Annotated in this window: 51 protein-coding genes (1 of these 51 running past the window's edge); 17 read left to right on the top strand and 34 right to left on the bottom strand. The window is 66.3% G+C overall.

All coding sequences use genetic code 11. From position 1 onward, the window contains the following. On the top strand, positions 1-143 hold a 143-nt coding region (locus CR919_RS14685), incomplete at its 5' end, for an IS3 family transposase (RefSeq protein ID WP_157804809.1). Between the two features lie 132 nt (positions 144-275). Here CR919_RS14685 and rodA read toward each other — a convergent pair. From rodA to CR919_RS14660, 5 genes are all read right to left on the bottom strand, one after another. Beyond that, entirely contained in the window at positions 276-1,388 is a 1,113-nt protein-coding gene (rodA, locus tag CR919_RS14680; RefSeq protein ID WP_099820624.1) for a rod shape-determining protein RodA, read from the bottom strand. Beyond that, positions 1,385-3,463 (bottom strand): penicillin-binding protein 2, encoded by a 2,079-nt coding sequence (mrdA, locus tag CR919_RS14675; protein WP_099820623.1) that lies wholly within the window; start codon positions 3,461-3,463, stop codon positions 1,385-1,387. The genes rodA and mrdA overlap by 4 nt, the downstream gene beginning before the upstream one ends. 3 nt (positions 3,464-3,466) lie before the next feature. Further along, entirely contained in the window at positions 3,467-3,952 is a 486-nt protein-coding gene (gene mreD / locus CR919_RS14670; RefSeq protein WP_099820622.1) for a rod shape-determining protein MreD, read from the bottom strand. Beyond that, positions 3,949-5,094 (bottom strand): rod shape-determining protein MreC, encoded by a 1,146-nt coding sequence (mreC, locus tag CR919_RS14665; protein ID WP_099820621.1) that lies wholly within the window; start codon positions 5,092-5,094, stop codon positions 3,949-3,951. The genes mreD and mreC overlap by 4 nt, the downstream gene beginning before the upstream one ends. 121 nt (positions 5,095-5,215) lie before the next feature. Then, complete coding sequence (locus CR919_RS14660; protein WP_025877255.1) at positions 5,216-6,262, bottom strand: rod shape-determining protein; 1,047 nt, start codon at positions 6,260-6,262, stop codon at positions 5,216-5,218. 282 nt (positions 6,263-6,544) lie between these two features. Here CR919_RS14660 and CR919_RS14655 point away from each other — a divergent pair, with 282 nt between their 5' ends. Further along, positions 6,545-7,483 (top strand): carbohydrate kinase family protein, encoded by a 939-nt coding sequence (locus CR919_RS14655; protein WP_059065157.1) that lies wholly within the window; start codon positions 6,545-6,547, stop codon positions 7,481-7,483. Between the two features lie 177 nt (positions 7,484-7,660). Here the strand turns inward: CR919_RS14655 and CR919_RS14650 are convergent, their stop codons facing one another. From CR919_RS14650 to ubiE, 5 genes are all read right to left on the bottom strand, one after another. Then, on the bottom strand, positions 7,661-9,634 hold the full coding sequence (locus CR919_RS14650; RefSeq protein WP_099820620.1) for an LTA synthase family protein: 1,974 nt from the start codon (positions 9,632-9,634) through the stop codon (positions 7,661-7,663). 310 nt (positions 9,635-9,944) lie between these two features. Beyond that, positions 9,945-10,559, bottom strand: coding sequence for an HAD family hydrolase (locus CR919_RS14645; RefSeq protein WP_099820619.1), 615 nt, complete (start codon positions 10,557-10,559; stop codon positions 9,945-9,947). Positions 10,560-10,561: 2 nt separating this feature from the next. Continuing rightward, the gene (locus CR919_RS14640; RefSeq protein ID WP_099820618.1) at positions 10,562-11,293 is read right to left on the bottom strand and encodes a hypothetical protein; all 732 of its coding nucleotides are present in this window, start codon (positions 11,291-11,293) and stop codon (positions 10,562-10,564) included. Positions 11,294-11,417: 124 nt separating this feature from the next. Further along, a complete protein-coding gene (locus CR919_RS14635; RefSeq protein WP_099820617.1) occupies positions 11,418-13,346 on the bottom strand; it encodes a M1 family metallopeptidase in 1,929 nt (642 codons plus the stop codon). 529 nt (positions 13,347-13,875) lie between these two features. Beyond that, positions 13,876-14,637 carry a bifunctional demethylmenaquinone methyltransferase/2-methoxy-6-polyprenyl-1,4-benzoquinol methylase UbiE gene (ubiE, locus tag CR919_RS14630; RefSeq protein WP_032976541.1) on the bottom strand — a complete coding sequence of 254 codons (762 nt, stop codon included), beginning with the start codon at positions 14,635-14,637 and terminating at the stop codon, positions 13,876-13,878. Between the two features lie 79 nt (positions 14,638-14,716). On the opposite strand from ubiE, the gene CR919_RS14625 reads away from it, so the two are divergent. From CR919_RS14625 to CR919_RS14610, 4 genes are all read left to right on the top strand, one after another. Continuing rightward, positions 14,717-15,169, top strand: a complete 453-nt coding sequence (locus tag CR919_RS14625; protein ID WP_005411083.1) for a nucleoside deaminase — start codon at positions 14,717-14,719, stop codon at positions 15,167-15,169. Positions 15,170-15,369: 200 nt separating this feature from the next. After that, positions 15,370-15,630, top strand: a complete 261-nt coding sequence (locus tag CR919_RS14620) for a hypothetical protein (protein ID WP_099820616.1) — start codon at positions 15,370-15,372, stop codon at positions 15,628-15,630. A 73-nt stretch (positions 15,631-15,703) separates the two neighbouring features. Beyond that, on the top strand, positions 15,704-16,030 hold the full coding sequence (locus CR919_RS14615; protein ID WP_099820615.1) for a hypothetical protein: 327 nt from the start codon (positions 15,704-15,706) through the stop codon (positions 16,028-16,030). 73 nt (positions 16,031-16,103) lie between these two features. Further along, positions 16,104-16,526 (top strand): low affinity iron permease family protein, encoded by a 423-nt coding sequence (locus tag CR919_RS14610; RefSeq protein WP_099820614.1) that lies wholly within the window; start codon positions 16,104-16,106, stop codon positions 16,524-16,526. Positions 16,527-16,694: 168 nt separating this feature from the next. Here CR919_RS14610 and smeF read toward each other — a convergent pair whose 3' ends face one another. From smeF to smeD, 3 genes are all read right to left on the bottom strand, one after another. Further along, a complete protein-coding gene (smeF, locus tag CR919_RS14605; RefSeq protein WP_099820613.1) occupies positions 16,695-18,080 on the bottom strand; it encodes a multidrug efflux RND transporter outer membrane subunit SmeF in 1,386 nt (461 codons plus the stop codon). Positions 18,081-18,177: 97 nt separating this feature from the next. Next, complete coding sequence (smeE, locus tag CR919_RS14600) at positions 18,178-21,303, bottom strand: multidrug efflux RND transporter permease subunit SmeE (RefSeq protein ID WP_032976546.1); 3,126 nt, start codon at positions 21,301-21,303, stop codon at positions 18,178-18,180. Between the two features lie 12 nt (positions 21,304-21,315). Beyond that, positions 21,316-22,497, bottom strand: a complete 1,182-nt coding sequence (gene smeD / locus CR919_RS14595) for a multidrug efflux RND transporter periplasmic adaptor subunit SmeD (protein WP_099820612.1) — start codon at positions 22,495-22,497, stop codon at positions 21,316-21,318. Between the two features lie 227 nt (positions 22,498-22,724). On the opposite strand from smeD, the gene smeT reads away from it, so the two are divergent. Beyond that, entirely contained in the window at positions 22,725-23,384 is a 660-nt protein-coding gene (gene smeT, locus CR919_RS14590) for an efflux transporter SmeDEF transcriptional repressor SmeT (protein WP_099820611.1), read from the top strand. Positions 23,385-23,522: 138 nt separating this feature from the next. Here smeT and hslU read toward each other — a convergent pair whose 3' ends face one another. The 9 genes from hslU to CR919_RS14545 form a co-directional block, all read right to left on the bottom strand. Further along, a complete protein-coding gene (gene hslU / locus CR919_RS14585) occupies positions 23,523-24,902 on the bottom strand; it encodes an ATP-dependent protease ATPase subunit HslU (RefSeq protein WP_089236974.1) in 1,380 nt (459 codons plus the stop codon). A gap of 76 nt (positions 24,903-24,978) precedes the next feature. After that, positions 24,979-25,530 carry an ATP-dependent protease subunit HslV gene (gene hslV / locus CR919_RS14580; protein ID WP_025877284.1) on the bottom strand — a complete coding sequence of 184 codons (552 nt, stop codon included), beginning with the start codon at positions 25,528-25,530 and terminating at the stop codon, positions 24,979-24,981. A 74-nt stretch (positions 25,531-25,604) separates the two neighbouring features. After that, positions 25,605-25,805, bottom strand: a complete 201-nt coding sequence (locus CR919_RS14575; protein ID WP_099820638.1) for a DUF3079 domain-containing protein — start codon at positions 25,803-25,805, stop codon at positions 25,605-25,607. A 176-nt stretch (positions 25,806-25,981) separates the two neighbouring features. Then, positions 25,982-26,875, bottom strand: coding sequence for a tyrosine recombinase XerC (gene xerC / locus CR919_RS14570; protein WP_099820610.1), 894 nt, complete (start codon positions 26,873-26,875; stop codon positions 25,982-25,984). Positions 26,876-26,891: 16 nt separating this feature from the next. Then, entirely contained in the window at positions 26,892-27,566 is a 675-nt protein-coding gene (locus CR919_RS14565) for a DUF484 family protein (RefSeq protein WP_025877290.1), read from the bottom strand. Continuing rightward, positions 27,563-28,414 carry a diaminopimelate epimerase gene (gene dapF, locus CR919_RS14560; RefSeq protein ID WP_099820609.1) on the bottom strand — a complete coding sequence of 284 codons (852 nt, stop codon included), beginning with the start codon at positions 28,412-28,414 and terminating at the stop codon, positions 27,563-27,565. Before dapF ends, CR919_RS14565 begins: the two co-directional genes overlap by 4 nt. Continuing rightward, positions 28,407-28,646, bottom strand: a complete 240-nt coding sequence (locus tag CR919_RS14555) for a lipoprotein (protein WP_089238116.1) — start codon at positions 28,644-28,646, stop codon at positions 28,407-28,409. The genes dapF and CR919_RS14555 overlap by 8 nt, the downstream gene beginning before the upstream one ends. A 58-nt stretch (positions 28,647-28,704) precedes the next feature. Next, the gene (locus CR919_RS14550) at positions 28,705-29,127 is read right to left on the bottom strand and encodes a YbaN family protein (protein WP_099820608.1); all 423 of its coding nucleotides are present in this window, start codon (positions 29,125-29,127) and stop codon (positions 28,705-28,707) included. A gap of 56 nt (positions 29,128-29,183) precedes the next feature. Next, a complete protein-coding gene (locus CR919_RS14545) occupies positions 29,184-31,316 on the bottom strand; it encodes a S9 family peptidase (RefSeq protein ID WP_099820607.1) in 2,133 nt (710 codons plus the stop codon). Positions 31,317-31,509: 193 nt separating this feature from the next. On the opposite strand from CR919_RS14545, the gene CR919_RS14540 reads away from it, so the two are divergent. Beyond that, positions 31,510-32,694, top strand: coding sequence for a pyridoxal phosphate-dependent aminotransferase (locus CR919_RS14540; protein WP_207761043.1), 1,185 nt, complete (start codon positions 31,510-31,512; stop codon positions 32,692-32,694). Positions 32,695-32,814: 120 nt separating this feature from the next. Here the strand turns inward: CR919_RS14540 and CR919_RS14535 are convergent, their stop codons facing one another. Both CR919_RS14535 and CR919_RS14530 read right to left on the bottom strand, forming a co-directional pair. Continuing rightward, positions 32,815-34,911, bottom strand: coding sequence for a prolyl oligopeptidase family serine peptidase (locus tag CR919_RS14535; RefSeq protein ID WP_099820605.1), 2,097 nt, complete (start codon positions 34,909-34,911; stop codon positions 32,815-32,817). 69 nt (positions 34,912-34,980) lie between these two features. Further along, complete coding sequence (locus CR919_RS14530; protein WP_099820604.1) at positions 34,981-35,298, bottom strand: hypothetical protein; 318 nt, start codon at positions 35,296-35,298, stop codon at positions 34,981-34,983. A 126-nt stretch (positions 35,299-35,424) separates the two neighbouring features. Here CR919_RS14530 and CR919_RS14525 point away from each other — a divergent pair, with 126 nt between their 5' ends. Continuing rightward, positions 35,425-36,024 (top strand): lipocalin family protein, encoded by a 600-nt coding sequence (locus CR919_RS14525; RefSeq protein ID WP_099820603.1) that lies wholly within the window; start codon positions 35,425-35,427, stop codon positions 36,022-36,024. Between the two features lie 79 nt (positions 36,025-36,103). On the opposite strand, the gene CR919_RS14520 is transcribed toward CR919_RS14525, so the two are convergent. From CR919_RS14520 to CR919_RS14510, 3 genes are all read right to left on the bottom strand, one after another. After that, positions 36,104-36,793 carry a methionine ABC transporter permease gene (locus CR919_RS14520; protein WP_099820602.1) on the bottom strand — a complete coding sequence of 230 codons (690 nt, stop codon included), beginning with the start codon at positions 36,791-36,793 and terminating at the stop codon, positions 36,104-36,106. Beyond that, the gene (locus tag CR919_RS14515) at positions 36,790-37,797 is read right to left on the bottom strand and encodes a methionine ABC transporter ATP-binding protein (protein ID WP_099820601.1); all 1,008 of its coding nucleotides are present in this window, start codon (positions 37,795-37,797) and stop codon (positions 36,790-36,792) included. Before CR919_RS14515 ends, CR919_RS14520 begins: the two co-directional genes overlap by 4 nt. Before the next feature lie 207 nt (positions 37,798-38,004). After that, complete coding sequence (locus CR919_RS14510) at positions 38,005-38,901, bottom strand: DMT family transporter (RefSeq protein WP_099820600.1); 897 nt, start codon at positions 38,899-38,901, stop codon at positions 38,005-38,007. Positions 38,902-39,122: 221 nt separating this feature from the next. Here CR919_RS14510 and CR919_RS14505 point away from each other — a divergent pair, with 221 nt between their 5' ends. Next, the gene (locus CR919_RS14505) at positions 39,123-39,605 is read left to right on the top strand and encodes a YajQ family cyclic di-GMP-binding protein (RefSeq protein ID WP_099820599.1); all 483 of its coding nucleotides are present in this window, start codon (positions 39,123-39,125) and stop codon (positions 39,603-39,605) included. A gap of 38 nt (positions 39,606-39,643) precedes the next feature. Here CR919_RS14505 and CR919_RS14500 read toward each other — a convergent pair whose 3' ends face one another. From CR919_RS14500 to CR919_RS14485, 3 genes are all read right to left on the bottom strand, one after another. Next, on the bottom strand, positions 39,644-40,735 hold the full coding sequence (locus tag CR919_RS14500) for a helix-turn-helix domain-containing protein (RefSeq protein ID WP_243380192.1): 1,092 nt from the start codon (positions 40,733-40,735) through the stop codon (positions 39,644-39,646). 503 nt (positions 40,736-41,238) lie between these two features. Beyond that, a complete protein-coding gene (locus CR919_RS14490) occupies positions 41,239-42,366 on the bottom strand; it encodes an NAD(P)-dependent alcohol dehydrogenase (RefSeq protein WP_099820596.1) in 1,128 nt (375 codons plus the stop codon). A gap of 17 nt (positions 42,367-42,383) precedes the next feature. Beyond that, the gene (locus CR919_RS14485) at positions 42,384-43,850 is read right to left on the bottom strand and encodes a benzaldehyde dehydrogenase (protein WP_099820595.1); all 1,467 of its coding nucleotides are present in this window, start codon (positions 43,848-43,850) and stop codon (positions 42,384-42,386) included. 193 nt (positions 43,851-44,043) lie between these two features. On the opposite strand from CR919_RS14485, the gene CR919_RS14480 reads away from it, so the two are divergent. Together CR919_RS14480 and CR919_RS14475 are read left to right on the top strand one after the other, a co-directional pair. After that, positions 44,044-44,610 carry a DUF1415 domain-containing protein gene (locus tag CR919_RS14480; RefSeq protein ID WP_099820594.1) on the top strand — a complete coding sequence of 189 codons (567 nt, stop codon included), beginning with the start codon at positions 44,044-44,046 and terminating at the stop codon, positions 44,608-44,610. After that, positions 44,607-45,410 (top strand): SDR family oxidoreductase, encoded by an 804-nt coding sequence (locus CR919_RS14475; RefSeq protein ID WP_099820593.1) that lies wholly within the window; start codon positions 44,607-44,609, stop codon positions 45,408-45,410. The genes CR919_RS14480 and CR919_RS14475 overlap by 4 nt, the downstream gene beginning before the upstream one ends. A 168-nt stretch (positions 45,411-45,578) precedes the next feature. Here the strand turns inward: CR919_RS14475 and CR919_RS14470 are convergent, their stop codons facing one another. Next, positions 45,579-47,609: a M3 family metallopeptidase gene (locus CR919_RS14470; RefSeq protein ID WP_099820592.1), complete on the bottom strand. Its 2,031-nt coding sequence runs from the start codon at positions 47,607-47,609 to the stop codon at positions 45,579-45,581. Positions 47,610-47,779: 170 nt separating this feature from the next. Between CR919_RS14470 and CR919_RS14465 the strand changes: the two genes are divergently transcribed. Further along, a complete protein-coding gene (locus CR919_RS14465; protein WP_099820591.1) occupies positions 47,780-48,184 on the top strand; it encodes a hypothetical protein in 405 nt (134 codons plus the stop codon). Positions 48,185-48,281: 97 nt separating this feature from the next. Here the strand turns inward: CR919_RS14465 and CR919_RS14460 are convergent, their stop codons facing one another. Continuing rightward, positions 48,282-49,394 carry a PLP-dependent cysteine synthase family protein gene (locus tag CR919_RS14460; RefSeq protein ID WP_099820590.1) on the bottom strand — a complete coding sequence of 371 codons (1,113 nt, stop codon included), beginning with the start codon at positions 49,392-49,394 and terminating at the stop codon, positions 48,282-48,284. A gap of 126 nt (positions 49,395-49,520) precedes the next feature. Here CR919_RS14460 and gloA point away from each other — a divergent pair, with 126 nt between their 5' ends. Both gloA and CR919_RS14450 read left to right on the top strand, forming a co-directional pair. Continuing rightward, positions 49,521-50,039 (top strand): lactoylglutathione lyase, encoded by a 519-nt coding sequence (gene gloA, locus CR919_RS14455; protein WP_099820589.1) that lies wholly within the window; start codon positions 49,521-49,523, stop codon positions 50,037-50,039. Between the two features lie 125 nt (positions 50,040-50,164). Further along, positions 50,165-50,593, top strand: coding sequence for a VOC family protein (locus CR919_RS14450; RefSeq protein ID WP_099820588.1), 429 nt, complete (start codon positions 50,165-50,167; stop codon positions 50,591-50,593). A 92-nt stretch (positions 50,594-50,685) separates the two neighbouring features. Here CR919_RS14450 and CR919_RS14445 read toward each other — a convergent pair whose 3' ends face one another. Further along, entirely contained in the window at positions 50,686-51,117 is a 432-nt protein-coding gene (locus tag CR919_RS14445; protein ID WP_049467102.1) for a CBS domain-containing protein, read from the bottom strand. A gap of 676 nt (positions 51,118-51,793) precedes the next feature. Between CR919_RS14445 and CR919_RS21075 the strand changes: the two genes are divergently transcribed. Together CR919_RS21075 and CR919_RS14440 are read left to right on the top strand one after the other, a co-directional pair. Next, positions 51,794-52,207, top strand: a complete 414-nt coding sequence (locus CR919_RS21075) for a hypothetical protein (protein WP_133119618.1) — start codon at positions 51,794-51,796, stop codon at positions 52,205-52,207. A gap of 757 nt (positions 52,208-52,964) precedes the next feature. Beyond that, entirely contained in the window at positions 52,965-53,777 is an 813-nt protein-coding gene (locus CR919_RS14440) for a lysozyme inhibitor LprI family protein (protein ID WP_133119617.1), read from the top strand. 148 nt (positions 53,778-53,925) lie between these two features. On the opposite strand, the gene glmS is transcribed toward CR919_RS14440, so the two are convergent. Further along, a protein-coding gene (gene glmS / locus CR919_RS14435; protein ID WP_099820586.1) for a glutamine--fructose-6-phosphate transaminase (isomerizing) crosses the window boundary here: on the bottom strand, positions 53,926-54,384 show its end. It continues 1,380 nt past the right edge of the window; only the last 459 of its 1,839 coding nucleotides appear in the window; its start codon lies off the right edge, out of view — the gene reads right to left on this strand; it ends in the stop codon at positions 53,926-53,928.

Below are 54,384 nucleotides of genomic sequence, written 5' to 3'. Positions count from 1 at the left end.
ACCTGAACAGCTTTGACAGCATCGAGAGTCTGGAGGCTGGGCTCGTGGAGTACATCAAGTACTACAACCAAGAGCGCATCAGATTGAAATTGAAGGGCCTGAGCCCGGTACAGTACCGGGAACAGGCTCAAGCGGCCGCTTGACCCCACCGTCCAACTCTCGGGGGTCACTTCAGGGATGGGTTCACGGCGTCCCCCGCGAATCCACCCCGCCCGGCCAACCACGGCTGTTGCCTTCAGCAACCACCCACGAGGGGCTGCGCCGATGGCTGGAAACTACCCATACCCGCCATGCACCGGATTGTGACGACGCACCGCCATCACCAACCCGAACCCCGCCAGCAGCGACACCGCCGACGTACCGCCGTAACTGATCAACGGCATCGGCACACCCACCACCGGCAGCAGGCCCGAGATCATCCCGCCGTTCACCAGCACATAGACGAAGAACGCCAGGCCCGTGGCACCGGCCAGCAGGCGCGAATACGAATCGCGTGACTGGCTGGCGATCCACAGGCAGCGCCCGATCACCACCAGATACAGCGTCAGCACCAGCGCCACGCCGATCCAGCCGAACTCCTCGCTCAGCACCGAGAACGCGAAGTCCGTGGTCTGCTCGGGAATGAAATTCAGGTGCGACTGCGAGCCTTCACCCCAGCCCTTGCCATCGAAACCGCCGGAACCAATGGCGATCTTCGACTGGATGATGTTCCAGCCCGCGCCCAGCGCATCCATTTCCGGGTCCAGGAACATCATGATGCGGTCCTTCTGGTACGGCCGCAGCAGCCAGAACCAGGCAACGGGCGCCACTGCCGCCACGCCGCCCACGCCCAGCCCCACCCACCACCACGGCAGGCCGGCCAGCAGCAGCACGAACACACCACTGGCGGCGATCAGCACGCCGGTACCGAAGTCCGGCTGCAGCATCACCAGCCCGGTCGGCACGCCGATGATCACCATCGCCACCAGCACCGTGTTGAAGCGCGGCGGCAGCGGCATCTTGTGCAGGTACCAGGCCACCATCATCGGCAGGCTGACCTTCAGCAGTTCGGCCGGCTGCAGGTAGAAGAACTTCAGGTCCAGCCACTGCCGGCCGTACTTGCCCGTGCCCAGCGCGAACACCGCCAGCAACGGAATCATCGAGATGGCGTAGATCAGCGGCGTCGCCGAGCGGATGCGCAGGATCGGCACCCGCGAGATGCCCCACATCGCCGCCAGGCCGACCGCAAAGCGCACGCCCTGCGCCATCACCAGGCTGTCGCCGCCAGCACTCTTCAACGTCGCCAGGCCGATCACCATCAGTGCGCCCAGGGACAGGCACAGCAACCAGTCCAGGCTGCTGAAGAAGCGCTGCAGCATTTCCCCGGCCCACCGCAGGAACGCGCTCATCGGGCGGCCTCCGCAGCAACCGTGGGACGTGGCGCGGCCGGCAGTGCCGCAGAAGGATGCGTGGCCGGAGCGGGAGCAGGCGCCGGTGCCGGCGGCGGTACACCGACCACTACCGCATGCTCGCCCAGCTGCGCCGCAGCGGCATCGCCGGCCTGGCGCGCGCCCACGTCTTCGTTGTCGAACGCGGTGGCGCCAATGGCGGTCGTGCCGCGTTCGCTGTCCAGCGGCTGCATGCCTTCAGGCATCTTGCCCAGCAGCCAGGCATCGAACACCTTGCGTGCGATCGGCGCAGCCGCCGAACCACCGTAGCCGCCGCCCTCCACGGCAATCGCCACGGCGATGACCGGGTTGTCGGCCGGTGCGAAGCCGACGAACAGCGCGCGATGGCGCAGGTGCATCGGCAGGCTCTTCGGGTTCACCGCGGCGGTGCCGCGACGGCTGATCACCTGTGCGGTACCGGTCTTGCCCGCCATCACATACGGTGCGCCGGCCGCTGCACGCGCGCCGCTGCCACCGGGCTGCATGGTGCCCATCATGCCCTCGCGCACGGCCTGCAGGTTGCTCGGGGTCGGGCTGATCGGCTTGCTCTCGCCCTGCGGCATGGGCGTCCAGTCCGCATCGAAGCCGGCGCGCTGCTGCATCACCAGGTGCGGCTGGCGCAGCTGTCCATTGGCAATGCCGGCCACGCCGTGCACCAGCTGCAACGGGGTGACCTTCCAGTCGCCCTGGCCGATGCTGGCGTTGACGGTGTCGCCGGGATACCAGCGCTCCTTGCGTGACTTGTACTTCGATGCCGGCGACGGCAGGATGCCGCCGATCTCGCCGGTCAGGTCGATGCCGGTCGGCTGGCCGAAGCCGTAGTAGCCCATGTAATGGTCGAAGCGCTCGATGCCCATGTCCAGGGCCAGCTTGTAGTAGTACGTGTTGACCGACTGGGTGATCGACTTGCGCAGATCGGTCCAGCCATGGCCGCCACGGTTGGCATCGCCCCAGCCCCGCGAGGTGCCGGGCAGGTAGAACATGCCGGTGGAAAGAATCTTGTCTTCGGGCCGGCGCACCCCGCTGTCCAGGCCGGCCAGGCCGATCAGTGGCTTGATGGTCGAACCGGGGGCCACGCCACCCAGCACCAGGCGGTTGAACTGCGGCCGCGAGGGATTCTCGTTGAGCGCCTTGAAGTCGGCGTGCGAGATGCCGTTGACGAACAGGTTGGCGTCGTACGACGGCAGGCTGACCATCGCCAGCACTTCGCCGGTGCGCGGGTCCATCGCCACTGCGGCACCTTCGAACTCGCCGAAGGCGGCCACCATCGCCCGCTGCAGGTCGGCATCGATCGACAGCCGCAGGTCGGCGCCGGACTGTGCGGCGACACGGCCGATGGTGCGGATCGCGCGGCCCTGCACGTTGGTCTCGACCTGCTCGTAGCCGACCTTGCCGCGCAGTTCCTGCTCGTAATAGCGCTCCAGGCCGGACTTGCCGATATGGGTCAGCGCAGCATTGCCTTCGCCGAGGATCTCCAGATCCTTGTCGTCCACGCGGCCGACGTAGCCGATGATGTGCGCGAACAGGTCGCCATAGGGATAGCGACGGGTCAGGTAGGGTTCCAGCTCGACGCCGGGAAAGCGCCAGCGGTCCACGGCGAAGCGCGCCATTTCCTCATCGCTCATGCGCAGCTTCAGCGTGACCGGCAGGAACTTGCGGCGCGCCTTGCGCGACTTGTTGAACGCCTCCAGTTCTTCCGGGCTGATCTGGATGATCTTCGCCAGCCCTTCCAGGGTGGCATCCATGTCCTTGACCTTGTCCGGGGTCACATCCAGGCGGAACGCCGGCACGTTCTCGGCCAGCAGCCGGCCGTTGCGGTCATAGATCATGCCGCGCCCGGGCACCACCGGCCGCGGCTTGATGCGGTTGGCTTCGGAGCGGGTGGCGTAGATGTCGTGGTCCAGCACCTGCAGCTTGAAGTACCAGCCGCCCAGGCCCAGCAGGCAGACCAGCACGCCGAAGAAGCCCAGCGCCGCGCGGCGCCGGAACTGTTCGGCTTCGGCGTGCGGATTCTTGACCTGGCGGCGCGGCAGCATGGCTCAGCGCCCGCGCTTGCCGAAGCGCACCGCATCCAGCAGCACGAACACCAGCGGCCACAGGCCCATGCCGAGCAGCGGTGCCCACCAGTACGACCACGGCAGGGTCGGCTCGCCCACCATGATGTGGACCAGCGCGCTGACGATGCGGTCGTTGAACAGCAGGCCGCCGATGGCCAGCATCTGCTGCGACATCGGGAAGAAGCGGATGCGCGCGCGGAAGCGCTGCAGGATGAAGGCCAGCATCACCAGCCGCAGCGCCTGTTCGCCCAGCACGCCGCCATACAGCAGGTCGGCGACGACGCCGCTGGCGAAGGCGATGCCGAGACCGACGCGCTCGGGCGCTTCGATCACCCAGTAGGCCAGCACCAGAGCCAGCCAATACGGACGCAGCGGCTGCAGCAGCGCCGGCAACGGCAGCAGGCCCAGCAGCAGGGCCACCACCACGCTGGCCGGAAGCACCCAGCGGTTGTCGCGAAGGCGGCTCATCGTTGCGCCTCCGGCTGCGGTTGGGTCGGCTGCGGTTGCCGGCCAGCGGCCGGCACCACCGTAGAGCTGGCTGGGGGAGAGCCCCCTTGTTGTTCAAGGGGGCGCGCCGAAGGCGCAGGGTTAAGGGAGGATGCGGGGGCAGCCGGCCTCGTCGCAGACGAGGACGGTTGCTGGCCAGCAGCCGGCACTACCGGGGTGGGCTGCGCACCTGCAGGCGTGGTGCCGCTCGGCAGCGCGGTGGCATCGGCCGGGCCACCGGGAGCGCCCTGCTCCATCTGCAGGCGCAGGTTCGGCGGAATACGGATCGCTGCGCCGGGGCGCAGCAGAAGCACGTCGCGGCCGCGATCAAGCTGCGCGGCCGGTTTCAGTTCGCCCACCAGGAAGGCATGGGTGTCGTCCGGGCGCAGCCCGGTGATGGTGCCCACCGGGAATCCGGCCGGGAAGCGACCGCCAAGACCGGACGTGACGATCTCGTCGCCCACTTCCACACCAGCGCTGAGCGGGATGTCGCGCAGTTCCAGCTTGTCGCCGCGGCCATAGACGATCAGGCGCACGCCGTTGCGGGCCACGGTCACCGGCACCGCGTGGTCGGGGTCGGTCAGCAACAGCACGGTGGAGCTGCCCGCAGTCACGTTGATCACCTGGCCCATCAGGCCGCCGGAATCGATCACCGCCTGGCCGACGTGCACGCCTTCGCGGCTGCCGGCATCCAGCACCAGGCGCTGTTTGACCGGGTCCAGGTCGATGTCCAGGATCGGCGCCAGCTGCACGTCCAGGCCACTGCGCTCGGCCACGTTCAGCAGTTCGCGCAGCTGGGCGTTGTCCAGCGCGGCGGTCTGCAGACGGGTCAGGCGGGCGTTGGCCAGCAGCAGCTGGTTGCGCAGCTCGCGGTTCTCGCTCACCAGCTGGCCGTGGCTGGCAGCGGAGTCGCGCACCTGCCCGCCGAGCTTGCCGGGCAGACCGGCCAGCGCCCACACCGGCTGCACCAGGCTGTTGGCCTGCTCGCGCAGACGCGCCAGCCAGCCGGCCTGGTCGTCGAGGACGATCAAGGTGATTGCCAGTGCGAGATAGGCCAGCAGCCGCAGCGGGCTGGCGGCATCACCGGATCGGGAAGCGACGGGAGGTCCGGCGTAGGGCGGCACGGCAGCGATTCAACTGGCAGAAGGCGGATGGGAAACACGCGGGCGCCCCGCCGGTGCCGACCCACCGATGTGGCGGGCCGCACCCCGGAGGGGCGCTGCGGGCGCAGGCAGCCGGGACGGCTTATTCCGGCGCAAAGAACTCGTTGCCGTGCATGTCGACCAGTTCCAGCGCACGACCGCCACCGCGGGCCACGCAGGTCAGCGGGTCGTCAGCCACCTGCACGTGCAGACCGGTTTCCTCGGAAATCAGGCGGTCCATGTCGCGCAGCAGAGCGCCACCACCGGTCAGCACGATGCCGCGCTCGGCGACGTCGGCGCACAGTTCCGGCGGGGTCTGTTCCAGTGCCAGCTTGACCGCGCTGACGATGCCCGACAGCGGCTCGTGCAGCGCTTCAAGCACTTCGTTGGAGCTGATCTTGATCATCTTCGGCACGCCCTCGGCGAGGTTGCGGCCGGAGATTTCCATCTCGATCGCTTCCGCCTGCGGGTAGGCACAGCCCAGTTCGACCTTGATGCGCTCGGCGGTGGCTTCACCGATCAGCATGCCGTGGTTGCGGCGCACGTAGTTGGTGATCGATTCGTCGAAGCGGTCGCCGCCGATGCGTACCGAAGCGGAATAGACGATGCCGTTGAGCGAGATCACCGCCACTTCGGTGGTGCCGCCGCCGATGTCGATGACCATCGAGCCACGGGCTTCGGTGACCGGCATGCCGGCGCCGATCGCGGCCGCCATCGGCTCTTCGATCAGGAACACGTCACGGGCACCGGCCTCCTCGGCCGACTCCTTGATCGCGCGGCGCTCGACCTGGGTCGAGCCGGCCGGCACGCAGACCAGCACGCGCGGGCTCGGGCGCAGGAAGCGCGACTTGTGCACCTTCTTGATGAAGTGCTTGAGCATCGCCTCGGTGTAGGTGAAGTCGGCGATGACGCCGTCCTTCATCGGGCGGATGGTGGTGATGTGGCCCGGGGTACGGCCGAGCATCTGCTTGGCCTCGGCGCCAACGGCTGCCACCGACCGGGTACCACCAATGGCGCGATCCTGGCGCACTGCGACCACGGACGGTTCGTTCAGCACGATTCCCTGCCCACGCACATAGATGAGGGTGTTGGCCGTGCCCAGGTCGATGGACAGGTCATTGGAGAACATGCCGCGCAGTTTCTTGAACATCTGGGAGTTGATCCTGAGGGGTGTCGCGCCCAACGCGGGATGGCGAAAAAATGGGCAGAAATCGAGGTCGACAAGCCTAGCAACCTGCCTGCCGCCGAGCAAGGAGAAATCCAGCTGAACCCGCGCCTTCACAGGCTTTCGGCCTGATCGGGCATCACCCGGTTCTGGCCCTGAGCGGCACCAGCGGGTAACCTTTGCGCCGTCGGGCGCCCAAGGGCGCCGTTTGCTTGCCTGCCGAAGTGGGCCGGCCCACCCCAAAATTCACCGCATAGGCTTACATCGATGTCCGCTCTGATCTGTGGTTCTCTTGCCTTTGACACCATCATGGTGTTCCCGGACCAGTTCAAGAATCACATCCTGCCGGACAAGGTGCACATCCTGAACGTGTCGTTCCTGGTGCCGCGCATGCGCCGCGAGTTCGGCGGCTGCGCCGGCAACATCGCCTACAACCTGCACCTGCTGGGTGGCGATCCGATCCCGATGGGCACGGTGGGCTCGGACTTCGGCCCGTACCGCGAGCACTTCGATGCACTGGGCATCGACCTCACCCGCGTGCGCGTGATCGATGAGCTGTTCACCCCGCAGGCGTTCATCACCACCGACCACGACAACAACCAGATCACCGCCTTCCACCCGGGCGCGATGATGCGCTCCTACGAAAACCACGTGCGCGACGTGCCGGGCGTCAGCCTGGGCCTGGTCGGCCCGGACGGCCGCGAAGGCATGATCCAGAACGCGCTGGAGTTCCACGAAGACGGCGTGCCGTTCATCTTCGACCCGGGCCAGGCGATGCCGTTGTTCAACGGCCCGGAACTGCGCGAGTTCATCGAGCAGGCCGATTACGTGGTGGTCAACGACTACGAGTCGAACCTGCTGCAGGAACGCACCGGCTGGAACGAAAAAGAGATCGTCAGCCGGGTCAAGGCCTACATCACCACCCGTGGCCCGAAGGGCGCGGTGATCCACACCCCGGAAAAGAGCTACGACATCCCGCCGGCGCACGAGCGCCGCGTGGTCGATCCGACCGGTTGTGGCGACGCCTTCCGCGCCGGCCTGATCTACGGCATCCAGAAGGGCTTCGACTGGCTGACCATCGGCCGCATGGGCAACCTGATGGGCGCGCTGAAGGTCGAGCACCCGGGCACCCAGAACCAGCGCTTCACCTTCGATGAGTTCAACGAGCAGTTCAAGCAGCAGTTCGGTTACGCGTTGAACGCGTAACGAACTGCCCGCGCACCCGCTCGGTGGGTGTCGACCTTGGTCGACACTGCCGGCCAGCGGCCGGCACCGCTCTGGTAGCACCGGGCCATGCCCGGCGGCTTTCCGACCAGACACTTTCGATTCCGGATGCAGCCCGCGCTGCGCGCTCGCCGGGCATGGCCCGGCGTCACCTCCGGCTCAGGGCTTGGCCTTCTCCGGCAGGCGGTACAGCTCTTTTTCGTAGGCCAGCGTGCCCCACATCGCGTAGGCATGTGCGCGCCGCGCCAGTTCCGGCCGCAGCGGCTGCGGCTGCAGCTGGTCGCTGGCCGGGTCGTAGCGGAAGCCCTGCGCGGGCTTGTCCGGCTGCAGAATGGCCACGTCGTTGCCCTCCATCCACGCCAGGTTGCGGTCGTACTGCATCAGCGCGCGTCCCGGCTGCAGCCGCTGCAGGTCGGTCAGGTCCTGCCCCACCGTCGGGGTGGGATCGGCAATGCCCAGCAGTGACAACAGCGTCGGCGGCAGATCGATCTGGCTGACGATGCGGGTATCGCGGCGCGCCTCGATGCCGCCGCCGAGGATCAACCCGGGAATATGGAAGTTGCCGATCGGCACCATGTTCTTGCCGAACACCCGCGAATCATGGTCAGCCACCACCAGGAACACGGTGTCCTCCCAGTACGGTGAGGCCATCGCCTTGCGGAAGAACTCGCCCAGCGCATGGTCGGCGTACTTGGCGGCGTTGTCGCGGGTCTGTTTCGGCTGCTCGTACAGGTCGATGCGGCCATCCGGGAACTCGAACGGATCGTGGTTGCTGGAGGTGAACACCAGGCCGAAGAACGGCGTGCCCTGTGCTTTCAGCTGCCGGAACTGCTGGTCGGCCCGGCCGAACAGGTCTTCATCCGACGCACCCCAGGAGCCGACAAATGCCGGCTTGCGGTAATCCTTGCGGTCCACGATGCGGGTGAAGCCGTTGGCGAGGAAGAACTCGCGCATGTTGTCGAAGTGGCTTTCGCCGCCGTAATAGAAGCCGGTGTCGTAGCCATGCCGTCCAAGCACATCGGCCAGGGTGAAGAAGCGCTGGCGACTGGCGGGCAGCTTGACCACCGATTCGGCCGGGGTCGGCGGGAACCCGGTCAGTACCGCCTCGATGCCGCGTACCGAACGCGTGCCGGTCGCATACAGACGCTCGAACGCCCAGCCCTGCCTGCTCAGGCGGTCGTAATTGGGCGACAACGGCCGCCCGCCAAGACTGCCGATGAACTGCGCGCCCAGGCTTTCTTCAAGCACGATCACCAGATTGCGCGGCTTGCCCTGGTACTGCGGCGGACGCAGCGCCAGGCTCGGCAATGCGTCGGAGACATACGCCGATCCCGGCAGGCCGCTGCTGGCGCGCAGTTCGCCGACCACCTCGGCCAGCGACAGGTCACCGTAGACGCGCGAGGTTTCGCTGCGGGTCGCCAGTTGCCGCGCGGCATAGCCGACGGTGTACAGCGAATTCAGCGGCAACGCGTTGATGGTCGGGTCGGTCGAGAACGCCACCAGCGCCGGATTCAAGGGCCGATGCCCCAGGCTGGAACGCACGCCCAGCGCCGCCAGCAGCAGCACCAGGAACGCCAACGGCAGCCGCCACAGCCATCCGGCTTCGACTGTGGCCATCGGGCTGTTGCCGACCCAGCGCCGCGAGCCGCGAAGCAATGCCCAGAACAGCACGATCACCGCGGCCACTTCGATCACCACGGCCAGCAGATGGCCGCGCAGCAGCGTCATCCCGACTTCTTCGGGATAGATCAGGTATTCCAGGAACAGGCGATTGGGGCGCAGGCCGTACTCGGCCATGAAACTCGGCGTGGCCAGCTCCATGAACACCAGCAGCACGCTCGCCAGGATCAGCCACCACCGCAGCAGATGGCGCCACGCGCGGCCCATGCGCCCTTCCAGCGGCAACAGCAGCGCCAGCACCGCCGGGATGCCGTACAGCAGGCACAGGGTGGCTACATCCACCCGCAGGCCCTGCAGCAGCACCGTGGCCCAGCCGTCGGCAGCACTGACCCGCGCGGCGTGCCACAGCGCCAATCCCAGTCGCGACAACAACAGGGCGACCAGGCCAAACAGGAAGAAGGCGGCAATCGGACACAGACGCCGGTACAGCGACACCCACACAGCTCGGAGCATGAAAGGAATCCAGAAATGGAGCAAAGGACACCCATGCCCCATCCTTGGCAGCGGGCCACACCGTACAACGTGCAACCCGACACAACCGCCAGCGCGGCAGGACCACCCGCCGGCACCGCCAACGCCCGCCGCAGCGTTGATCAGGCTGCGGCAGTGAGCGGCGACGGTTCCGCAACCGCCTGCGCTTCAACCCCTGCCGGGCATTCGAAGCGCGTCCAGGCGGCCTCGCACAATACACTGTGATGACAGTCGAGCGTTGACCGCCGGCGCGGTCCCCAGGTTCCCGCCACAACGCGTCGAGAGCGCCGCACTAGCCTCGCCAGCGCTCCAGCACTGCCGCGCAATCGGCTAGATGCCAACAGGCCATGTCCGGCCACAGGTTGTCCGGGGCATTGACCAGCAGCGTGCGGCTGCCTGCCGCGCGGCCGCATTCCAGATCGAAGCGGTAATCGCCCACCATCACCACCTGCGACGGTTCCACCTGCCAGCGCCGCAGGAAGTACTGGAGCCCGGCGGGGGACGGCTTCGGCTCGGCCTCGTCACGGCCGATGATGGCGTCTTCGGCAAATACGTCACCCAGCCCGATGGCCTGCAGGGTGACCTGCGCCAGGCTGCGCACGTTGCGGGTCAGGATGCCCAGCCGGCAGCCGGCGCCCTGCAGCGCGCGCACCAGCGCCACCGCGCCCGTCGCCGGCTGCGACGCAGCGGCCAGCGCACGCTCGTGCGCCAGCAGCCAGGCATGCTTGGCGCGGGCCTCCGCGGCCGGCAACCCGGCCAGGTGGGTGAGGATGTCATCCTCCTGCGGAATCGCCAGTTCGCGCTTGATCCGCGCGAAATCATGCACCGCCACGGTCAGCGTGCCATCCATGTCGAACACCCAGTGGCGGATCGTCGACAGTGCCGGCGCAGCCACCCGTGCATCCATGGTCAATGCCACCACGCCGGCATGCGGCTGGCGTCCACGCCACCGGTTTCAAACACCGCCGTGCGGGTGCCACCGGCCTTGACCGGGAATTCGATGCGGATCGACTTGCCCTTGGCTGCCAGCTTCCACAGCGCCTTCTGGTCGGTGATGAACAGGGCGATCGCCTCGTCGGTCTTCGGCCGCCAGGCCGCCATGGAGATCGGCTTGCCATCGTCCACCGTGACCTTCACCGTGCACTGCGGGCAGCGGAAATCGCCGGCCTGCAGCACCAGGTAGGCATGACGCATCCATTCAGGATGATCGCGGAACACCAGCTGCACCGGCTTGGCACCACTGCCATCCACGTCCACCCGCTCCTTGCTGAAGATCTGTGCCGACACCTGGTTGCCCTTGCTGCCGACCGGAATCTGGTTGTACTGCCACAGCGCCTGCATGCGGCGCAGGTCGCGCGCGGCGTCGCCCTTGGCCTTGACCTCGTCGAAGCCGGCGGCGATGCGCTCGGCGGCGGCGGTGTCCTTGTACTGGTCCAGCAGCGAGGCGCCATGCAGGCGCGCGCGCTCCCAGTCCTGCGCGGCCACGGCCATGTCGTACTGCTTGGCCACATCCTCGGCCTTGGCTTCCTTCTGCGCCTGTACGGCGGCAGCGGCGGCCTCCTGCGCCTTGCGTTCTTCCTCGGGGTTGCTGCAGGCGGCCAGGGCCAGCGTGCAGGCGGTGAGCAGGATCAGTCGTTTCATGGCGGAGGTCCTTCGTGTTTGCGCTTTTTTGTAGAGTCGAGCCATGCTCGACTGCTGTTGAAAAGCCCGTCGAGCATGGCTCGACTCTACAAAAAAAGCGCCGGGCAGTGCCCGGCGCTTTTTCTTACTTCGCTTCAGCCTTGGCCAGCATGTCCTGCACCGAGGCGGTGGTGATCGGGTGGTAGCCCGGCTTGGCCTTCTCGAACGCCTGCTTGGCCAGCTCCAGCCCCTTCGGGGTCTTCACCAGTTCGGCGTAGATCGGCAGGATCAGCTTGCGACGACCGACACGCTCGATGAACGCAGCCGCCGCTTCATTGGCCTGCTCGTAACCACTGCGGATGGTCAGCGGGTACCAGCGCATGGCGATCTCGCCATTCGGGGTGCCGGTGAAGTGGAACGCCTTGTCCAGCGTGGCCAGCTTGTCCAGCGGCTGGGTGGCGCCCAGGCCGTCGATGAAGCGGACCCACTCCTGGGTGCTCCACTCGGCGATCACCTGGCTGCTCGGCACGGTGCCGGCGCTGGCGAACGCGATGCGCGCGGTATCGACGCTGCTGAAGTTGCGCGACTGCGCCTTGGCCGCGAACGACGGAATGCCCGGCTCGTCCAGCCACGCCTTCAGTTCGGCCTCGGTGACCGCCGACGGATTCTTCGGCAGCAGATTCTTCTTCAGGTACTCGACGAACTGGTCGGTGTTGGCGCTCTGGAAGGCGTGGTCATCGAACCAGCCGCGCAGGAACGGGTCGAAGGTCTCGCGGCCGAAACGCTGTTCCAGGAATTCCAGGAACCACGAACCCTTGACGTAGGCCACCTGGCTGAGGGCTTCGTCCGGGTCACGCTCGTTCAGCGGCGGCAGCGCCAGGGCCTGGTCGGCCGGGCTCATGTCCTTCACTTCGGCCAGCAGATCGGTCTGGTCGATCTGCTTCTCCATCTCGGCCATCTCCTTGCCGTACAGGGCTTCGGTGATGCGGCCCTGGACGTAGGTGGTGAAGCCTTCGTTGAGCCAGATGTCCTTCCAGCTGGCGTTGGTCACCAGGTTGCCCGACCAGCTGTGCGCCAGTTCATGGGCGACCAGCGAGACCAGCGACTTGTCGCCGACGATCACGGTCGGGGTGGCGAAGGTCAGGCGCGGGTTTTCCATGCCGCCGAACGGGAACGACGGCGGCAGCACCAGCATGTCGTAGCGGCCCCAGCGGTACTCGCCGTACAGCTTTTCGGCGGCACCGATCATCTTCTCGGTGTCTTCGAATTCCTTGGCGGCCTTGTTGACCATGGTCGGCTCGGCCCAGACGCCGGAGCGGCCGGAAATCGGCTCGAACACCAGGTCGCCGGCGGCGATGGCCAGCAGGTAGGACGGAATAGGCTGCGGCATCTTGAAGGTGTAATCACCGTCACGCGCGGCCTTGGGATCGTTGTCGGCGCTCATCAGCACCATCACGTCCGGGCGCGAGACCACGTGCGCGCTGTAGGTGAAGCGCACGCTCGGGGTGTCCTGCAGCGGCACCCAGGAACGGGCGTGGATCGCCTGCGACTGGCTGAACATGAAGGGCAGCTTCTTGCCCTCGGTCATCGACGGCGCCAGCCACTGCAGGCCCGACGCGGTCGGTGCGGTGTGGTAGGTCACCTCGACCTTGGCCGGCTGTTCCGGGGTTTCGATGGTCAGCTTGCTGCCGAACACCTTGTCGGCCGGGGCCAGCTCAAACTTCAGCGGGTTGCGCGCGCCATCAGCGGCGATCGCTTCGACCTTGGCGATGCTCAGCTCGCGGGTGTCCAGCACCAGCTGCTTGGCATCCTTCTGCTTCCATTCCAGGGTGTAGGTGGCGGTGCCGCCGATCTGCTTCTGGTCGAAGTCCAGCTTCAGATCCAGCGCGATGTCCTTGACGACGACCTTGTCCGGCTCGGCGTACGAGCTTTCATCGTGGCTGCGGTTTTCGGCGTTCACGGGGGCGGCGGGAGCCTTCTGGGCAGTCGGGGCGGCGGCGGGTGCGGCCGCCTCCTGGGAGCAGCCGGCGGCCAGGGCCACGGCCAGCGGAAGGAGCATCAGCGGATTGCGCATGAATCGGGACCGTTACGGGGATCAAACCCCAATGGTACCTCTCCCCCGGCCGGGAAGCGTTGCGCGGTGCGGGGTAATGGCGGCGGGCGCGCGGTGGGGGCCCATGCCGACCAAGGTCCGCATCTACAGGTAGGTGCCAACCTTGGTTGGCACGGATCCATCACCGCTCGCGGCGGGCGTGTGCCAACCAAGGTTGGCACCTACCAAAGCGAGGCTTACAGCTTGTAGCCGGAGTGGATCGAGACGATGCCGCCGGTCAGGTTCTTGGCGCGGTGCGGGGTAATGACCGGCCCCGCGATGGCCCGGCAGGTGCCAACCTTGGTTGGCACGGATCCATCATCGCGCGCGGTAGGACCTGTGCCGACCAAGGTCGGCATCTACCACGGCGGATTGCTGCGTCATCGCTCGCGGGCGGGCCCTGGGCCCACCTTGGCCTGCCTCTGGTAGGTGCCAACCTTGGTTGGCACGGATCCATCACCGCTCGCGGCGGGCGTGTGCCAACCAAGGTTGGCACCTACCAAAGCAAGGCTTACAGCTTGTAGCCGGAGTGGATCGAGACGATGCCGCCGGTCAGGTTCTTGTAGTGGCAGCGCTCGAAGCCCGCCTGCCCCATCATCGCCTTCAGCTCTTCCTGCGGCGGATGCTTGCGGATGCTCTCGGCCAGGTACTGGTAGCTGTCCGAATCGTTGGCGAACAGCTTGCCCAGCTTCGGCAGGATCTTGAACGAGTGGAAGTCGTAGATCGGCTTGAACCAGTCCGCGGTGACTTCGGAGAACTCCAGCACGCGGGCCTGGCCGCCCACCTTCAGCACGCGATACATCTCGCGCAGGCCGGCGTCCTTGTCGGTCACGTTGCGCAGACCGAAGGCGATGGTCACCAGGTCGAAGCTGTTGTCCGGGAACGGCAGGGCTTCGGCGTTGCACTGCACGTAGTCCAGGCCGAGCACCAGGCCGCGGTTGGTCAGGCGGTCACGGCCGACCGACAGCATGCCGGCGTTGATGTCGCCCAGCACCACCGAACCCTCGGCACCGACCCGCTCCTTCAGCAGCGCGGCGATATCGCCGGTGCCACCGGCCAGGTCGAGCACGCGGTCACCCGGCTTCACCTGCGCGGTGGCTACGTAGTAGCGCTTCCATGCCCGGTGCACGCCCATGCTCATCAGGTCGTTCATCAGGTCGTAGTTGCGCGCGACCGACGTGAACACCTGGCCGACCAGCTTCTGCTTGTCCTTGGCGTCAACGTCGCGGAACCCGAAATGGGTGGTACCGGATTTGTATGGGGATTCGCTCATGCCCCGATTATCGCACCGCCGGGCCCCTGCGGGGAACGCTGGCCGTATCATGGCGCCCCACGACCTACCGGAGCCCCGCATGATCACCACGCCCGACTACCAGGCCCTGCTGCAGACCGCCATCGCCGAAGCCCGCCAGGGCCTGGCCGAAGGCGGCGTGCCGATCGGCGCGGCGCTGTACCACAACGACGGCCGCCTGCTCGGCTGCGGCCACAACCGCCGCGTGCAGGAAGGCGACCCGTCCGTGCATGGCGAGACCGACGCCTTCCGCAAGGCCGGCCGCCAGCGCCGCTACCAGGACACCATCATGGTCACCACCCTGGCCCCGTGCTGGTACTGCTCGGGCCTGGTCCGCCAGTTCAACATCGGCACGGTGGTGGTGGGCGAATCGCGCACCTTCCAGGGCGGCATCGACTGGCTGCGCGAGAACGGCGTCAACGTGATCGACCTGGACAGCCAGGAATGCGTCGACCTGCTGGGCGGTTTCATTGCGCAACATCCGGAAATCTGGAACGAAGACATCGGCGAATGAGCATCTGCCACGGCTGATGAGCCCGCCTTGATGAACGCTTCAGTGCCGGCACAGCCTTGTGCCGGCAGCGTCTGCCTGCTTCAAAGTGAACTGCTGCGCAGTCAGCTGCGTGCAGTGCACACGCGCCACTAACATCCTGCTGCGCCGCCACGTCTAGGGTGGAATGCAACCGGGGCCCCCGCCCCGGGTTGGAGCCGACCATGCAAGCGCATGCCGTACGTCCTCCCAGCGACCCGGCCCTGGCCGCGATCTGGAGCCGACTACAGCAGCAATACGCACTGCACCAGCGCAGTGCCCCGTTCTGGAGCGCCTACCAGGACATGCAGCAGGATCTGCTGCACGACCATCCCCGCGATCTGGTGCGCCTGTGCAATGCGATGGCCGCCATGGCCGAACGCCTGGGTGCGGTTGAACACGCACAGCTGCTGCGCCATCGCCACGCTGGCTGCACATCGCGCTGACGCCGCATGCACCACCGTCCGGGCCACACTGTAACGGGCCCCACTCCCTTCACCTCAAACCGATTGGATCGTCATGCACGCTGAAGTTCCCGCCATTCCCCCGGTCATCAATGTCGATGCGGAGCTGGATTACTGGCGCCGCCAGCACGCCGATGGCGCACTCGCGCACACCTCGTTCGGCACCTATGTGCCGTGGATCAAGTTCGCTTGTGATTCACTGATCACCCAACCACGCGCCAGCAATGCGCAGCGCGATGAGCTGTTCCAGACCCAGTACGCCCTGCAGATCATGCCGCGCATGACCGAAGCGCAGGCCCGCGAATTCGTCGAACGCTGCTGGCAGCACGTCTACCTGGCCAGCCCGGTGCGCAGCCAGGAAGCACCGCGCCTGCGCGCCTGAGCCCACGCTCGACTGCACGGCACCTGCACGGCCACGTGCCGATGATCGTCATCATTCCAGTGGAACGATGACGATGAGCGCAAGGAACCTGTTCAATACGATCGCCAAGAAGGCCGCGGCTGCCACCGGCTCGCCGTGGACCTTCCTGGCTGCGGTGTCGATCGTCGTGCTGTGGGGCATCAGCGGCCCGATATTCAAGTTCAACGATACCTGGCAGCTGGTGATCAACACCGGCACCACGATCATCACCTTCCTGATGGTGTTCCTGATCCAGCACACGCAGAACTCGGACACGGCGGCGATGCAGATCAAGCTGGATGAACTGATCCGCGCCACCGCCGAGGCCAACAATGAACTGCTGGACCTGGAAGAGCTGGACGAAGAGCGCCTGGAAGAGATCCGCGCCGAGTACGAGAGGATGGCGCGCGAAGCCGGCGACGCACTGACCCGGGTACGCTCCTGCCGCAGCGAGCGGCGCGATGACGAAGCGGTGTGACCGGTGGTGCTTGCCGCTGGCCGGCAACTGCACGATCTCCGATGATCGCGACCCTCTGGTAGCGCCGGGCCATGCCCGGCGAGCGCGAAGCGCGGTCTGCTTCAGGCGCCCTGAATATTGGGTGGAAGAGCCGCCGGGCATGGCCCGGCGCTACCGGAATCAGCGCGCTTACCCGCGCTCGTGCCAGCCGCCGCCCAGCACCTTGTACAGCGTGATGCGGTTGGACTGCTGCGCCAGCTGCGTCTGCAGCTGCGTCTGCTGCGCGTTGTAGGCGGTACGACGTGCATCCAGCAGGGTGACGAAACTGTCCAGGCCGGCGTCATAGCGTGCCTGCGACAGGCGGTTGGCCTGCTCGGCCGCTTCCACCAGTCGCTGCTGCGAGGCGGCCTGCTCATCCAGGCTGACATTCAATGCCAGCGCATCGGCGGTTTCGCGGAAACCACTCTGGATCGACTTTTCGTACTGCGCCAGTGCGATATCGCGATCGGCGTTGGCCACCGCCAGGTTCGCGCGCAGCTTGCCGCCCTGGAAGATCGGCAAAGTGATCTTCGGCAGGAAGCTCCACACCCGCGTACCGCTGTCGAACAGGCCCGACAGTTCATTCGAGCCACTGCCGATGCTGCCGGTCAGCGAGATGCTGGGGAAGAACGCAGCGCGTGCGGCACCGATGTTGGCATTGGCGGCCAGCAGCTGATGTTCGGCCGCCATGATGTCCGGGCGCTGCAGCAGCACGTCGCTGGGCAGGCCGGCCGGCGGTGGTGCCAGCGCAAGTACCTGCGGCGCGATGCTGTCCGGCAGCAGCGCCGGATCCAGCTGGCCACCGGCCAGCAGCGCCAGCGCGTTGCGGTCCTGGGCCAGCTGCCCGCGCAGACGCGCGGCATCGGTGCGCGCGGTCTCGACCAGGGTGCGGGTCTGGGTCAGTTCCAGTGCGGAACTGCCACCACGCTCATGGCGTGCTTCGGCCAGGCGCAGCGAATCCTCATAGGTCTTCACCGTGGCTTCGGCGATCGCCAGGCGCTGCTGGTCGGCACCGTAGGTCAACCACGCGGTGGCAGTCTCGGCCACCAGGCTCAGCTGTGCGTTGCGGCGGTTGGCGGCTACGGCGAAGTACTGCTGCAGCGCGGCTTCGCTCAGGTTGCGCACGCGGCCGAACAGGTCCAGTTCGAACTCGGCCACGCCGACGCCGGCGCTGAACTGCTCGGTCACCGGCACGTCGCCACCGCGGCGGTCCATCTGCCCGGTCACGGCCACACCCGGTACCCGGTCAGCTCGCTGCACGCGGTATTGGCCACGCGCCTTCTCGACGTTGAGCACGGCCACGCGCAGGTCGCGGTTGTTGTCCAGCGCCTGGCCGATCACCTGCTGCAGGCGCTCATCGGTGAAGAAGTCGCGCCAGCCGACCGCGGCCACATCGGCCACTTCGCCCTGCGCGGCTTCCGCCGGCCACTGCGACGGAATGGCCGGGGCCACTGCGGTGTTCTTCGGCGCGAGGGTGCCGCACGCGCTGAGCGCCAGCGCGGTGGCAAGGGATACTGCAAGAGAAGAGAATTTCATAGCGACACCTTGGGGGTCACGGTGGCAGCGCCGGGCCGGGCCCGGCGACTACGCGGTGAGGCATTCGCCGGGCATGGCCCGGCGCTACCGGTTGTCATCACTCGGTGGCGTTGCGCTTCTTGAACACGCGCTGCACCACGACGAAGAACAGCGGCACGAAGAACACGCCGAGCACGGTGCCGACCACCATGCCGCCGAGCACGCCGGTACCGATCGCCTGCTTGGCGCCGGAGCCGGCACCGCTGGAGATCGCCAGCGGCAGCACGCCCATGCCGAAGGCCAGCGAGGTCATGATGATCGGGCGCAGACGGTCGCGCACTGCATGCATCGTCGCTTCGATCAGCCCTGCGCCCTTCTCCAGATGCTCCTTGGCGAACTCGACGATCAGGATCGCGTTCTTGCTGGTCAGGCCCACCGTGGTCAGCATCGCCACCTGGAAATAGATGTCGCGCTCCATGCCACGGAAGGTATTGGCCAGCACCGCGCCGAGGATGCCCAGCGGCGCCACCAGCAGCACCGAGGTCGGCACGCTCCAGCTTTCGTACAACGCAGCAAGGCACAGGAACACGATCATCAGCGACAGCGTGTACAGCAGCGGCGTCTGCGAGCCCGCCTGGCGTTCCTGGTAGGACATCGCCGTCCACTCGACGCCGAAGCCCGCCGGCAACTGCTTGGCCAGCTGTTCGATCTCGGCCATGGCATCACCGGAGGCCACGCCCGGGGCCGGTTCGCCCTGGATTTCGGTGGCCGACACGCCGTTGTAGCGTTCCAGGCGCGGCGAACCGTAATCCCAATGCTTGCTTGCGAACGCGCTGAACGGAACCATCTCGCCCTTGTCGTTCTTCACCGACCAGAGATCGAAGTCCTCCGGCACCATGCGGAACGGCTGGTCAGCCTGCACGAACACGCGCTTGACGCGGCCGCGATCGATGAAGTCATCGATGTACGAGCTGCCCCACGCGGTGGCCAGGGTGGTGTTGACCTGATCGATCGACAGGCCCAGCGAGCTGGCCTTGGCCACATCGATATCGATGCGGAACTGCGGGGTGTCTTCCTGGCCGTTCGGACGCACGTTGGCCAGCTTCTTGCTGCCGGCCGCCAGGCCAAGCAGCTGGTTGCGGGCCGCCAGCAGTGCCTCATGGCCCTGGCCGCTGTTGTCCTTCAGGAAGAAGGTGTAGCCCGACGCCGTACCCAGCTCCGGAATGGCCGGCGGTGGGAAGGCAAAGATGAAGGCATCCTTGATCTGCCCCAGTGCAGCCATCGCGCGTCCGGTGATCGGCATCACGCCATTGTCGGCGTCACGATCCTTCCAGTCCTTCAGCTTGACGAAGGCCATGCCCGCGTTCTGGCCCATGCCGGCGAAGCTGAAGCCCTGCACCGAGAACACCGATTCGACCGCACCCTTCTCGTTTTCCATGAAGTGCTTTTCGAGCGCGGCGATCGATTCCAGCGTGCGCTCCTGGGTTGCGCCCACCGGCGCCTGCACCAGCGCCATCAGCACGCCCTGGTCTTCATTGGGCAGGAACGAGCTGGGCAGGCGCACGAACAGGACGCCCATCAGCAGGAACAGTGCGGCCACGATGCCCATGAACCGCCACGGGCGATGCAGGATGCCGCGCACGCCGCGCTGGTAGCTTTCGCTGGTACGGTCGAAGCCGCGGTTGAAGCCGTTGAAGAAGCGACCGGCGAAACCGCGGTGGGCGACATGGTGCTCGCCCTTCTTCAGCGGCTTGAGCATGGTCGCGCACAGCGCCGGCGTCAGCACGATCGCCACCAGTACCGACAATGCCATCGCCGACACGATCGTCGCCGAGAACTGCCGGTAGATCACACCGGTGGAGCCGCTCATGAAGGCCATCGGCACGAACACCGCCGACAGCACCAGGCCGATACCCACCAGCGCACCGGTGATCTGGCTCATCGACTTGCGGGTGGCTTCCAGCGGCGACAGGCCCTCTTCGGACATGATGCGCTCGACGTTCTCCACCACCACGATGGCATCGTCCACCAGCAGGCCGATCGCCAGCACCATCGCGAACATGGTCAGCATGTTCACCGAGAAGCCCAGCACCGACAGCACGCCGAAGGTGCCCAGCAGCACCACCGGCACGGCGATGGTCGGGATCAGGGTGGCGCGGAAGTTCTGCAGGAACAGGTACATCACCACGAACACCAGCACGATCGCTTCGAGCAGGGTCTGCACCACGCCCTTGATCGACACGCGCACGAACGGGGTGGTGTCGTACGGGATCTCGGCCTTCAAACCGGCCGGGAAGAAGCCTTCCAGTTCCTTCAGGGTTTCATCGACACCGGCCGCGGTATCCAGCGCGTTGGCGCCGGTGGCCAGGGTGACCGCCAGGCCGCTGGCCGGCTGACCGTTGTAGCGGGTGACGAAGTCGTACGACTCGGCGCCGAGTTCGACGCGGGCAACGTCGCCCAAGCGCAGTTCGGCACCATCCTGCGCACCGCGCACGATGATGTTGCGGAACTGTTCCGGGGTCTGCAGGCGCGACTGCGCATTGATGGTGGCGTTGAGCTGCTGGCCCTTCACCGACGGCGCACCACCCAGCTGGCCGATGGCCACCTGCGCGTTCTGTGCCTTCACCGCAGCAACCACTTCCGGCACCGACATGCCGTAGGTGTGCAGCTTGTTCGGGTCCAGCCAGATGCGCATGGCGTACTTGCCACCGAACACCTGGATGTTGCCCACGCCCGGCACGCGGCTGAGACGGTCCACGACATTGGAGCCGACGTAGTCGGCGATGTCGTTGGCATCCATGCTGCCGTCTTCGGACACGAACGCGATGACGTTCAGGAAGCCCGAGCTGGACTTGGCCACGTTGATGCCCTGCCGCTGCACTTCCTGCGGCAGCAGTGGCATCGCCAGCTGCAGCTTGTTCTGCACCTGCACCTGGGCGATGTCGGGGTTGGTCCCGCTCTCGAAGGTCAGGGTGATGGTGGCCTGGCCGTTGGACGAGCTGTTGGAGGAGAAGTAGATCAGGCCATCAAGACCCTTCATGTTCTGCTCGATGATCTGCGTCACCGAGTCTTCGACCACCTTGGCCGAAGCACCCGGGTAGCTGGCGCTGATTTCCACCGCCGGCGGTGCGACGTTGGGGTACATCGAGATCGGCAGCTTGAACAGGGCCAGGCCGCCGGCGAGCATGATGATGATCGCGATGACCCACGCGAAGATGGGTCGATCGATGAAGAAACGTGCCATGGGGTTCTCCGCTTACTTCGCGCCTGCGGCCGCAGCTGCAGGTTGGGCGGCGGCCGGCTTGGCCGGGGCGGCGCCCTGTTCGGTGGCATTCACGGGCATGCCCGGGCCGATCTTCTGCAGGCCTTCGACGATGACCTTGTCGCCGGCCTTCAGGCCGTCCTCGACCAGCCACTTGTCGCCAACCGTGCGGCTGACCTTGACCGGGCGCACTTCGACCTTGTTGTCCTTGCCGACCACCATCGCGCTGGTATCACCCTTCGGATCGCGGGCGATGCCCTGCATCGGCACCAGCACCGCATCGCTGCGCACCCCGCCGCCGATCACCGCGCGCACGTACATGCCCGGCATCAGCAGGCCGTCGGGGTTGTCGACCTTGACCCGCAGCGCGAAGCTGCCGGTGGCCGGATCGACGCTGACTTCGGAGAACTCCAGCGTGCCCTTGTGTTCGAAGGTGCTGCCGTCTTCCATCAGGATGCTGACCGGCGTCTGCTGGTTGTCCTGCAGGCGGCCGGCGGCCAGTTCGCGGCGCAGCTGCAGCAGCTCGGCCGAGGACTGGGTGAGGTCGACGTAGATCGGGTCCAGCTGCTGCACGGTCGCCAGCGCCGTGGCCTGGCCGGCGCTGACCAGCGCGCCCTGGGTGACGCTGGACTTGCCGATGCGACCGCTGATCGGCGCGGTGATGCGCGCATAACCGAGGGTCACGTTGGCGGCATCCAGTGATGCCTTGGCGGCGCCGACATCGGCCTCGGCCTGCTTCTGCGCGGCCACGGCGTTTTCCAGATCCTGCTGGCTGACCGCATCGACCTTGGCCAGCTCGGTGATGCGCTTGGCGCTCAACCGCGCCGCATTGGCGGTGGCTTCGGCTCGGGCCAGCTGTGCGCGCGCGCTGTTGGCCTGGGCGCGATAGCTGGCGTCCTCGATCTGGTACAGCGGCTCGCCGGCCTTGACCATCCCACCCTCGGTGAACAACCGCTTGGCGACGATGCCGTTGACCTGCGGGCGCACTTCGGCCACCAGGAAGGCATTGGTGCGGCCCGGCAGCTCACGTGTGAGGCCGACGGTCTCGGACTTCAGCGTGACCACGCTGACCTGGCCCGGCCCCTGTTCGGGTGCCTGGGGTTGGCCGCCACAGGCAGCGACGGTGGCAGCGATCGCCAGCGACAACGCGAAGGGTCGGATTCGGCTCAGCAACATGATGGGAATGGCTCTTGAAGGGAGGGATCTCAGTCGGCGCTGATATGGCGGACCCTCCCCTTGCAGGAGCGGAGACCGCGCGGACAGCGCCCACCCGGGTGGAGTGGGAGCCAGGACAGGCCTGCCACGCACACGACGGGAATGATGGGAGGGAAATATACATACATGCGTGTTTGTTTGTAAACCGGTACAATTCAGCCACGTTTCACGCTAACTCGTACCCACTCATGGCCCGCAAGACCAAAGAGGACACCCAGGCGACCCGGGAAGGCATCCTGGACGCCGCCGAAACCTGCTTCCACGAGCATGGCGTCGCCCGCACCACGCTGGAGATGATCGGCGCCCGCGCCGGCTATACCCGCGGCGCGGTGTACTGGCACTTCAAGAACAAGGGCGAAGTGCTGGCGGCGATGATCGAACGGGTGCACCTGCCTTTCATGCAGGAACTGGAGCGCACCTCCAGCGACCAGCGCGATACCCCGGTGCACGATCTGCGCGCGGTGATGATCCACTCGTTCATCGAGCTGTCCGAGGACGAGCGCCTGCGCAAGACCATGGAGATCATGCTGCGCAGCGATGCCTCGGCTGATACCAGGGTACTGACCGAACTGCAGCAGGCCGGCTTCCGCGATGCCCTCGACCGGATGGAACGCGCCCTGCGCCGTGCCCAGGACCTCGGCCAGCTGCGCGACGGCGCCGACCCGAAGATCGCCGCGCGCATGCTGCACGCCACCGTGCTCGGCGTGCTGCATGGGGCGATGGTCGAACCGGACCTGATGGACCTCAAGCGCGATGGCATGCTGGCGCTGGACATGACCCTGGCCGCCTACGTGAAGGAAGGCGTGTTCGTACCGGGTTCGGTGCCGGAGCCGCTGCCGGAGGCGTGAGCGGCACAAGGGTCGGATCCCTCTCCGCCCGGAGAGGGCTCTGACCCGTTGCAGGTGGGGTCAGAGCCCTCGCCAGAGCGAGGGATCCGACCCCGCAACGAAAAAGGCCGCCTTTCGGCGGCCTTTTCGCATTCCCGGTTACAGGATGTAACGGCTCAGGTCCGGATCCTGCACCAGCTCACCCAGGTGCGCATCGACATAGGCACTGTCGATGGCCAGGGTTTCACCATCGCGGTCCGGCGCTTCGTAGCTGAGCGAATCCAGCAGTCGCTCCAGCACGGTGTGCAGACGGCGCGCACCGATGTTCTCCTGGCGCTCGTTCACCTGGAACGCGATCTCGGCCAGGCGGTCGATGGCATCGGTGGTGAAGCTGACCTTGACGCCCTCGGTGGCCAGCAGCGCTTCGTACTGTTTGGTCAGCGCCGCCTTCGGTTCGGTCAGGATGCGCACGAAATCGGCCTTGCTCAGCGCCCCCAGCTCCACGCGGATCGGGAAGCGGCCCTGCAGCTCGGGGATCAGGTCGCTGGGCTTGGCCAGGTGGAAGGCGCCCGATGCGATGAACAGGATGTGGTCGGTCTTGATCGTGCCGTACTTGGTGGACACGTTGGACCCTTCCACCAGCGGCAGCAGATCGCGCTGCACGCCTTCGCGCGAGACATCACCGCCAGACGAGCCTGCATCACCGCGCTTGGCGACCTTGTCGATCTCGTCGATGAACACGATGCCGTGCTGTTCGCAGGCTTCGATCGCGGCGGTGCGGATATCGTCCTCGTTGACCAGCTTGCCGGCTTCTTCTTCCTGCAGCAGCGGGCGCGCGGCCTTGATGGTCAGCGTGCGCTTGTGCGCCTTGGCGCCACCGCCGAGGTTGGCGAACATCGACTTCAGCTGCTGGCCCATTTCCTCCATGCCCGGCGGGGTCATGATGTCCATGCTGACGTTGGCGGTCAGGTCCAGCTCGATCTCGCGATCGTCCAGCTCGCCGTTGCGCAGCATCTTGCGGAACTTGATGCGGGTCTCGTTGTCCTGCGCCGACGGTTCGTTGCGCGCCGCCTCCGGGTCGAAGCCGATGCCACCACTGCGGCGCGGCAACAGCGCATCGAGGATGCGGTCTTCGGCGCGCTCTTCGGCCTGCGTGCGCACGCGCACCTTGGCCTGCTCGCGGTACAGCTTGACGGCGGTATCGGCAAGGTCGCGGATGATCTGCTCGACATCCTTGCCGACATAGCCGACTTCGGTGAAGCGGGTCGCTTCGACCTTCACGAACGGCGCGTTGGCCAGCGTGGCCAGGCGGCGCGCGATCTCGGTCTTGCCGACGCCGGTCGGGCCGATCATCAGGATGTTCTTGGGCATGACCTCGTTGCGCAGCTCGGGCTGCAGCTGCATGCGGCGCCAGCGGTTGCGCAGGGCGATGGCGACCGCGCGCTTGGCGTCATGCTGGCCGACGATGTGCCGGTCCAGTTCCTGCACGATCTCGCGCGGGGTCATGGTGGCGGAGGAAACTTCGATCTTGTGCGGCATGGGTGTGCTCACGAATTCGTTGTCGGTAGCGCCGGGCCATGCCCGGCGGATCGGGAATGCCTGTGACGGTTCCCCGTCACAGCTCCTCGACCACCACGTTGCGGTTGGTGTAGATGCAGATGTCGCCGGCGATGTTGATCGCTTCGCTGGCGATGGTGCGTGCGTCCAGTTCGGTGTGCGCCATCAGCGCGCGTGCAGCGGACAGTGCATAGGAACCACCGGAGCCGATGGCGATGATGCCGTCCTCCGGCTCGATCACGTCGCCGGTGCCGCTGATGATCAGCGAGGTTTCCTTGTCGGCCACCGCCAGCAGGGCTTCAAGCTTGCCGAGGCGACGCTCGGTGCGCCAATCCTTGGCCAGTTCCACCGCAGCACGCTGCAGCTGGCCGTGCTTTTCCAGCTTGGCCTCGAACAGCTCGAACAGGGTGAAGGCATCGGCGGCGGCACCGGCGAAGCCGGCCAGCACCTGGCCATCGCGGCCGAGGCGGCGGACCTTGCGTGCGTTGCCCTTCATCACCGTGTGGCCGAGGGTGACCTGGCCGTCGCCGGCAATGGCCACGTGCTCGCCGCGACGAACGCAGACGATGGTGGTGGCGTGGAAAACGGTGGGATTCTGACTGGGGTCCATGCGGCCTCCGATAGCTGTTCACGGGACATGGGGACAGCCGCCGAAGCGATCAAGCCCGTGCCGATAGCTGCCGTTCAGCGCTTGGCATGCGATGGCCTGTCCGGATTCGGCTCAATGCCCCATGCCATGTACCAGTCTTCGCCCTGGGTTTCGATGGGGTGCTGGGTGCGGCCGGCGCCGTTGCCACAGGCCAGTGCGTCGGCGGCGCAGTAACGGTCGCAGCCCCAGCAGATGCGCTCGGGATGCTTGGGACGCAGCGGAATGGGCTTTGCCATGGTCGGTATCGCTTCGTGGCCTGCGGCCACGATGCGCCGGTCGCCCCTGCGCTGCCCTGATCCAGATCAAGCGGCGGCCGTTCCGGTAGCGCCGGGCGATGCCCGGCGGCTGTGCGATCCCTGTGTCGTGCATGCGACGCAGCCCGCGCTGCGCGCTCGCCGGGCATGGCCCGGCGCTACCCTCCCTTGTCGGGCGGGTCTTTGCGGCGTTTCGCGCGCGGGTGCGCCGCATCGTAGACCTTGGCCAGGTGCTGGAAGTCCAGGTGCGTGTAGATCTGCGTGGTGGCGATGTCGGCATGGCCGAGCAGTTCCTGCACACCGCGCAGGTCGCCGGAGGATTCCAGGATGTGGCTGGCGAAACTGTGCCGCAGCATGTGCGGGTGCACGTGCTTGAACAGGCCTTGGCGCTGCGCCAGCTGGCGGATGCGGATCTGCACCGCGCGCTGGCTGATCGGCCCGTTGCGGCCGGGAAAAACCGGTGTGGCGGCACCACCGCCGCTTTCGCTGCGCCAGGTCAGCAGCGCCTCGCGTGCCGGCTTTCCGAAGGGGACGCGACGTTGCCTGTTGCCCTTGCCCGTCACGTTGACCAAGCCACTGGCGAAATCCAGGTCGCGCCAGGTCAGCGCACAGACTTCGCTCAAGCGCAGGCCGGAGGAATAGAACAGCTCCAGCAGCGCGCGGTCACGACGACCCAGCTCGCCATCCGGTTCCAGTTCAACCAGCTGCACGGCTTCGTCGGCATCGAGTACCTGCGGCAATCGTCTCGGTGCGCGCGGCGCCTTCAGCGTGGCTGCCGGGCTGGCCTCGATACGGCCATGCTTGAGCAGCCAGGCATAGAAGCTGCGGCACGCCGACAACCGGCGCTGCAGGCTCTTGGCCGACAGACCACGGCGGTGTTCGTCGGCAACGAACTGGCGCACCGCGTCGGTATCCAGCGCTTCCACGGCCACGCCGCGGGGTTCGGCCCACGCCGACAGTGCGTCCAGGTCGCGGCGGTAGGCATCGAGTGTATGCGCCGACATCCGCCGCTCCACCTGCAGGTGCTGCAGGAACGCCTGCACCGCGCTCATCGTCGTCGTTTCCCGCTCAATCCGCGAAGCGCTTGAGCCCGGTCACCAGGGCCTCGCCCATCATCCGCAGGAACAGCGTGCCCATGCCGGGATAGAAACGGTTCGGATCGTGGCTGCCCACCGCGATCAGGCCAACGCCCGGCAGCGGCAGCAAGGCGGTGGTCTGCACTTCCTCACTGCGCGCGCCGTACAGCACCGCGTTCTTGTCGCTGTGCAGGCGGCCACAGATCGGCTCGCCATCCTTCAGGCAGTCGCGGAACGGGCCCAGCTGCGCATCATCGGCGGCCAGCACCTGCAGCCATTCGGCCTGCTCCAGCCCGGCCACCGGCGCATGCACCACCAGCCGCACCAGATCGCCGGCGAAGTCTTCCTGCAGCGACGCCGCCATCGCGCGCAGCGTGTCGGCGGCGTTGTCCTGCTTCATCAGGGCCAGGGTGAGCTGATGCGTGCGCACCGCCAGCCGCTCGTTGACCTGCGCGGTCGCGCCCAGGTCGGCCAACCGTCGCGCCAGCTCGCGGTTCTTCTCGCGCAGCACTTCCAGCTGGTAGCTGGCCAGCGATGCGGTCGGGCCGTCATCGCGTGGCACCACCAGGGTCAGCGCCAGGTCCGGGAACTGCTTGAGGAAGCCCGGATGACGCCGCAACCAGGCGGCGACTTCATGGGCGCCGAGCTTGTCGACGGTCTCAGTCATGCGATCCACTCCCCTTCGAAGACGAATGCGGTCGGGCCCGCCATCACCACCGGCTGGCCATCGCCCGGCCACTGGATGCGCAGGTCGCCACCGGGCAGGCTGATGCGCGCATCGCGCTGCAGGCGGCCGCGATGCATCAGGGTCACCGCAGCCGCGCAGGCGCCACTGCCGCAGGCCAGGGTTTCACCCACGCCGCGCTCGAACACGCGCAGGCGCGCATGTTCCGGGCCCATCACCTGGGCGAAGCCCACGTTCACCGACTTCGGGAACGACGCATGCTGCTGCAGCAGCCCGCCCACGCGCTCAACCGGTGCAGCGTCGACCAGGCCCACTTCGATCACCGCGTGCGGATTGCCCATCGACACCGCCGCGAAGCGCACGGTCTCGCCCTGCAGTGGCAGCAGGTATTCCTCGCGCGGGTGGGCGAAGCCGATCAGCGGCACCTGCGCCGGCTCGAACAGCGGCACGCCCATCGCCACCGCGTACTGGTCATCGCCGAGCACATCCACGGCGTGGCTGGCCAGCGGGCTGTCGATCACGAAGTGATCGCCCTGCGCACTGCCCTCGCGCACCAGCCAGGCCGCGATGCAGCGCGCGCCGTTGCCGCACTGCTCGGAATTGGAACCATCGGCGTTCCAGATGCGGTACGAGGCGACCGAGCCTTCGGCGCGCGGCGGCTCGATGGTCAGGATCTGGTCGCAGCCGACGCCGGTATGGCGGTCGGCCAGGCGCGCGGCCAGTTCCGGGGTGGGCGGCGGGGTGCCGTCGCGCAGGTCGATCACTACGAAATCGTTGCCCGCGCCGTGCATCTTGCTGAAGCGCAGACCGTTGCTACCGGCCTTACTCATTCCCGTCGTCCACCTTCTTGACCGGGTCCGGGGTGACCGACGGACTGCCGTCACCGGTGCTCTGGGTGGCCGCGGGCGTGGTGTCGGCATCAGCGGCCGGTTCGACGGTTTCTTCCACCGGTACCGGCTTCTGCGGCAGCACCAGCGGGCCCTTGTTGCCGCATGCGGCGAGGAACAGCAGCGAGGCCGCTGCCAGCGGAATCAGGATGACATTGCGATGGGGGATGTTCATGCCCCGAGTATAGCCATTGGCGGCTGAGCGGTTGGTGCAGGATGCCCGGCGGGAGAGATCAATCGGCCGGCGGCAGCGGCCGGGTCCACAGCCAGACCACCACCACGGTCATGCTGCCGATGGAGAACCACTTCACCCAGGCCACCGGCACGCACCACAGCATGATGCCGGCACACACCGCCATGGTGATCGTGGCCATCCATTTGCCGTAGCGGCTGACCGCACCATGTGCCTGCCAGTTGGCGATGGCCGGGCCGAAGCGCGGGTGCTGCAGCAGCCAGCCGTGCAGGCGCTCGGAGCCGCGCGAGGCGGCCCAGGCCGAAATCAGGATGAATACGGTGGTGGGCAGCCCCGGCACGAAGATGCCGACGATGCCGGTGCCCAGGCTGGCATAGGCCAGCAGCCACCACGCCCAACGGAACCGCACCGGCCGGGTGGGCGCTGGCAGGTCCTTGCTGGCGGGTGGTTCGGGCAGATTCATCGCGCAAGGATACCCAGCGCAGGTGGCGGCGGCGATATCACCGCCGCCACGATGCGTCATTCCGTCGCAGCGCCGGCAGCGGGCGTTTCGATGCCCAGCTGCTGCAGCACGAACGCATACGACTCGGACAGTTCACGGTAACGCTGGAAGCGCCCGGACTTGCCGCCGTGGCCGGCTTCCATGTTGGTGCGGAACAGGATCGGGAAGTGGCCGGTGTTGTCATCACGCAGCTTGGCCACCCACTTGGCCGGCTCCCAGTACTGCACCTGCGAATCCCACAGGCCGGTACCCACGAACAGCGACGGATAGGCCTGCTTTTTCACGTTGTCGTAGGGCGAGTAGGACAGCATGTACTCGTAGTACGGCTTCTGCTCGGGGTTGCCCCACTCGTCGTACTCATTGGTGGTCAGCGGGATGGTCGGGTCGAGCATGGTGGTGACCACATCCACGAACGGCACCTGCGCCACCAGCACGCGGTAGTCCTGCGGCGCCTGGTTGGCGATGGCACCCATCAGCAGGCCACCGGCGCTGCCACCAGACGCGGCGACACGATCCTTCGCCGCCCAGCCCTGTGCCACCAGGCCACGGGTGACGTCGATGAAGTCGTTGAAGGTGTTCTGCTTGTGCAGCAGCTTGCCGTTCTCGTACCAGTCGCGGCCCATTTCCTGGCCACCGCGGATGTGGGCGATGGCATACACCACGCCACGGTCGAGCAGGCTCACCGCGGTCTGGTTGAAGTACGGGTCCATCGACATGCCGTAGCTGCCGTAGGCGTACTGGAACAGCGCGCCCTTGCCGTCCTTCTGGTAGCCCTTGCGGTAGACCAGCGACACCGGCACCTTCACGCCATCGCGCGCGGTGATCCAGACGCGATCGGTTTCGTACTTCGAGGCGTCATAGCCGATCACCGGCTGCTGCTTCAGCTGGCGACGCTCGCCGTTGGCGGTGTTCAGTTCGTACACCGTGGTCGGCGTGGTCATCGAGGTGTAGACGTAGCGCAGCCACGTGGTGTCAGCCTCGGTGTTGTCGCCCAGGCCCATCGAATAGGCCGGTTCGTCGGCCTTCACGTAGTCGTTGCGACCATCCTTGAACAGCAGGCGGATGCGCTCCAGGCCTTCGGAACGTTCGGCGATGGCGGTGTAGGTATCGAACAGTTCGAAGCCTTCGATGAACACTGCATCGTCGTGCGCGATCCAGTCCTTCCACTGCGCGCGCGAGGTAGCGTCGGTCGGTGCGGTCACCAGCTTGAAGTTCTTCGCACCATCATTGGTGCGGATCACCCAGCGGCCATCGTAGTGGTCGGCGTCGTACTCCACGTCGCGCTGGCGCGGGGCGAGCACGGTGAACGTGGTCGGGTCGCTGGCCGGCGCGTAGCGCTCTTCGGAGGACACGGTGCTGTGCACGCCGATGGTGATGAAGCGATCGTCGCGGGTGCGGCCGATGCCCATGTAGAAGCTGTCGTCCTTTTCTTCGTAGACGACGGTGTCGGCGCTGGCCGGGGTGCCCAGCACGTGCTTCTTCACCCGCACGGTCAGCAGGGTTTCCGGATCGTTCTCGACATACAGCACGGTGCGGTTGTCGTCGGCCCAGACCAGGTCACCGGAAGTGCCGGTGATCGTGTCCGGCAGCACCGCGCCGGTGCGCAGGTCCTTGAAGCGGATGACGTACTGGCGGCGGCCCACGTCATCATCGGCCCAGGCCAGCAGCTGGTTGTCCTGGCTGACCTCCATCGAGCCGACGCTGAAATAGCCCTTGCCGGCAGCCATCGTGTTGACGTTGAGCAGGACTTCCTCCGGCGCGTCCATGCTGGCCTTGCGGCGCGCATGGATGGGATAGTCCTGGCCGGTTTCGTAGCGGCTGTAGTACCAGTAGCCGCGCTCGCGCGCCGGCACACTGGCATCGTCCTGCTTGATGCGGCCGACGATCTCGCCGTACAGCGCATCCTCCAGCGGCTTCAGCGGTGCCAGCAGCTGGTCGGCGTAGGCGTTCTCGGCCTGCAGGTAGGCCAGCATGGCCTTGTCCTCGCGCTTGTCGTCGCGCAGCCAGTAATAGTCATCGTTGCGGGTCGCGCCGAACGGCGCCTTGACCACGTGCGGACGCTTCTCAACATCCGGCGGAACGGGCGGGGTGGCGGCGGTAGCGGTGCTGGTCATCAGGCTCGCAAGCAACAGGCAGAGAGTGGATTTCATGAAATAAGGCTCCAGGCGCTTCAATGCAATGGTCTTCGACGGGGTCAGATCCCTTTTCCCGAAAAGGGATCTGACCCCAATCGCGGCGAAGCGGCAACCCTGCGGATCGTCATGGCCGCGGTTCCTGTTGGGGTCAGAGCCCTTTTCCATGCAAAAGGGATCCGACCCCGGCACCCGGCGTACCATGTGGGGCATGAGTACCCTGCCCCACACGCCGGGCTACAGCCGGCGCAGCCACGAAATCGCTCCCTTCCATGTGATGTCCCTGCTGGCCCGCGCACAGGCGCTGGAACAGGCCGGTCACGATGTGATCCATCTGGAGATCGGCGAACCGGACTTCACCACCGCCGAACCGGTCGTGCGGGCCGGCCAGGCGGCGCTGGCCGCCGGCCACACCCGCTACACCGCCGCACGCGGCCTGCCGGCCCTGCGCCAGGCGATCAGCGGTTTCTATCGCAGCCACTACGGCCTGGACATCGACCCCGAACGCATCCTGGTCACGCCGGGCGGCTCCGGCGCGCTGCTGCTGGCCAGCAGCCTGCTGGTCGATCCGGGCCGCCACTGGTTGCTGGCCGATCCCGGCTATCCGTGCAACCGCCACTTCCTGCGACTGGTGGAAGGCGGTGCGCAACTGGTGCCGGTAGGCCCCGAAACGGCCTACCAGCTGACCCCTTCGCTGGTGCAGCAGCACTGGAATGGCGACAGCGTCGGCGCGCTGGTGGCATCACCGGCCAATCCCACCGGCACCGTGCTGTCCGCCGATGAACTGGCGGCACTGTCGGCGTCGCTGCATGCGCGCGGCGGCCACCTGGTGGTCGACGAGATCTATCACGGCCTGACCTACGGCCTGGATGCTGCGAGCGTGCTGCAGGTGGATGACAGCGCCTTCGTGCTGAACAGCTTCTCCAAATACTTCGGCATGACCGGCTGGCGACTGGGTTGGCTGGTGGCGCCGCCGGCGGCCGTGCCCGACCTGGAGAAGCTGGCGCAGAACCTGTACATCAGCGCCTCGAGCATCGCCCAGCATGCGGCCCTTGCCTGTTTCAGCGAAGAGGCGATGGCGATCTTCGAACAGCGCCGCCAGGCCTTCCAGCAGCGCCGCGACTTCCTGCTGCCTGCCCTGCGCGAACTGGGCTTCCGCATCGAAGTGGAGCCGCAGGGTGCGTTCTACCTGTACGCCGACGTCAGCGCGTTCACCGATGACGCGCAGGCGTTCTGTGCGCACTTCCTGGAGACCGAGCACGTGGCGTTCACCCCGGGCCTGGATTTCGGCTTCCATCGATCAAACCAGCACGTGCGCCTGGCCTATACGCAGGAAGTGCCGCGGTTGCAGGAGGCGGTGGAGCGGATCGCGCGCGGGTTGAAACATTTCCGGTAGCGCCGGGCCGTGCCCGGCGAGCGCGCAGCGCGGCAAGGGAGCCGCCGGGCATGGCCCGGCGCTACCGTTCAACGAATGCCCAACGAAGAACGCCGCCCGAGGGCGGCGTTCTTCATTTCCTTACTTGCCGCCCAACCGCTCCCACAGGAAGCTGTAGGCCAGTGCCGACATGTGCGCGGCCTGCGCGTTGTTGGCCGCACCGCCATGACCGCCTTCGATGTTCTCGTAGTAGGTCACGTCCTTGCCGGCATCGATCATCTTCGCGGCCATCTTGCGCGCGTGGCCCGGATGTACGCGGTCATCGCGGGTGGAGGTGGTGAACAGCACCGGCGGGTAGCTCTTCTTCGCGTCGAACAGGTGGTACGGCGAGAAGGTCTTGATGAACTCCCAGTCGCTGGTGTCCGGGTTGCCGTACTCGGCCATCCACGAAGCACCGGCCAGCAGGTGGCTGTAGCGCTTCATGTCCAGCAGCGGAACCTGCACCACCACCGCACCGAACAGCTCCGGGTACTGGGTCAGCATGTTGCCGGTGAGCAGGCCACCGTTGCTGCCGCCCTGCACGCCCAGGTGCTTGGCCGAGGTGATCTTGCGGGTGACCAGATCCTGGGCAACCGCGGCCATGTCTTCATAGGCCTTGTGACGGTTCTGCTTCAGCGCCGCCTGGTGCCAGCGCGGGCCGTACTCGCCACCACCGCGGATGTTGGCGACCACATACACGCCGCCCTTCTCCAACCAGGCGCGGCCCATGCCACCGGAATACGACGGGGTCAGCGAGATCTCGAAGCCACCGTAGCCGTACAGCAGGGTCGGGTTGGAGCCATCGAGCTTCATCGCCTTGTCGTGCACCACGAAGTACGGCACGCGGGTGCCGTCCTTGCTGGTGGCGAAGTGCTGTTCGATGACCTTGCCGTCGGCATCAAAGAACGCCGGCATGGTCTTCAGCACTTCCGGCGCCTTGCCGATGTCGGCGATGGCCAGGGTGGTCGGGGTCAGGTAGTCGGTGGCGGTCAGCCACACTGCATCGCTGTCATTGCTGTCGACCGCACTCACGCCCAAGGTGCCGAAGGCCGGCGCGCCGACGAAGTCGCTTTTCTGCCAGCCCTTGGCGGTCGGGGTCAGCACCGACAGGCGGTTCTTGACGTCGTCCAGCACGTTCAGCACCAGGTGGTTCCTGGTCCACGAGGCACTGGCCAGCGAGGTGGTCGCGGTCGGGGTGAACAGCACCTCGAAGTCGCGCTTGCCAGCCAGGAAATCATCCAGCTTGGTCACCAGCAGTGCGCCGGAGGCGTAGGTCTTGCCACCCACGGTCCACGGATCGCGCAGTTCCAGGGTCAGCCACTGCTTGTGCAGGCCCTTCTCGGCCGAGTTCGGCGCATCGATCCGGGTCAGCTTGCCATCGTCGCCGCGCAGGTAGATCTCGTTGTTGTAGAAGGCCAGCGTGCGGCTGACCAGGTTGCGCTCGAAGCCCGGGGTGTCATCGTGCATCGCCGCGATGTACATGTCTTCCGGCTTGCCTTCATAGACCACGCTGGCCGCGGACATCGGCGTGCCACGCTTCCACAGCTTGGCCACGCGCGGGTAACCGGAGGTGGTCATCGAACCGCTGCCGAAGTCGGTGTAGACGAACACGGTGTCGCGGTCGATCCAGCTCAGGCCGCCCTTCGATTCGGGACGGAAGAAGCCGTCCTTGATCCAGCTCTTGCTGGCCAGGTCGAATTCGCGGGTGACATCGGCGTCGGCACCGCCGCGCGACAGCGCGATCAGGCAGCGGCTGTAGTCCGGACGCAGGCAGTCGGCGCCGTGCCACACCCAGTTTTCGTTCTCGGCCTTGTTCAGCGCATCCAGGTCGAGCACGGTCTCCCAGGTCGGCGAGGCCTTGCGGTACTCGGCCAGGGTGGTACGCCGCCACAGGCCGCGCTCGTGCTGCTTGTCCTTCCAGAAGTTGTAGTAGTAGTCGCCGATCTTCTGCACGCCGGGAATCTTGGCGTCCGAGTCGAGCACCTCGCGGATGCTGGTCTCCATCTGCTTGAAGGCCGGGGTCTGCGCCAGGCGCGCCTCGGACTTGGCGTTCTGTTCCTTGACCCAGGACAACGGCTTGTCGCCGGTGACGTCCTCCAGCCAGGCGTAACGGTCGGTGTCTTCAGCGGCCACCGCGGTACCCACCGAGGCAGCGGTCATCATGCCGGCCAGCAGGCAGGCGGAAGCGAATCGTGACATTGCAGCTCCAGGCAGTCATTAGCCGTGGAACGCTAGCATGGATCACCGGGACCGCCCCCGTGTCGAAGGTCAGGCCGGGGCGGTGTGCGTCTTGCGCGTGCGTGGCTGCGAGCGGCGCCGGGCCTGCCCAGTGTCGCGTCGCAACCAGCGCAGCGCTGCCCGCGTGGGCAACGGGCAGCGCAGCAGGGCCCACCAGGCCGCCAGCGGCATGCCGACCAGCCACAGCGGCAACCAACCCAGCCAGACACTGCTGCCGCGCGCGGCCGGCCACACCAGGACCACGGCCAGCCCGGCCAAGGCGAGCTGCGGCACCACCCGCAGCAGGCGTGGATCGCTGCGTTCGCTGACGCGTTCAGCTGGAAGGCGGTGGCGGGAACGTGTGCGCATGCGGATTCTCCGGTGGTGGATGCGGGCCAGCTTGGCTGCGGGGCTTCTCACCGGCTGCGACACCATTGACGGATGGCGTGCACACAGTGACCATGCGCGGGCAAGCCCACTGGAGCCCGCTCCCGCATGACCTCGATCCGCCCGCTCTGCGCTGTGTTGCTGGCCCTGTCCCTGGGCGGTCCGGCAGTGGCTGCCAATACCCCACCCTCGTCCCACAACAGCGCTGCGGAAGCCTCTGCAGACGGGGCGATCGACCTGCAGCGCTTCATGGGGACCTGGTACGTGATCGGCCGTGTGCCGAACTTCATCGAACGCGGCCACGTCACCAGCGTCAACCAGTACGAGCTGCGCGAGGACCACAAGGTTGCCATCACCTATCGCTACCGCGATGGCTTCGGCGAGCCCCTGCAGGAAATCCGCGCGCGTGCCAGTGTTGATCCGGACAGTGGCAACCACGGCTGGCGCACCTGGTTCTACCGGGTCGTACCGACCCATTCGCGGGTGCTGGAAGTAGCGCCGGACTATTCCTGGGCGCTGATCGGCTACCCGGGCCGCGAGATGGCCTGGATCTTCTCGCGTACGCCGGACATGGACAAAGGCCTCTACAAGGAGCTGGCCGAGCGCCTGCGTGACGAGTACGGGGTGAACACCGACAAGCTCAAGCGCGTGCCGCAGCACGCCGAACAGGTCGGCAAGCTGGGCTACGAAGTGCCGAACGTGCGTTGAGACGCCGCCGCCGGGCATGGCCCGGCGCTGCCGCGCGAACGTTCCGGTAGCGCCGGGCCATGCCCGGCGGAAGCCCCGGTTACTTGCGGCTGTAATGCGCGACCAGGCGGTCGCCCAGCATCTGCAGCAGCTGCACCAGGATCAGCAGCACCACCACGGTGACCAGGGCCACGTCGGTGCGGTTGCGCTGGTAGCCTTCGCGCAGTGCCAGGTCGCCCAGGCCACCCGAACCGATCGCACCGCCCATGGCGGTGAAGCCGACCAGGGCGACGGTGGTGACCGTGGCTGCAGCGATCAGGCCCGGCCGGGCCTCAGGCAGCAGCACCCGGGTAACCAGCTGCCAGGTGGTGGCGCCCATCGACTGCGCGGCCTCGACCACGCCACGGTCCACTTCGCGCAGCGCAGTCTCGACCAGGCGCGCGTAGAACGGCGCCGCGCCGATCACCAACGCCGGCAGCGTGCCGAGTACGCCGATCGACTGCCCCATCAACCACAGCGACACGGGAATCAGCACCACCATCAGGATGATGAAGGGCACCGAACGCAGCAGGTTCACCACCAGCGCGAGTACGCCATAGGCCAGCGGCCGCCGCTTCATCTGCGGCGCGCCGAACACATACAGCAGCACGCCCATCGGCAGGCCGATGGCCAGGGTCAGCGGCAGCGAGCCGGCCATCATCAGCAGCGTCTCGATGGTGGCCTTGCCGATATCCACCCATTTGTCGGCATCCAGGTGGCGGAAGAAGCCGCCGGCGGTGGCAATGATCATCGACGCAGTTCCTCAACGTGCACGCCGGCGGCCACGAACGCGGCCTGCGCGGCGGACTGGTCACCGCCCACCAGGGCGACGATCAGCTGGCCATACGGGGTGTCCTTGATCCGGTCGATACGGCCGGACAGGATGTTGTAGTCGACCCCGGTCTGCCGCGCGACGCTGCCGAGCAGGGGTTCGTAGGTGTCAGCGCCGAGGAAGGTCAGGCGCACGACACGGCCACCGACCGCGTCGAAATCGCGGTGCAGCGTGCCTTCGTCCACGTGCTCCGATTCGCTGACGAAACGGCGGGTGGTCGGGTGCTGCGGATGCAGGAACACCTTGGTCACCGGGCCGGTCTCGACCAGCTGGCCGGCATCGAGCACGGCCACGCGGTCGCAGACGCGACGGATCACGTCCATCTCGTGGGTGATCAGCACGATGGTCAGGCCCAGCTCGCGGTTGATCTTCGACAGCAGCGCCAGCACCGAGGCGGTGGTCTGCGGATCGAGCGCGCTGGTGGCCTCATCGCAGAGCAGGATCTGCGGACGGGTGGCCAGCGCCCGGGCAATGCCCACGCGCTGCTTCTGCCCGCCCGACAGCTGCGCCGGGTACTTGTCCGCATGCGCCTGCAGGCCGACGGTCTGCAGCAGTTCGGCGACGCGCGCGTCGATCTCGGCCCTCGGCGTTCCGGCCAGTTCCAGCGGGAAGGCGACGTTGCCGGCCACCGTGCGCGAGGACAGCAGGTTGAAGTGCTGAAAGATCATGCCGATCCGGCGGCGCAGCGCGCGCAGGCCCTCCGGCTCCAGCGCGGTTACGTCTTCACCGGCGATCAGCAGACGACCACCGCTGGGCTCTTCCAAGCGGTTGATCATGCGGATCAGCGTCGATTTGCCCGCACCGGAATGGCCGATGATGCCGAACACCTCACCGGCCTCGATGGTCAGGTCCAGCGGCTGCAGCGCGCTGACTGAGCGGCCGGCAACGGCATAGGATTTGTGCAGGCGCTGGAACTCGATCACGGGATCAGCTCACCGGGAGGGCGATGGAAGGGGGCGTGCAGCCTACCAGCGCCGGCGCTCGCGCGCCCGCGCCATGGGCCAGAATGTTATTCCTTTTGGTTCTAAGGCGCTCGCAACCGCGTATTGGCCGGGGTCAGAGCCCCTGCGGGATCTGACCCCGGGTCGGATCCCCGCAGGGGCTCTGACCCATTCCCCGGTCACACCGGTTCAGGGATGGTCCAGCGGTTTCGGCGGTTCCTGCCGGTTCACCCGCTCGCGGTGCAGCAGGTACAGGCCCGAAGCGACGATGATCGCCGCGCCCGCCCAGGTGTAGCCGTCCGGCAGCTGCCCCCAGAACGCCAGATCCCAGCCGATCACCCAGACCAGGCCGCTGTACTCCAGCGGCGCGATCATCGAGGCCTCACCCAGCTGGAAGGCCTTGGTCAGCGCAATCTGGCCCAGTGCTCCGGCCAGGCCCATACCGGCGATCAACGGCGCATGCGCCATCTGCAGCGGCACCCAGCCGGGGATCGCCAGCAGCCCGGCGCCGATGGCCATGATGACCAGGAACCAGACCACCATCGACTGCGAGGTATCGGTGCGGGTCAGCAGGCTGACGGTGATCGCGGCGATGGCATAGGCGGTGGCGGCGGCCAGCACCATCAGGCCCGGCACCGAGATGAAACCGCCCACGCCCGGCCGCAGCACCACCAGCACGCCGACCAGGCCGATGCCGATGGCGACCCAGCGCCGCGGTCCGACCCGCTCGCCCAGCAGCGGCACCGACAAGGCGGCAATCAGCAGCGGCGCGACGAAGTAGATGGTGTAGGCGGTGGACAGCGGCAGGTCGCGCAGGGCGAACACGAAGCAGCCGATCATCGCCATGCCCAGCGCGCCGCGCAGCAGGTGCAGGCCCCAGCGGCGCGGGATCAACGAGCGTGGCCCGGCACTGGCCAGTACCCAGACCAGCACGAAGGGCAGCGACGCCACACCCCGCAGGAAGGTCACCTCCAGTGAGGGATAGCTGGCCGAAAGCTGCTTCATGCCGGCGTCCATCAGCGAGAAACAGGCGACGGCGGCGACCATCCAGGCCACGGCGCGCGAAGGGGAGCGTTGCAGGTTCATGGCCCATTATCGCCGAGCGCGCCGGATTGTAGAGCCGAGCCCATGCTCGGCTGGCGGTCCTGTAGAGCCGAGCCCGTGCTCGGCTGCTCTTCACAACGCAGCCGAGCATGGGCTCGGCTCTACAGAAAAGCGACAGCCACGGCATGGGCCCGGCTACAGAAAGCGGGCACCCAGGCCCACGCGATAGAATGAGCGCCACTGATTTCTGCGGAGTAACGCCCATGCCTTCCTTCGACGTTGTGTCCGAAGTCGACACCCACGAACTGACCAATGCGCTCGACCAGGCCAACCGCGAGCTTGCCACCCGCTTCGACTTCAAGGGCGTGGACGCCAGGTTCGAGCGCGACGGTGAAGTGATCACCCAGTCCGCGCCGAGCGAGTTCCAGCTCAAGCAGATGAACGACATCCTGCGCGCACGCCTGGCCGCCCGCAGCATCGACGTGCTCAGCCTGGAATATGGCGACGTGGAAACCAACCTGGCGCAGGCCCGGCAGAAGATCACCGTCAAGCAGGGCATCGAGCAGAAGATCGCCAAGAAGATCGCTGCGGCGCTGAAGGAAGCCAAGCTGAAGGTGGAAACCCAGATCAACGGCGACAAGCTGCGGGTGATGGGCAAGAAGCGCGACGACCTGCAGGACGCCATCGCCGTGCTGAAGGCCGGCAAGTTCGAACTGCCGCTGCAGTTCAACAACTTCCGCGATTGATCGACGCCTGGGTGTAGCGCCGGCCCCGGTTGCCGGCCTCACTCGCGCAGCAGTCTGTACAGCGTTGTCCGCGAGATTCCGAGCTGGCGTGCAGCGAGGCTGAGGTTGCCGTCCGCGGCACGTGCGGCGCGTCGCGCTGCATCGCGCTGCTGGTCACGCAGTGGCGTCGCCTGCACGGGCGCCGCGGCCATGGCCGGCGAGCGCGTCCGTGCGGCGCGCGGTGCCTGCAGATGCTGCAGATGGACCGCGCTGCCTTCGCCCAACCGCACCCGATGCGCAGGACCAGGCTGCAGCAGTCGGCGTCGCTGTGCGGTGCTGGCGCCGGCAAACACCGTTTCCAGCGAGAGCAACGGCAGCGGCCCGCGCCGTGGCAGGCCAAGCAGACGCCGGGCGACGCGGTTGGCGGCAAGCAACTGGCCATCTTCCTGCACCGCCAGCAGGCCCTGCAGCGGTGACGCCAGCCAGCGCGGATCATGCTGCACCGCCAGCAGATGCACATCGCTGAGCGTGTGCATCAAGCGGTTCTCGATGGCCAGCGCTGCCTGCCGGAAATAACCCTGCAGCAATGCCGGATCGCGTTCCCCCAACCCGGTGATGTCGATCGCACCGCAGACCTGCCCCTGCAGGTCATGCAGCGGCTCACTCAGGCAGAACACGGGGGCGAACCGCTGCAGATAGTGTTCGTTGCCGCGTACCAGGGCGGGCAGGTCGTCGGCCAGGCTGACCGCAGGCGCGGTGGTGCCGATCTCGGCCTCGCCCAGCCGCCGCCCCACCTGGATCGGCCGCAGCAGCGGCGCATCTTCCAGGCCATGGGCGCGATGCACGATCACCATGCCCTCGCGGTTGGCGCAGAACATCGTCCACCCACGCGCTCCGAACGCGGACCACAACTGCTCCAGCTCGGGCTGCACGCAACGCGCCAGGCGGCGGTCATCGCGGGACTCCAAGCGGTGTCCGTTGCCCTGCAACGGCGGGTAATACGGCTCCTGGCCGGGGCGCACACCGGCCGCATGCGAGCGTTGCCAGGACTGCTGCAACGGCAAGGGCAGCATCGCCAGCGACTGCACGTCGCCCTCGGCGAAGGCGGCACGCGCCGCCACCAATTGCTGTTGCCCGACTGTCGTGGCCATCATGCACGCAGCGTACACCCACACACGCCACGCCCGCGTTACGTGCCAACAACGGAGCGTTTCCATTTCCGTCAGGCGTTCATCCACGCATGGCGTGGATCTACTGGGAGCAAAAAGCGGCCACCCCAGTGCCGCACCATGACGCGGAAGTACGTTTCAGTTTCCGTCAGGCGTTCATCCACGCATGGCGTGGATCTACTTCCACGACGCGCCATGCCGAGAAAGTGCGTTTCCGTCTCCGTCAGGCATTCATGTGTCGACCAAGGTCGACACCTACCAACAGCAGCGGGAACCTGTCGAAGGCGGGGTGGGTCCGGTGGCGGGGGCGTGAGCCGCATGGATGCGGCGATCGAGCTTACATGGACGTACTTGCAGCGTCCCCCGCCACCGGACCCACCCCGCCATCCCACGGATAGTCAGCTGTTGCTGTTGCTTCGGCCGTTGCCGTTGATCCGGCAGGTGCAGGGCGCAGCCCTGCAAACCCACCCCACCCCACCCTCACCTCACGCCGCGATCCGCAGGATCGGCTTCAACGTGATGCCGCGCGTACTGTCCTCGGCCGCCTGGTTGATCTGCTCCAGCGGATAGAACTTCACCAGCCGGTCGAACGGGAAGCGCCCCTGCTGGTACAGCGTCACCAACTGCGGAATGAACACCTGCGGCACGCTGTCGCCCTCGACGATGCCACGGATGCTGCGGCCACCCAGCAGCAGGTTGTTCACATCGAAGCTGGCGGTCGTGCCCAATTTCGGCGCGCCAACCACGCCCATCATGCCCAGCCCGGCCAAGGCTTCGATGCCGGCCGACAGCACTTCCGGACGACCGGTGGATTCCAGCGCGAAATCGGCACCGCCACCGGTGATCGCACGCACGGCCTCGATCACGTCGGTCTCGCGGCTGTTGACCACGTGGGTGGCGCCCAGCTCCTTGGCCAGTTCCAACCGCGAAGGCACCACGTCGATGGCGATGATGGTGGTGGCACCGGCGACCTTGGCCGCCATCACCGCACTCAGGCCGACCGCACCGGCGCCATAGCTGGCGAAGCTGCTGCCCGATCGCACCTGCAGCGAGTTGAGCACCGCACCGGCACCGGTCTGGATGCCGCAGCCCAGCGGGCCGAGCAGCTCCAGCGGCGCATCCTCAGGCACCTTGATCGCGTTGATCTCGCGCGCCAACGCAAACGTGGCAAACGACGACTGTGCAAAGAAGTGATCGTGCAGCGGCTGGCCCTGTGCATCGGTGATGGCGGCATGGCCGTGGCCATCGTCGCCACCGAAGTTCAGCGCGAAGAAATCGCGGCAGTACGCACCATGTCCACCCCGGCAGGGATTGCAGTGGCCGCACTGGCCATAGGTCAGCACGACGTGGTCGCCGGCCTTCAGTTCACGCACGTTGGGGCCGACCGCTTCGACGATGCCTGCGCCCTCATGGCCCAGCACCGCCGGCAGCGGCACTGGGTAGTACTGGTCACGCACGATCAGGTCGGTGTGGCACAGGCCGGTCGCCACGATCTTCACCAGCACTTCGTCGTCCTGCGGGCCGCGCAGGCGCGCCTGCTCGATGACGAAGGGCTGTTCCTTGCCGCGCACCACGGCGGCGGTGATGTCACGCGATCCACTGTTGCTGCTCATCGTTGCGTTCTCCTCGATCAGATGGGATAGGCCGGGGCTTCGCCCTTGACCGTCATCCATTGCCACTGGGTGAATTCCTCCACGTTGGCCGGGCCGCCGATGCTGGTGCCGTTGCCGGACGCCCCGACCCCGCCGAAGGGATTGATGACCTCATCGTTCACGGTCTGGTCGTTGATGTGCAGCAGGCCGGTATGCAGGCGCTCGCCCAGCTTCAGCGCGCGGCCGACATTGCGGGAGACGATCGCCATCGACAGGCCGTACTCGCTGTCATTGGCCAGGCGCACGGCTTCGTCGTCGTCATCGAACGGCACCACCACCGCTACCGGCGCGAAGATCTCTTCATTGAAGGCCGGATTGTCGGCACTGACGTTGCCGAGCACGGTTGGTGCGAAGAACAGATCCTGATGGGTGCCGCCGGCTTCAAGGGACGCACCCGCCTTCACCGCGTCGTCGACCACGCGCGCCGCATGGTCGCGTTGCGCGGCATTGATCAGCGGGCCCAACGCGACGTCCTCGCGTGCCGGGTCGCCCACCTTCAGCGAGTTGGCCTTGGCCACCAGCTTCTGCAGGAACGCGTCGTGGATCTTCCGGTGCACCAGCACGCGGCCGGTCGCCATGCAGATCTGTCCCTGGTGCAGGTACACGCCCCACGCGGTATTGGCCACGGCCAGATCCAGATCGGCATCATCGAGGATGATCAGCGCGTTCTTGCCGCCCAGCTCCAGCGACACTTTTTTCAGGTGCTTGCCGGCAGCTTCGCCGACCTTGCGTCCCGCCGCCGTCGAGCCGGTGAACTGGATCATCGCCACATGCGGATCACTGGTCAGCGCGGCACCGGCGGCACTGTCGCCGGGCAACATGTGCAGCACACCCTGCGGAAGACCGGCCTGCTCGAACAGGCGCGCGATCACCGCACCACCGCACACCGCCGTGCGCGGGTCGGGCTTGAGCACCACGGCATTGCCGAGAGCGATGGCCGGGGCCACCGCGCGCATCGCCAGGTACAGCGGGAAATTGAACGGTGAAATCACGCCCACCACACCCAGCGGACGGCGCCGCGCCAGGTTCAGTCGCCCGGGCTCGGACGGCAGGATCTCACCCACACTGCGCGAGGGCAGTGCAGCGGCCTCATGCAGCGCCTTGATAGTCACCTTGGCCTCGAAGCCGGCCTTCAGGCGGGTGGAGCCGCTTTCGCGGACCAGCCAGTCGACCAGCGTGTCGATGTTTTCCTCGGCCAGGCGCGCCGCCTTGCGCAGCACCTCGGCGCGCTGTTCGTACGGCGCCGCCGCCCATGCCTGTTGCGCCTGCGCCGCAGCGGCAGCCGAACGCGCGACCTGCGCCGCGTCGGCCAGGCCGATCTCACCAAGCGACTGCCCGGTGGCGGGCTCGATCACCGGCTGGCGCTGCGCGGCAGCGCTCCATTGACCATCGAAGAAGGCGCCTGACCAGAGTGTGTCCGGCAGCCATGGGGAAGATGCAGTCATGTGAAGTCCTCCTGTGTCGTGCCGCCATTGCACGCCTGGCCCGCAGCGTCGGCAATCGGCCATTGGCGTGATATCGGCAAGGGATTGAATCGATGGGAATTTCCAGCATCGCCGTTGTCCAGTTCCTGCACAGTGAACGGCACCCCGCACCGGCACGCCTACAATGGCCCCCCCGCCAGCCGATGCGCCCGCCATGACCGACACCCCCCTGCCCACCGATGACCCGATCGCCGCCACCCGCCTGTGGCTGGAGCGCATCGTCATCGGCCTGAACCTGTGCCCGTTCGCCAAGGCGGTGTACGTGAAGGACCAGGTCCGCATCGTGCTGAGCGACGCGACCACACCGGAAGCCCTGGTGGAAGAACTGGCCGAAGAACTGGTGCTGCTGCGCGACACGCCGGCCGAGCAGATCGATACCACCCTGATCGTGCACCCGCAGGTGCTGACCGACTTCCTCGACTACAACGACTTCCTCGACAACGCCGATGCGGCGATCGAGGCGCTGGACCTGCAGGGCATCCTGCAGGTGGCCAGCTTCCACCCGGACTACCAGTTCGATGGCGTCGCCGCCGATGACGCCAGCAACTACACCAACCGCGCGCCCTTCCCCACCCTGCACCTGCTGCGCGAAGACAGCGTGGCACGCGCGGTGGATGTCTACCCGGACCCGGACGTGATCGTCGAGCGCAACATCCAGACCCTGGACCGGATCGGTGTCGAGGGCTGGCACCGTCGCCTGCGTGGTGAAGACCTGTCATGAGCGCAGCGCCGCCGATTGCCACCTGGCCGGTTGCGCCGCTGCACGGCAGGGTCGTGCTGGTCACCGGCGGTGCCAATGGCATCGGCCGCGGCATCGCCCAGGCGGTGCTCGGGGCCGGCGGCCGGGTGCTGATCGGCGATCTGGATGTGGAGGCGGGCCAGGCCTGCCTCGCCGAATGGCAGCGCGGCGATGATGCCGCGTTCCAGCGGCTGGACATCACCGACGAAAGCAGCGTGCGCGACTTCATCGCGGTGGCCCTGCAACGCTTCGGCCGCATCGACGGCCTGGTCAACAATGCCGGCATCGCCGGGCCGCACGGCACCCTGCTGCAGGACATGGACTGGGAAGAATGGCAGCGCCGTCTTTCGTCGCTGCATGGTGCGTTCCTGTGCAGCAAGCATGCACTGCCGGCGCTGTCGGCCAGTAGTGCAGGCGCGATCATCAACATCGCATCGACGCGCGCCTGGCAGTCCGAACCGCACAGCGAAGCCTACGCAGCGGCCAAGGGTGGCCTGGTGGCCTTCACCCATGCGCTGGCGATCAGTGCCGGACCGGCGGTGCGGGTGAACAGCATCAGCCCCGGCTGGATCAGCACCGACGCCTGGCAGGCACCATCGCGCCGGCACGAGCCGCAGTATTCGGCCAGCGACCATGCCCAGCATCCGGTGGGTCGGGTCGGGCAACCGCAGGATATCGGCGCGCTGGCGGTGTACCTGCTGTCCTCGTTGTCCGGCTTCAGCACCGGCCAGGATTTCATCGTCGACGGCGGCATGACCCGGAAGATGATCTACGCCGAGTGAAAGCGGGACGCCCCGGTAGCGCCGGGCCATGCCCGGCGGCTTTCCTACGCCGCGCTACGTGCTCGCCGGGCATGGCCCGGCGCTACCGGAGCGCTGCTCTTTTTTTCGTTTACGCCATGCCGGAGCATTCCAGTAGATCCACGCCATGCGTGGATGGCGGCAGCGTGCTTACGCCATGCCGGAATGCCGCAGCAGCGCGTCGATCTGCGGCGCGCGGCCGCGGAACGCCTTGAAGTTCTCGGCGGCCGAACGACTGCCACCACGTGACAACACCTCGTCGCGGAAACGCGCGCCGGTTGCGGCCAGCGCCTGCGGCGCTTCCTCGAACGCGGCGTACGCATCGGCGCTCAGCACTTCGGCCCACTTGTAGCTGTAGTAACCGGCGGCGTAGCCACCGGCGAAGATGTGGCTGAACTGATGCGGGAAGCGATTCCAGCTCGGCGGATGGTTCACCGCCACCTCCGCACGCACGCGCTCAAGCAGTGCCAGCACGCTGTCCTGCGCGGCTTCGAACTGGCTGTGCAGCAGCATGTCGAACAGGCCGAATTCGAGCTGGCGTACGGTCGCCATGCCGCTGTGGAAATTGCGTGCGGCCAGCATGCGCTCGTACAGCGCGCGCGGCAGCGGCTCACCACTGTCCACATGCGCGGTCATGCCCTGCAGGTGCTCCCATTCCCAGCAGAAGTTCTCCATGAACTGGCTCGGCAGCTCCACCGCATCCCATTCCACGCCGTTGATGCCGGCCACGCCCAGTTCGCCGATGCGCGTCAGCAACTGATGCAGGCCATGGCCCATTTCATGGAACAGCGTGGTCACTTCGTTGTGGCTGAAGGTCGCCAGCTTGCCGTCGGCGCCACGGCCGAAGTTGCACACCAGGTACACCAGCGGCGTCTGCACGCTGCCATCGGCACGCTCGCGGCGATTTCGGCAATCGTCCATCCACGCGCCACCGCGCTTGCCTTCGCGCGCGTAGAGGTCCAGGTAGAACTGGCCCACCAGCTTGTCCTGCGCATCCACCAAGCGGAAGAAACGTACGTCCTCATGCCAGACCGGCGCGCTGTCTTCCTGCACGCGCAGGCCATACAGCTGTTCGATCACCGCGAACAGGCCGCCCAGCACCTTGGGTTCGGTGAAGTACTGCTTCACTTCCTGCTCGGAGTAGCTGTAACGTGCCTGCTTCAGGCGGTCGGCGGCGAACGCCAGATCCCAGGCCTGCAGGCTGTCGATACCGAGATGCTCGCGGGCGAACTGCTCCAGCTCGGCACGGTCCCTGGCCGCGAACGGCTTGGCGCGTGCGGCGAGGTCGCGCAGGAAGCCCAGCACTTCGGCGGGGTCCTTGGCCATCTTGGTGGCTACCGAATAGTCGGCGTAGGAATCAAAGCCCAGCAACGCGGCCAACTCGGCACGCAGTGCAAGGATGCGATCGATGTTGCCGCCGTTGTCCAGCGCATCGTCGCCGAACTCGGAGGCGCGTTGCGCGCTGGCGCGGTACAGGATCTCGCGCAGGTCGCGATCCTCGCCCCAGGTCTGCACCGGCAGGTAGCACGGCATCTGCAGGGTCAGCTTCCAGCCCGTCTTGCCGTCCTTCTCCGCAGCAGCGCGTGCCGCAGCCTTCACGTCGTCCGGCACGCCAGCCAGGCGCGCCGGGTCTTCGACGATCAGCGACCACGCATCGGTGGCGTCGAGCACGTTCTGCGAGAACTTCGCCGACAGCGCCGAGAGCTCTTCCTTGATCGCCGCGAAACGCTGCTGCGCGTCCGCATCCAGTTCGGCACCGCCCAGGCGGAAATCACGCAGGGTGTTTTCCAGTACCTTGCGGCGCGCCTCGTCGAAACCGGCCGCCTCGGTGCTGGCCGCCAGGGCCTGGTACTGGCGGTACAACGCCAGGTTCTGGCCCAGCGCACTGGCGAAGCGGGTCACCCGCGGCAGGTTGCTGTTGTACGCCTCGCGCAGCTCGGGGGTGTTGACCACGCCCTGCAGGTGGCCGACCAGGCCCCAGGCGCGCCACAGGCGTTCGGTGGCATCGTCCAGCGGGGCAACGAAGGTCTGCCAGCTGACCGGCTGCACCTGCTCGGCAGCGCTGACCGCCGCCTCGGCCTGCGCCAGCAGCACGTCCAGCGCCGGCGCGACATGCTCGGGGCGGATCGCCTCGAAGCGCGGCAGGCCGGAAAAATCGAGCAGGGGGTTGGCAACGGTCACGGCAGGTCTCCAGGGTACGGGCCCGGCAACGCGGGCAGCCAGATCGATATGGCGCTTGCCGGGCTGGCAGACAAGGGGCGGCGGGCCATTGTTCACGTCGGCCTTACGGCCCTCGTCTGAAGCTTGCGGCGCGGGGGAGACCGCAGCGGAACGTGTCGAGGAGGCCCCACATGGAAGGTCTGGCTCCAGCTCCATCCTCAGTACGCTCACCATCGCTGGCGCTGTCGGCCAGCCCCACCGAACTGGCCTGGATCGCCGCGCTGTGCGATGCGGGCGACGATGCGCCGCGCCACCTGCAGCAGCTGCAGGCACTGCAGCACCAGGGCGGCAGGTTCAGCGACGAGCAGGAATGGTATCCGTTCGAGGTGATCGAACGCGGTGCCAGCCAGGTGCGGCTGGGCCACGAGCGCGAGTTCGTCATCTGCGTGCTGCTGTGGCTGCAGGCCCTGGCCCAGGGCCGGGCCAGCAGCCTGGACCCGCGCCTGCACCTTGACGACCGCGCCGTGGAGATCGAGGCCCTGCCCGATGCCCTGCGCGATGCGGTACTGGATGCCTTCATGGCCGCGGGGTATTGAGCGCGATCCAATGCGCCGCTGCGCTCGCCGGGCATGGCCCGGCGCTACCGACCTGTCCTGGTAGCGCCGGGCCATGCCCGGCGGATGCCTGACGGGCTTACAGCGCTTCCAGGCTGCACCACGGCAATCCAGGCAGGCCCTGCCCGGCCGCCGCCGCTGCTACCTGTACGTCGGCCGCGTCCACATCGATGCCCTGCCGCACATACCAGGCCGGGTCGTAATAGCTGTGCGCATAGCGATCGCCGCTGTCGCACAGGATGCTGACGATGCTGCCCTTGCGACCCGCCTCGCGCATCCACTGCGCGGCCTGCAGCACGCCGATGAAATTGGTGCCGGTGGAGCCACCGACGCGGCGCCCCAGCTGGCGGCTGACGTGGCGCATCGCGGCCAGGCTCAGGGCATCTGGCACCTTCACCATGGCGTCGACACTGGTCGGAATGAAGCTCGACTCCACCCGCGGCCGGCCGATGCCTTCCACCCGCGAGCCGCCGCTGCAGGTCATGCCGCGCCACTCATTGCCGCCGGCCAGGGCAGCCTGGTAGCCGTCGAAGAACACCGACACTTCCGGGTCCGCACACAGGATGCGGGTGTCGTGCCGGCGATAGCTGACGTAGCGGCCGAGCGTTGCGGCCGTACCGCCGGTGCCGGGGCTGCACACGATCCAGTCCGGAATCGGGCTGGGCTCCTCGGCCATCTGCTTGAAGATGGATTCGGCGATGTTGTTGTTGGCGCGCCAGTCGGTGGCGCGCTCGGCATAGGTGAACTGGTCCATGAAGTGGCCGCCGGTTTCGCGGGCCAGCTTTTCCGAATCGCAGTTGAGGTCGCAGGCGCGCTCGACCAGGTGGCAGCGGCCACCGTGGAACTCGATCGCCGCGATCTTCTCCGGCGACGTCGTGGCCGGCATCACCGCGATGAACGGCAGGCCGAGCAGTCGCGCGAAGTAGGCCTCGGACACGGCGGTGGAGCCGCTGGACGCTTCGATCACCGGCCGCCCTTCGCGCAGCCAGCCGTTGGCCAGCGCGTACAGGAACAGCGAGCGCGCCAGCCGATGCTTGAGGCTGCCGGTGGGATGGCTCGATTCATCCTTCAGGTACACCTCGATGCCCTCGAACCCGGGCAAGGCCAGCGGGATCAAGTGGGTATCGGCGGAACGGTTGAAATCGGCTTCGATCTTGCGGATGGCGGCAGCCACCCATTCACGCTGCGACATGGCGGGCAATGGTCATCAGGACGGAACGGTGCGATCCGGCCATTGTACGTCGCGGTGCCGTCAGCTGCCGCCCCGTAGAATGGCACCCATCCGGCCGGCAACGGCCCTGTCTGAAGGACCTCCCCCATGACCATTCCCGCCCTGCGCGATGTCCCCGGCGTCGCCGCCCAGGCCCCGGCCGAAACCACCGGTTTCGTCTTCAACCACACCATGCTGCGGGTCAAGGACGCCACCGCCTCGCTGGACTTCTACACCCGCGTGCTGGGCTACCAGCTGATCGACAAGCGCGACTTCGCCGAAGCCCAGTTCAGCCTGTACTTCCTGGCCTACGTCCCGGCTGGCACTACCGTGCCGGAAGATGACGACAGCCGCCGCCTGTGGATGGCCGGTCTGCCGGGCGTGCTGGAACTGACCCACAACCACGGCACCGAGACCCAGGACGGACCGGTCTACCACGACGGCAACAGCGACCCGCGCGGGTTCGGCCACATCTGCGTATCGGTGCCGGACATCGAGGCCGCCTGCCAGCGCTTCGAGTACCTGGGCGTGACCTTCCAGAAGCGCCTGACCGACGGCCGCATGAAGAACCTCGCCTTCATCAAGGACCCGGACGGCTACTGGGTCGAGATCATCTCCAACGCCTGACTCAGAAAGGCGCACAATTCCGGTAGCGCCGGGCCATGCCCGGCGGCCTTGAGCAGGCCGCGCTGCGCGCTCGCCGGGCACGGCCCGGCGCTACCGACTCCGCCCCCCTTTTTTGCGAGGTTCGTATGGAAACGATGGAACTGCACCGCGGGCGATTGATCGACCACATCCAGCTGGTCGTACGTGATCTGGCCGCCAGCCGCCGCTTCTACCAGGCGGTGTTCGACACGATCGGCATCCCGGTGGCCGGAGAAGGCGATGACTACTTCTGGGCCGACGAACTATTCATTTCCAGTGCCAACAGCGAGGCCGCTGCCGGCCAGTTGACCGGCCGCCACCACCTGGCCTTCCAGGCGCGCGATACCGCCACCGTTGATGCCTTCCACAGCGCTGCGCTGGCGGCGGGTGGCAAGGACAACGGCGCGCCCGGCGAGCGCCCTTACCATCCCGGCTACTACGGCGCATTCGTGCTGGATCCAGATGGCAACAACATCGAGGTGGTCTATCACGGCCCGGCGAACTACAGCGCCGATTCGGTGACGGTCAGCTTCTGATTCCTGCGCTACGCGCTCGCCGGGCATGGCCCGGCGCTACCAACGAAGAAGCCGGGCAATGCCCGGCTTCATCTCATCGCACTGCGCAGGCCTCAGTGGGCCGCCATGTAGATGTCCTGCAGCACGGCCTTTTCCAGCTCCAGCTCGCCCAGCAGGTTCTTCACGATGTCACCCAGGCTGAGGATGCCGACCAGCTGGTTGCCATCGGTGACCATCAGGTGGCGACGACGCGAGTAGGTCATCAGGGACATGGCCTGCTTCAACGTGGCGTCCGGCGCAATGCCTTCCAGACCGGTGGACGGCAGGCTGGAAATCACCCGTCGGCCGGCCTGCGGACCATCATCGGCCAGGCTGCGGACGATGTCCTTCTCGGAAATTATGCCGACCGGGGCATCATCCTTCATCACTACCAGTGCGGCGATTTTATTCGCGCTCATCTTGTGCGCGGCGGCACCGATCGTGTCTTCCGTGTCGATGGTGATGACAGCTTCTTTCTTGGATTGCAGGAGCTCGCGGACGTTCATTCTTGTTTCCTGGTGCAGGTCACTGAAGTCAAAAAAGTGTGCTCTGCCGATTCGCCCCCTCCCCGGGAACAGACCCTTCAGCGCACGTCTGGCGCACTTTGCCGGATCTGGCATTTCGCCAGCAGGCGGGCTAGGTGCTGCAACGCGAACGAGGCGGATTCAACGGCTCAACCCGGATCTCGGTCAACTTGATTCTACGACTGCGTCCATCGGTCACTAGCGGCATCGATGGGACAGATTGTCGTGGGAACCGGCCAACGATCCAGAGAATGGCACCGTGGGTGAAACCGCCGCTGAATGCTGGCGGTGCCACGCGTTAAAGATTGAGTGCGCCCTGCCGAAGGCGGACAGAACACCCGGCGGCTGTCCCACTTGCCACCGCTACCGATGCAAACGAAAGAGGCAACATGGGGCCCCTTCGCTTGCAGCAACGCAAGAATCGGATTCAAGTCAGGTGGAGCCCCGAGCGTCCCACTAACGGGCGCAGGACATCGTCTGATGCGCTGGGCATTGCTTAAGGAAGGGGCTCCGTCCTTCAAGATCAAGCCCACCCATCTTCAATCAGCATAGAATCCTGATTTTGATTGGGAGCGACATGAAATTTCATCGAACGTCCTACGTGCTAACCGGCACCCTCTTGTTGGGCAGCGCGACTGCTCAAGCAGTCCCCTGCACCTTGTCCACTGTGACCATCGATGTTGCGCAGCACGGCATCGCTGCAAGGGAAATTGTTCTAGACATCAGTCAAGGCGATGCTTCGTTCAATGAAACCGACCTAGCTCCCTTCACCCGACGCGCCGTCGTCGGACTGGATGCGCAGGGCAAGGCTGTTGGCACCGAGCGCACGACGGATGCCGAAACTGTTGGCTACCAAGTCGCCGCCGTCTGCTCGGGCGACAGAGTGCAGCTTGAATTCAGCCATGTGGCAAAGATCGGGACACAATCCATCCCCATGGCACTTGTGGATCAGCCTTCAATGCCGCCCAAAACCGAGCGATTCCGCACTCGAGTAGTACTCTTCGGCCGCCCCGAATCCAACAGTGCAAAGTTCGAGGGGAAGGGTTGGAGCTACACTTTGCGAGCCGAATAGCTGGAGCACTGCCCTGCCCTCTAGCTCAGCCGCGCACGCCGTCCGCGATCTTCCTCAGCTATCCAAAAAGCTCCGCGATAGGCCAGGGTCTCGACATGATCTTTTCTCTTCGACGGTCCGAGACTGCGTGTCTGTACGTCGGTGAGGGGCCTTGCCAGGACCACTTTCAGGCGCAGGCACGGCCAAGCGAGTTCAACCCGACCGCCCCCGCAGGGACGAGGGCCAGACTTGGCTTAAGGCGATGGCCTTGGCAACTAAGCACCGACGTCCGTAGCTCAAGGCGCGGAGCGAAGAGCATCAAGTAAGACCGCGTATCCCGAGAGTTCATTTGTCTATGACCGGGTACGTCATCTGGGAGGCTGGCGTCATGCAGGGGCGTAGCCATTGCTTCGCCGGCACCCTCTCGCTGCCCGCTTGTGCTGAGGATGGCCCCGACGAGCTGCGCATTCTGTCGCTTTCAGCACGCAAGACCACTGGTCGCCGCTCGCAACGTCACTGACTCAGCCGGGCGGTAGGCCAGCTCCCTGAACACCGAAGCATCGCTCAACGCCGTGTCCCGATTGCTCCGCATGTGGAGAAAGCACGCCACGAGAGGCAAGGTGCAGCACACGCCATTCGAAAAGAATGCATCAAGTGGCCAACCGCACAAACACTCCAGCACGATGCACCACCTTGGGATCAGCACTGTCCACTGGAAAAGATGCGAATGGCCAGCAAATTCGAATGTACTAATGCGAAGGAGACCAACACTTAGACCATGAAGACCCGTGAACTATTCCTATCGATCAGCATCGCAGGCTCAATCCTCTCGTCTGGATGTGCAGGGACAGGTGACCTCTCCAAAGAATTCAAATGCAATCGCGATGATGTTGTCATGGCCGCGATCAAAGACATTCGACACAGAGCCAGCGGCTACACCTACAGCGATTACATATACCCCCCTGCAAAGCTCGACAACAAGCCCTTCGCTGCCTATTCGGACAAGCAGAGCTCAATCCCTATCGCACTGGAGAAAATTGAAACAATCTCTGTCCAGAAGATGAGCGACGGATCCGGCCGAAGCGTCCTGAATTGCAATGCAACACTCAGGATTGAAATCCCGGCCGCGGTCGCGGACGTAATGAAGATAAATCAGCACCAAAAAATGCGCGTCCTGGATAATGCCAAGGGAAAATTTGGCGACAGGAGCGTCCATTTCGAGAACGTCGGGTTCAGAGCACATGAGATTGATGGCGACTCAATCAAAGCAGAGGTTTCGAACTACGACGGGCCGTGGTCGTTACATGTCATCACGACACTTGCCGTCAATGGCCGGCACCTGATGCTGGAGGATGCACTTAGGCAATATAGAACTCAGGACGCCAACCTCAACTTGATTTGGGAGAATTTGCCGAATTACCTGCAGGCGGCTGAACGTGACTCCCAGCGGAGCTGGATAAAGTCTAAAACAGACAAATGCGGGGAGATCAATCTCGAACCGTATGATTCGGAAGACATCTTTGATCGCATCAACATCATCGAATGCCACGCAAAAATGACAAAATCGCGAGTCTTCGAGATGCGTAGATAGTTGGGTCCACGCCATCCCACAGCTTCAACTGAGCTACATGCCGCGCCTGAGGCCGTCCTGAGCGCAGCCTCCACAACACCCGGATAGCGAAAGGACGAGAGCAGAAACGCCCTCGTCCTTCACCTTTTAGCCCGTTTCCGGCAACCCCTTACTCCACCGTCACGCTCTTGGCCAGGTTGCGCGGCTTGTCCACGTCGGTGCCGCGCGCCAGTGCAGTGTGGTACGCCAGCAGCTGCACCGGGATGGTGTGCACCACCGGGCTGAGCACGCCGGCATGGCGCGGGGTGCGGATCACGTGCACGCCCTCGGACTCGTTGAAGTTGCTGTCCTGGTCGGCGAACACGAACAGCTCGCCGCCACGCGCACGCACTTCCTGCATGTTGGATTTGACCTTCTCCAGCAGGCTGTCGTTGGGCGCAATCACCACCACCGGCATGTCCTCGTCCACCAGCGCCAGCGGCCCGTGCTTGAGCTCGCCGGCCGGGTAGGCCTCGGCGTGGATGTACGAGATCTCCTTCAGTTTCAGCGCGCCTTCCAGGGCGATCGGATAATGCAGGCCACGGCCCAGGAACAGCGCACTGCTCTTGCGCGCGAAGCGCTCGGCCCA

The organism is Stenotrophomonas sp. LMG 10879 (genome assembly GCF_002750935.1).
Lineage (GTDB): Bacteria > Pseudomonadota > Gammaproteobacteria > Xanthomonadales > Xanthomonadaceae > Stenotrophomonas > Stenotrophomonas lactitubi_B.
The sequence above is the reverse complement of the archived record's forward strand: the minus strand, read 5'-3'. Positions and strand labels throughout refer to the sequence as shown.

Coding starts and splice junctions, on each gene's coding strand:
- rodA (WP_099820624.1), bottom strand. CDS start 1,388: ATGAGCGCGTTCCTGCGGTGGGCCGGGGAAATGCTGCAGCGCTTCTTC.
- mrdA (WP_099820623.1), bottom strand. CDS start 3,463: ATGCTGCCGCGCCGCCAGGTCAAGAATCCGCACGCCGAAGCCGAACAG.
- mreD (WP_099820622.1), bottom strand. CDS start 3,952: ATGAGCCGCCTTCGCGACAACCGCTGGGTGCTTCCGGCCAGCGTGGTG.
- CR919_RS14660 (WP_025877255.1), bottom strand. CDS start 6,262: ATGTTCAAGAAACTGCGCGGCATGTTCTCCAATGACCTGTCCATCGAC.
- CR919_RS14655 (WP_059065157.1), top strand. CDS start 6,545: ATGTCCGCTCTGATCTGTGGTTCTCTTGCCTTTGACACCATCATGGTG.
- CR919_RS14650 (WP_099820620.1), bottom strand. CDS start 9,634: ATGCTCCGAGCTGTGTGGGTGTCGCTGTACCGGCGTCTGTGTCCGATT.
- CR919_RS14645 (WP_099820619.1), bottom strand. CDS start 10,559: ATGGATGCACGGGTGGCTGCGCCGGCACTGTCGACGATCCGCCACTGG.
- CR919_RS14640 (WP_099820618.1), bottom strand. CDS start 11,293: ATGAAACGACTGATCCTGCTCACCGCCTGCACGCTGGCCCTGGCCGCC.
- CR919_RS14635 (WP_099820617.1), bottom strand. CDS start 13,346: ATGCGCAATCCGCTGATGCTCCTTCCGCTGGCCGTGGCCCTGGCCGCC.
- ubiE (WP_032976541.1), bottom strand. CDS start 14,637: ATGAGCGAATCCCCATACAAATCCGGTACCACCCATTTCGGGTTCCGC.
- CR919_RS14625 (WP_005411083.1), top strand. CDS start 14,717: ATGATCACCACGCCCGACTACCAGGCCCTGCTGCAGACCGCCATCGCC.
- CR919_RS14620 (WP_099820616.1), top strand. CDS start 15,370: ATGCAAGCGCATGCCGTACGTCCTCCCAGCGACCCGGCCCTGGCCGCG.
- CR919_RS14615 (WP_099820615.1), top strand. CDS start 15,704: ATGCACGCTGAAGTTCCCGCCATTCCCCCGGTCATCAATGTCGATGCG.
- CR919_RS14610 (WP_099820614.1), top strand. CDS start 16,104: ATGAGCGCAAGGAACCTGTTCAATACGATCGCCAAGAAGGCCGCGGCT.
- smeF (WP_099820613.1), bottom strand. CDS start 18,080: ATGAAATTCTCTTCTCTTGCAGTATCCCTTGCCACCGCGCTGGCGCTC.
- smeE (WP_032976546.1), bottom strand. CDS start 21,303: ATGGCACGTTTCTTCATCGATCGACCCATCTTCGCGTGGGTCATCGCG.
- smeD (WP_099820612.1), bottom strand. CDS start 22,497: ATGTTGCTGAGCCGAATCCGACCCTTCGCGTTGTCGCTGGCGATCGCT.
- smeT (WP_099820611.1), top strand. CDS start 22,725: ATGGCCCGCAAGACCAAAGAGGACACCCAGGCGACCCGGGAAGGCATC.
- hslU (WP_089236974.1), bottom strand. CDS start 24,902: ATGCCGCACAAGATCGAAGTTTCCTCCGCCACCATGACCCCGCGCGAG.
- hslV (WP_025877284.1), bottom strand. CDS start 25,530: ATGGACCCCAGTCAGAATCCCACCGTTTTCCACGCCACCACCATCGTC.
- CR919_RS14575 (WP_099820638.1), bottom strand. CDS start 25,805: ATGGCAAAGCCCATTCCGCTGCGTCCCAAGCATCCCGAGCGCATCTGC.
- xerC (WP_099820610.1), bottom strand. CDS start 26,875: ATGAGCGCGGTGCAGGCGTTCCTGCAGCACCTGCAGGTGGAGCGGCGG.
- CR919_RS14565 (WP_025877290.1), bottom strand. CDS start 27,566: ATGACTGAGACCGTCGACAAGCTCGGCGCCCATGAAGTCGCCGCCTGG.
- dapF (WP_099820609.1), bottom strand. CDS start 28,414: ATGAGTAAGGCCGGTAGCAACGGTCTGCGCTTCAGCAAGATGCACGGC.
- CR919_RS14555 (WP_089238116.1), bottom strand. CDS start 28,646: ATGAACATCCCCCATCGCAATGTCATCCTGATTCCGCTGGCAGCGGCC.
- CR919_RS14550 (WP_099820608.1), bottom strand. CDS start 29,127: ATGAATCTGCCCGAACCACCCGCCAGCAAGGACCTGCCAGCGCCCACC.
- CR919_RS14545 (WP_099820607.1), bottom strand. CDS start 31,316: ATGAAATCCACTCTCTGCCTGTTGCTTGCGAGCCTGATGACCAGCACC.
- CR919_RS14540 (WP_207761043.1), top strand. CDS start 31,510: ATGAGTACCCTGCCCCACACGCCGGGCTACAGCCGGCGCAGCCACGAA.
- CR919_RS14535 (WP_099820605.1), bottom strand. CDS start 34,911: ATGTCACGATTCGCTTCCGCCTGCCTGCTGGCCGGCATGATGACCGCT.
- CR919_RS14530 (WP_099820604.1), bottom strand. CDS start 35,298: ATGCGCACACGTTCCCGCCACCGCCTTCCAGCTGAACGCGTCAGCGAA.
- CR919_RS14525 (WP_099820603.1), top strand. CDS start 35,425: ATGACCTCGATCCGCCCGCTCTGCGCTGTGTTGCTGGCCCTGTCCCTG.
- CR919_RS14520 (WP_099820602.1), bottom strand. CDS start 36,793: ATGATCATTGCCACCGCCGGCGGCTTCTTCCGCCACCTGGATGCCGAC.
- CR919_RS14510 (WP_099820600.1), bottom strand. CDS start 38,901: ATGAACCTGCAACGCTCCCCTTCGCGCGCCGTGGCCTGGATGGTCGCC.
- CR919_RS14505 (WP_099820599.1), top strand. CDS start 39,123: ATGCCTTCCTTCGACGTTGTGTCCGAAGTCGACACCCACGAACTGACC.
- CR919_RS14500 (WP_243380192.1), bottom strand. CDS start 40,735: ATGGCCACGACAGTCGGGCAACAGCAATTGGTGGCGGCGCGTGCCGCC.
- CR919_RS14490 (WP_099820596.1), bottom strand. CDS start 42,366: ATGAGCAGCAACAGTGGATCGCGTGACATCACCGCCGCCGTGGTGCGC.
- CR919_RS14485 (WP_099820595.1), bottom strand. CDS start 43,850: ATGACTGCATCTTCCCCATGGCTGCCGGACACACTCTGGTCAGGCGCC.
- CR919_RS14480 (WP_099820594.1), top strand. CDS start 44,044: ATGACCGACACCCCCCTGCCCACCGATGACCCGATCGCCGCCACCCGC.
- CR919_RS14475 (WP_099820593.1), top strand. CDS start 44,607: ATGAGCGCAGCGCCGCCGATTGCCACCTGGCCGGTTGCGCCGCTGCAC.
- CR919_RS14465 (WP_099820591.1), top strand. CDS start 47,780: ATGGAAGGTCTGGCTCCAGCTCCATCCTCAGTACGCTCACCATCGCTG.
- CR919_RS14460 (WP_099820590.1), bottom strand. CDS start 49,394: ATGTCGCAGCGTGAATGGGTGGCTGCCGCCATCCGCAAGATCGAAGCC.
- gloA (WP_099820589.1), top strand. CDS start 49,521: ATGACCATTCCCGCCCTGCGCGATGTCCCCGGCGTCGCCGCCCAGGCC.
- CR919_RS14450 (WP_099820588.1), top strand. CDS start 50,165: ATGGAAACGATGGAACTGCACCGCGGGCGATTGATCGACCACATCCAG.
- CR919_RS14445 (WP_049467102.1), bottom strand. CDS start 51,117: ATGAACGTCCGCGAGCTCCTGCAATCCAAGAAAGAAGCTGTCATCACC.
- CR919_RS14440 (WP_133119617.1), top strand. CDS start 52,965: ATGAAGACCCGTGAACTATTCCTATCGATCAGCATCGCAGGCTCAATC.